At 37.8% G+C, this 57,671-nt stretch carries 50 protein-coding genes; 19 read left to right on the top strand and 31 right to left on the bottom strand.

From position 1 onward, the window contains the following. Positions 1-270: alpha/beta hydrolase (locus AC1M9J_RS06230; RefSeq protein ID WP_481952039.1), on the top strand; the 270-nt coding region annotated here is incomplete at its 5' end. A gap of 417 nt (positions 271-687) precedes the next feature. On the opposite strand, the gene AC1M9J_RS06235 is transcribed toward AC1M9J_RS06230, so the two are convergent. The 7 genes from AC1M9J_RS06235 to AC1M9J_RS06265 all read right to left on the bottom strand — a co-directional run bounded on the left by AC1M9J_RS06235 (position 688) and on the right by AC1M9J_RS06265 (position 5,830). Continuing rightward, positions 688-795 carry a DUF2474 family protein gene (locus AC1M9J_RS06235; protein ID WP_155757002.1) on the bottom strand — a complete coding sequence of 36 codons (108 nt, stop codon included), beginning with the start codon at positions 793-795 and terminating at the stop codon, positions 688-690. Positions 796-806: 11 nt separating this feature from the next. Next, positions 807-1,811 carry a cytochrome d ubiquinol oxidase subunit II gene (gene cydB, locus AC1M9J_RS06240; protein ID WP_481607618.1) on the bottom strand — a complete coding sequence of 335 codons (1,005 nt, stop codon included), beginning with the start codon at positions 1,809-1,811 and terminating at the stop codon, positions 807-809. Further along, positions 1,808-3,253 (bottom strand): cytochrome ubiquinol oxidase subunit I, encoded by a 1,446-nt coding sequence (locus AC1M9J_RS06245; protein WP_481596671.1) that lies wholly within the window; start codon positions 3,251-3,253, stop codon positions 1,808-1,810. Before AC1M9J_RS06245 ends, cydB begins: the two co-directional genes overlap by 4 nt. A gap of 236 nt (positions 3,254-3,489) precedes the next feature. After that, a complete protein-coding gene (locus tag AC1M9J_RS06250) occupies positions 3,490-3,903 on the bottom strand; it encodes a DUF2946 domain-containing protein (protein WP_481596672.1) in 414 nt (137 codons plus the stop codon). A gap of 191 nt (positions 3,904-4,094) precedes the next feature. After that, on the bottom strand, positions 4,095-4,982 hold the full coding sequence (locus tag AC1M9J_RS06255; RefSeq protein WP_481952085.1) for an MBL fold metallo-hydrolase: 888 nt from the start codon (positions 4,980-4,982) through the stop codon (positions 4,095-4,097). A 14-nt stretch (positions 4,983-4,996) separates the two neighbouring features. Beyond that, positions 4,997-5,413, bottom strand: a complete 417-nt coding sequence (locus AC1M9J_RS06260) for a DUF6691 family protein (RefSeq protein WP_481596673.1) — start codon at positions 5,411-5,413, stop codon at positions 4,997-4,999. After that, complete coding sequence (locus tag AC1M9J_RS06265) at positions 5,414-5,830, bottom strand: YeeE/YedE family protein (protein ID WP_092768851.1); 417 nt, start codon at positions 5,828-5,830, stop codon at positions 5,414-5,416. A gap of 102 nt (positions 5,831-5,932) precedes the next feature. On the opposite strand from AC1M9J_RS06265, the gene AC1M9J_RS06270 reads away from it, so the two are divergent. Then, positions 5,933-6,250 carry a metalloregulator ArsR/SmtB family transcription factor gene (locus tag AC1M9J_RS06270; protein WP_481952040.1) on the top strand — a complete coding sequence of 106 codons (318 nt, stop codon included), beginning with the start codon at positions 5,933-5,935 and terminating at the stop codon, positions 6,248-6,250. A 117-nt stretch (positions 6,251-6,367) separates the two neighbouring features. Here the strand turns inward: AC1M9J_RS06270 and dsbG are convergent, their stop codons facing one another. From dsbG to dsbD, 3 genes are read right to left on the bottom strand one after another with little or no spacing between them, the layout of a single operon-like run. Continuing rightward, a complete protein-coding gene (gene dsbG / locus AC1M9J_RS06275) occupies positions 6,368-7,099 on the bottom strand; it encodes a thiol:disulfide interchange protein DsbG (RefSeq protein ID WP_481596680.1) in 732 nt (243 codons plus the stop codon). A gap of 20 nt (positions 7,100-7,119) precedes the next feature. After that, entirely contained in the window at positions 7,120-7,965 is an 846-nt protein-coding gene (locus tag AC1M9J_RS06280; RefSeq protein ID WP_481607620.1) for a prolipoprotein diacylglyceryl transferase family protein, read from the bottom strand. Then, complete coding sequence (gene dsbD, locus AC1M9J_RS06285) at positions 7,965-9,926, bottom strand: protein-disulfide reductase DsbD (RefSeq protein WP_481952041.1); 1,962 nt, start codon at positions 9,924-9,926, stop codon at positions 7,965-7,967. The genes AC1M9J_RS06280 and dsbD overlap by 1 nt, the downstream gene beginning before the upstream one ends. Positions 9,927-11,035: 1,109 nt before the next feature. Between dsbD and AC1M9J_RS06290 the strand changes: the two genes are divergently transcribed. Further along, positions 11,036-11,848 carry a M48 family metallopeptidase gene (locus AC1M9J_RS06290; RefSeq protein WP_481607622.1) on the top strand — a complete coding sequence of 271 codons (813 nt, stop codon included), beginning with the start codon at positions 11,036-11,038 and terminating at the stop codon, positions 11,846-11,848. A gap of 45 nt (positions 11,849-11,893) precedes the next feature. On the opposite strand, the gene AC1M9J_RS06295 is transcribed toward AC1M9J_RS06290, so the two are convergent. The 4 genes from AC1M9J_RS06295 to hrpA form a co-directional block, all read right to left on the bottom strand. Beyond that, positions 11,894-12,721 carry an SDR family oxidoreductase gene (locus AC1M9J_RS06295; protein ID WP_481589608.1) on the bottom strand — a complete coding sequence of 276 codons (828 nt, stop codon included), beginning with the start codon at positions 12,719-12,721 and terminating at the stop codon, positions 11,894-11,896. Positions 12,722-13,190: 469 nt separating this feature from the next. Further along, positions 13,191-13,961, bottom strand: a complete 771-nt coding sequence (locus AC1M9J_RS06300) for a lysophospholipid acyltransferase family protein (protein ID WP_481952042.1) — start codon at positions 13,959-13,961, stop codon at positions 13,191-13,193. Positions 13,962-13,980: 19 nt separating this feature from the next. Further along, positions 13,981-15,096 carry a beta-ketoacyl-ACP synthase III gene (locus AC1M9J_RS06305; protein ID WP_481952043.1) on the bottom strand — a complete coding sequence of 372 codons (1,116 nt, stop codon included), beginning with the start codon at positions 15,094-15,096 and terminating at the stop codon, positions 13,981-13,983. Between the two features lie 47 nt (positions 15,097-15,143). Next, positions 15,144-19,031, bottom strand: a complete 3,888-nt coding sequence (gene hrpA / locus AC1M9J_RS06310) for an ATP-dependent RNA helicase HrpA (RefSeq protein WP_481952086.1) — start codon at positions 19,029-19,031, stop codon at positions 15,144-15,146. Between the two features lie 510 nt (positions 19,032-19,541). Here hrpA and ahpC point away from each other — a divergent pair. Beyond that, entirely contained in the window at positions 19,542-20,105 is a 564-nt protein-coding gene (gene ahpC, locus AC1M9J_RS06315; RefSeq protein ID WP_035270191.1) for an alkyl hydroperoxide reductase subunit C, read from the top strand. 75 nt (positions 20,106-20,180) lie between these two features. Here ahpC and AC1M9J_RS06320 read toward each other — a convergent pair whose 3' ends face one another. Both AC1M9J_RS06320 and AC1M9J_RS06325 read right to left on the bottom strand, forming a co-directional pair. Continuing rightward, positions 20,181-20,765 (bottom strand): O-methyltransferase, encoded by a 585-nt coding sequence (locus AC1M9J_RS06320; RefSeq protein WP_180028998.1) that lies wholly within the window; start codon positions 20,763-20,765, stop codon positions 20,181-20,183. Positions 20,766-20,830: 65 nt separating this feature from the next. Further along, a complete protein-coding gene (locus AC1M9J_RS06325) occupies positions 20,831-21,052 on the bottom strand; it encodes a DUF1653 domain-containing protein (protein WP_035270203.1) in 222 nt (73 codons plus the stop codon). A 236-nt stretch (positions 21,053-21,288) separates the two neighbouring features. On the opposite strand from AC1M9J_RS06325, the gene ahpF reads away from it, so the two are divergent. The 4 genes from ahpF (at position 21,289) to AC1M9J_RS06345 (ending at position 25,567) form a co-directional block, all read left to right on the top strand. Continuing rightward, positions 21,289-22,854 carry an alkyl hydroperoxide reductase subunit F gene (gene ahpF / locus AC1M9J_RS06330; RefSeq protein WP_481952044.1) on the top strand — a complete coding sequence of 522 codons (1,566 nt, stop codon included), beginning with the start codon at positions 21,289-21,291 and terminating at the stop codon, positions 22,852-22,854. Positions 22,855-23,028: 174 nt separating this feature from the next. After that, positions 23,029-23,373, top strand: coding sequence for a hypothetical protein (locus AC1M9J_RS06335; RefSeq protein ID WP_035265393.1), 345 nt, complete (start codon positions 23,029-23,031; stop codon positions 23,371-23,373). 149 nt (positions 23,374-23,522) lie between these two features. After that, positions 23,523-24,224, top strand: coding sequence for a VIT1/CCC1 transporter family protein (locus AC1M9J_RS06340; protein ID WP_035265394.1), 702 nt, complete (start codon positions 23,523-23,525; stop codon positions 24,222-24,224). Positions 24,225-24,355: 131 nt separating this feature from the next. Further along, positions 24,356-25,567 carry a YeeE/YedE family protein gene (locus tag AC1M9J_RS06345; protein ID WP_481595989.1) on the top strand — a complete coding sequence of 404 codons (1,212 nt, stop codon included), beginning with the start codon at positions 24,356-24,358 and terminating at the stop codon, positions 25,565-25,567. A 261-nt stretch (positions 25,568-25,828) separates the two neighbouring features. Here AC1M9J_RS06345 and AC1M9J_RS06350 read toward each other — a convergent pair whose 3' ends face one another. The 3 genes from AC1M9J_RS06350 to AC1M9J_RS06360 form a co-directional block, all read right to left on the bottom strand. Continuing rightward, positions 25,829-27,127: a dicarboxylate/amino acid:cation symporter gene (locus tag AC1M9J_RS06350; protein ID WP_035265514.1), complete on the bottom strand. Its 1,299-nt coding sequence runs from the start codon at positions 27,125-27,127 to the stop codon at positions 25,829-25,831. Positions 27,128-27,662: 535 nt separating this feature from the next. Continuing rightward, the gene (locus AC1M9J_RS06355) at positions 27,663-28,442 is read right to left on the bottom strand and encodes a TIGR03915 family putative DNA repair protein (RefSeq protein ID WP_481595988.1); all 780 of its coding nucleotides are present in this window, start codon (positions 28,440-28,442) and stop codon (positions 27,663-27,665) included. Then, entirely contained in the window at positions 28,443-29,702 is a 1,260-nt protein-coding gene (locus AC1M9J_RS06360; protein WP_481952045.1) for a putative DNA modification/repair radical SAM protein, read from the bottom strand. 178 nt (positions 29,703-29,880) lie between these two features. Here AC1M9J_RS06360 and AC1M9J_RS06365 point away from each other — a divergent pair, with 178 nt between their 5' ends. Both AC1M9J_RS06365 and AC1M9J_RS06370 read left to right on the top strand, forming a co-directional pair. Then, the gene (locus AC1M9J_RS06365) at positions 29,881-30,930 is read left to right on the top strand and encodes an NAD(P)H-dependent flavin oxidoreductase (RefSeq protein ID WP_481590321.1); all 1,050 of its coding nucleotides are present in this window, start codon (positions 29,881-29,883) and stop codon (positions 30,928-30,930) included. A gap of 73 nt (positions 30,931-31,003) precedes the next feature. Beyond that, positions 31,004-31,204 (top strand): hypothetical protein, encoded by a 201-nt coding sequence (locus AC1M9J_RS06370; protein ID WP_481590320.1) that lies wholly within the window; start codon positions 31,004-31,006, stop codon positions 31,202-31,204. A gap of 45 nt (positions 31,205-31,249) precedes the next feature. Here the strand turns inward: AC1M9J_RS06370 and dusB are convergent, their stop codons facing one another. Continuing rightward, positions 31,250-32,296 (bottom strand): tRNA dihydrouridine synthase DusB, encoded by a 1,047-nt coding sequence (gene dusB, locus AC1M9J_RS06375; RefSeq protein WP_180028412.1) that lies wholly within the window; start codon positions 32,294-32,296, stop codon positions 31,250-31,252. Positions 32,297-32,578: 282 nt separating this feature from the next. Here dusB and AC1M9J_RS06380 point away from each other — a divergent pair, with 282 nt between their 5' ends. Then, positions 32,579-33,784 carry a DUF1615 domain-containing protein gene (locus tag AC1M9J_RS06380; protein ID WP_035265483.1) on the top strand — a complete coding sequence of 402 codons (1,206 nt, stop codon included), beginning with the start codon at positions 32,579-32,581 and terminating at the stop codon, positions 33,782-33,784. Continuing rightward, positions 33,751-34,398, top strand: coding sequence for an HAD-IB family hydrolase (locus tag AC1M9J_RS06385; RefSeq protein WP_481587802.1), 648 nt, complete (start codon positions 33,751-33,753; stop codon positions 34,396-34,398). The genes AC1M9J_RS06380 and AC1M9J_RS06385 overlap by 34 nt, the downstream gene beginning before the upstream one ends. 23 nt (positions 34,399-34,421) lie before the next feature. On the opposite strand, the gene proB is transcribed toward AC1M9J_RS06385, so the two are convergent. Beyond that, the gene (gene proB, locus AC1M9J_RS06390; protein ID WP_035265485.1) at positions 34,422-35,555 is read right to left on the bottom strand and encodes a glutamate 5-kinase; all 1,134 of its coding nucleotides are present in this window, start codon (positions 35,553-35,555) and stop codon (positions 34,422-34,424) included. A gap of 28 nt (positions 35,556-35,583) precedes the next feature. After that, positions 35,584-36,795, bottom strand: a complete 1,212-nt coding sequence (gene cgtA / locus AC1M9J_RS06395) for an Obg family GTPase CgtA (RefSeq protein WP_481595986.1) — start codon at positions 36,793-36,795, stop codon at positions 35,584-35,586. 257 nt (positions 36,796-37,052) lie between these two features. Here cgtA and AC1M9J_RS06400 point away from each other — a divergent pair, with 257 nt between their 5' ends. Then, positions 37,053-38,234, top strand: coding sequence for an MFS transporter (locus AC1M9J_RS06400; RefSeq protein WP_481595985.1), 1,182 nt, complete (start codon positions 37,053-37,055; stop codon positions 38,232-38,234). A gap of 55 nt (positions 38,235-38,289) precedes the next feature. Here the strand turns inward: AC1M9J_RS06400 and AC1M9J_RS06405 are convergent, their stop codons facing one another. Continuing rightward, entirely contained in the window at positions 38,290-38,664 is a 375-nt protein-coding gene (locus AC1M9J_RS06405) for a winged helix-turn-helix transcriptional regulator (protein WP_092767041.1), read from the bottom strand. Between the two features lie 117 nt (positions 38,665-38,781). Here AC1M9J_RS06405 and AC1M9J_RS06410 point away from each other — a divergent pair, with 117 nt between their 5' ends. Continuing rightward, positions 38,782-39,645: an SDR family oxidoreductase gene (locus AC1M9J_RS06410; protein WP_481595984.1), complete on the top strand. Its 864-nt coding sequence runs from the start codon at positions 38,782-38,784 to the stop codon at positions 39,643-39,645. Between the two features lie 28 nt (positions 39,646-39,673). On the opposite strand, the gene AC1M9J_RS06415 is transcribed toward AC1M9J_RS06410, so the two are convergent. From AC1M9J_RS06415 to uvrB, 7 genes are all read right to left on the bottom strand, one after another. After that, positions 39,674-40,354, bottom strand: coding sequence for a hypothetical protein (locus AC1M9J_RS06415; protein WP_481608843.1), 681 nt, complete (start codon positions 40,352-40,354; stop codon positions 39,674-39,676). Positions 40,355-40,365: 11 nt separating this feature from the next. Next, entirely contained in the window at positions 40,366-41,124 is a 759-nt protein-coding gene (locus tag AC1M9J_RS06420) for an MFS transporter (RefSeq protein WP_481595982.1), read from the bottom strand. A gap of 189 nt (positions 41,125-41,313) precedes the next feature. Continuing rightward, positions 41,314-42,771 carry a glyceraldehyde-3-phosphate dehydrogenase gene (locus tag AC1M9J_RS06425; RefSeq protein ID WP_180028420.1) on the bottom strand — a complete coding sequence of 486 codons (1,458 nt, stop codon included), beginning with the start codon at positions 42,769-42,771 and terminating at the stop codon, positions 41,314-41,316. Positions 42,772-43,016: 245 nt separating this feature from the next. Next, positions 43,017-44,729, bottom strand: a complete 1,713-nt coding sequence (locus AC1M9J_RS06430) for a hypothetical protein (RefSeq protein WP_481595981.1) — start codon at positions 44,727-44,729, stop codon at positions 43,017-43,019. Between the two features lie 157 nt (positions 44,730-44,886). Next, a complete protein-coding gene (gene rarD, locus AC1M9J_RS06435) occupies positions 44,887-45,831 on the bottom strand; it encodes an EamA family transporter RarD (protein ID WP_481607639.1) in 945 nt (314 codons plus the stop codon). Positions 45,832-45,937: 106 nt separating this feature from the next. Then, the gene (locus AC1M9J_RS06440; protein ID WP_035265500.1) at positions 45,938-46,540 is read right to left on the bottom strand and encodes a lipocalin family protein; all 603 of its coding nucleotides are present in this window, start codon (positions 46,538-46,540) and stop codon (positions 45,938-45,940) included. Positions 46,541-46,662: 122 nt separating this feature from the next. After that, the gene (uvrB, locus tag AC1M9J_RS06445; protein WP_481952046.1) at positions 46,663-48,684 is read right to left on the bottom strand and encodes an excinuclease ABC subunit UvrB; all 2,022 of its coding nucleotides are present in this window, start codon (positions 48,682-48,684) and stop codon (positions 46,663-46,665) included. A gap of 190 nt (positions 48,685-48,874) precedes the next feature. Here uvrB and AC1M9J_RS06450 point away from each other — a divergent pair, with 190 nt between their 5' ends. The 4 genes from AC1M9J_RS06450 to AC1M9J_RS06465 all read left to right on the top strand — a co-directional run bounded on the left by AC1M9J_RS06450 (position 48,875) and on the right by AC1M9J_RS06465 (position 55,896). Then, complete coding sequence (locus tag AC1M9J_RS06450; RefSeq protein ID WP_481597355.1) at positions 48,875-49,660, top strand: A1S_2505 family phage non-structural protein; 786 nt, start codon at positions 48,875-48,877, stop codon at positions 49,658-49,660. Positions 49,661-49,736: 76 nt separating this feature from the next. Beyond that, the gene (locus AC1M9J_RS06455) at positions 49,737-51,152 is read left to right on the top strand and encodes a diguanylate cyclase (protein WP_481952047.1); all 1,416 of its coding nucleotides are present in this window, start codon (positions 49,737-49,739) and stop codon (positions 51,150-51,152) included. 145 nt (positions 51,153-51,297) lie between these two features. Then, positions 51,298-52,740, top strand: coding sequence for a sensor domain-containing diguanylate cyclase (locus AC1M9J_RS06460; protein ID WP_481590307.1), 1,443 nt, complete (start codon positions 51,298-51,300; stop codon positions 52,738-52,740). Positions 52,741-53,001: 261 nt separating this feature from the next. Beyond that, positions 53,002-55,896, top strand: a complete 2,895-nt coding sequence (locus AC1M9J_RS06465; protein ID WP_481952048.1) for a calcium-binding protein — start codon at positions 53,002-53,004, stop codon at positions 55,894-55,896. A gap of 42 nt (positions 55,897-55,938) precedes the next feature. Here the strand turns inward: AC1M9J_RS06465 and AC1M9J_RS06470 are convergent, their stop codons facing one another. Further along, the gene (locus tag AC1M9J_RS06470) at positions 55,939-56,121 is read right to left on the bottom strand and encodes a hypothetical protein (RefSeq protein WP_179997905.1); all 183 of its coding nucleotides are present in this window, start codon (positions 56,119-56,121) and stop codon (positions 55,939-55,941) included. 215 nt (positions 56,122-56,336) lie between these two features. Between AC1M9J_RS06470 and AC1M9J_RS06475 the strand changes: the two genes are divergently transcribed. Continuing rightward, complete coding sequence (locus AC1M9J_RS06475; RefSeq protein WP_035265512.1) at positions 56,337-57,563, top strand: pyridoxal phosphate-dependent aminotransferase; 1,227 nt, start codon at positions 56,337-56,339, stop codon at positions 57,561-57,563. Positions 57,564-57,671 lie beyond the last annotated feature (108 nt).

Below are 57,671 nucleotides of genomic sequence, written 5' to 3' on the forward strand. Positions count from 1 at the left end.
AACGACTTAGGAGCTGGCAGCCCTGAAGGTTATGCAAGCTGCTGTGAAGCTTTGGCTAAGGCGGATGTGCGTGAACAACTCAAACAGATTTTGATTCCTGTATTGATTATTGCGGGTCAACAAGATCCTGTGACCACTGTGGCAGATGGTCAGTTTATGCAAGCCGCGATTGCGGGTAGTCAACTTGTTGAGATTAATGCTTCGCACATTTCGAATGTTGAACAACCACAGGCGTTTAACCAGGCTGTGGCTGAATTTATTCAGGCATAAGTTCAGAACAACTTAAACCTGAACTCAGGAAACATCACTTGTCACGGGTGACTCATCTTGACGCTTTGCCAGATTGCTCCACCAGTCTGGCTTTTTTTTCACAGTAATTAGACCATGAACAACGACAATTAAATATCAGTCTCGTGATTCCTTAAAACGGCGATAGTTATGTCATAAGTGATTGAAACGATGTCACTTATCATTCTCAAAGATTCAGATGATTCTTCTAATTTTATCTTAAATCAATTGTTTAAGTAAATTTTTAAAGCGTTGGTTTAGAAGCTAAAATCCGCTTAATTGTGCCTATATCATAGTTTCTATTACCCAATTATGATCAACAACGATTAGTCGTTAGTATTTAAATTAAAAACCCATCACCTAGATGATGGGTTAATTGTTGATGTCTAAAGATTTAGATTAATACGCCCACTGGATGAGCAATCGAAATAGACCAGCAATCAATAATAGACTTAAAAAACCACCGAGCCATAAAACAATAAACCACCCTGCTTGATTCAGTTTCATTATCATTCTCCTCAGTGATAACCTTCGTCACCAACACGGACCTTGTCTCTAAATACCCAATAAGATAAAGCGGTATAAAACAATATAATTGGGATTAGAATGAGTGCACCAATGAGAGCAAATAATTGACTACTTTGAGGTGCAGCAGCTTGCCAAATCGTTACACTTGGCGGAATGATATTAGGCCATAAACTAATTAAAAAGCCCGTATACGCAAGAAATACCAAAGCCAATGTATAGATGAAAGGCGCAAACTCCTGACGACGTTTACAAGCTCTGAGCGCTAGGAAAGTGAAAATCAATACCAGTATTGGTACGGGACTGAAATACCACATTTGTGGCTGACTAAACCAACGCTGTGCAATATCGTCATGTACAAGGGGAGTATAAATACTGACAGCGCCAAATATTAGAAATAACGCGATCATAAGCTTAGGCATCAGACGGTACATATGATCTTGTACACGCTCATCCGTTTTAAAAATTAACCATCCGCAACCGAGTGTCGCGTATAACACAACAACGCCTAAACCTGTAAAGAGTGAAAATGGAGTGAGCCAATCTAGCCCACCACCCGTGAACACACCATTGGTCGTCTGAATTCCTTGAATATAAGCGCCTAAAATCACACCTTGTAAAAATGAAGCTAAAATTGAACCCCAAATAAATGCTTGGTCCCAAAGTGCTTTGGTCCGATTAGCCTTAAAACGAAACTCAAAAGCGACTCCACGAAATATAAGCGCGATCACCATTAAGGTGATGGGCATATATAATGCGGACAATACAGTCGAATAGACCAGTGGAAAAGCGGCAAATAAACCAGCTCCACCAAGTACCATCCAAGTCTCATTGCCATCCCATACGGGTGCTACAGTATTCATCATGACATCACGCTCTTGGCGATCTTTCACAAATGGAAATAAAATACCAATTCCCAAATCAAAACCATCAAGAACGACATAAATCAACACACCTAGTGCGATGATCATAATCCAAATCAATGATAGATCAATCATTTCAAATTCTCCTGATCATTCACCTTGTTTGATGCTTCAAGTTGTTGTTCATTATCAATGGTACTCATCGGGCGTTTAGACGCTCGGATCACTTCGCCATCTGAATGTGGTGTTGAATAAATAAATTCTGGTCCTTTCACCATCATTTTCAACATATAAAAGATACCGATACCAAATACGATACAGTACACCACAACAAAAATAATCAGCGTCAGCCCAACCTGTTCCGCAGAGACAGGAGATAACGCATCTTTCGTACGCATTACGCCATAGATAATCCAAGGTTGACGTCCCACCTCTGTGGTAAACCAGCCTGCCAATAATGCAATAAAACCTGAAGGCCCCATCCACAAAGCAAACTTGTGCAACCATTTAGACTCATAAAATTTGCCTGTCTTACGTAGCCATAGACCAAATACAGCCAGTAAGATCATGAGCATGCCCATACCCACCATGATTCGGAAACTCCAAAAAACAATGGTTGAATTAGGTCGATCCTCAGGTGCGAATTCTTTTAAGCCTTTAACCTCACCATCAAGGGTATGTGTCATGATCAGGCTACCCAGATTTGGAATACCAATCGCATATTTAGTTTCTTCAGCTTCCATATCTGGAATACCAAATAGATACAACGGCATACCATGATCTTTATTGGTTTCCCAATGACCTTCGATTGCAGCTAATTTAGCAGGCTGATGTTCTAAGGTATTCAATCCATGTAAATCACCCACGAACATCTGTAGTGGAGCTAAAGCAAGGATCATCCACATTGCCATCGAGAATGACTTTTTAACTAACGCATCACGGCGTCCTTTGAGTAGATGCCATGCAGCAGTTGCGGCAACCAATAAGCCTGAAACCAAGAAAGCGGCCAGTGCCATATGCGCTAATCGATAAGGAAAGGATGGGTTAAAGACAATCGCGAACCAATCTTGAGGAACGATTATTCCATTTTCAAATGCAAAGCCTTGAGGTGTTTGCATCCAGCTATTAGATGACAGAATCCAAAACATGGATATACATGTTCCTATTGCCACCATTAAGGTTGCAAAAAAATGCGTCTTTGGCCCAACTCGCCCCCAGCCAAACAACATGATACCGAGGAAACCAGCTTCTAAGAAAAACGCACTGAGCACTTCATACGTCAGCAATGGTCCAGTGACACTACCAGCTATACGTGAAAATTCACTCCAGTTGGTTCCAAACTGATAGCTCATCACCACGCCTGAAACGACACCCATACCAAATGAAAGTGCGAATATTTTTATCCAAAATTTAAACAGATCTCGATAAACAGGATCATTCGTTTTAAGCCAACGCCATTCGAGCACAGCCAAAAAACTTGCCAATCCAATCGAAATTGCTGGAAAGATAATGTGAAATGAAACAGTGAATGCGAATTGAATACGCGCCAATTCGAGCGCTGTTAGTCCTAGATCCATGACGTCACCTTATCGTTGAGTTTTGTGGTGAATGTTGTTCTTCACTGAGTTTAAAACTACAGTTAGAATTATATTGTAGATGTCATGTATCACTCCGATAACACGCGATTTTAAATTCACTTTTTTGAGGATGAGTGAATACCGTCTGTTGGCTACAGACTGTTTAAAGATTTTTTTCATAATATTGAACTCTACATAAATTGATTAAGATCAAAATGATCCAAGGTTTAAATCAATTAGAGTCCAAAAGGTGGCGCTCGGCCTTGAGGCAGAAGATAGAGCTTCTGTAGAGAAAAATAAACGTGCCAAAAAGAATTGCGGTAGAAACTCAGCTTAACTTGTAAGCGATCAAAAATTTCTTTTACACCAAAATCAAATGGTAAGACGAGGTCTCCATAAACAGTGCAATATTGGCATTGGTGAGTAATTTGATTATGGTCGTGATGATGTTCGTGTTCACTCAAATGGTGGACGATATCGTGATAAGTCTCATGAACATGCTGATGGCGTTCTGGAGAAAGTAAATTATGCATAATAGACATACATACCGGAGCGATATGAAATTTCTCCGGTAAGATCGGCTGTAAATAAACCGCTAGTTGTAATAACACCGTTGCAAATGCAATGATGAGTCCACTAGATCTTAGCAAAATTTCCTCTCAACTCTTTTCGATAAAGAGTGTTTAGAAACATAGAAAAAATCAAGTTAATAACCGACTAGGCTGATCAACTTTCATGCTTAACTATACGCCTATTGAACTTGTTTTTAAAGCCTTTTTCAATTTTATACATAACATGTATTTATAATATTTATAAAAATTAAAGTAGCTAAATTTTATGATTAGAAAAAATTTAAAGGGATTTTCAAATAAGACACTCCATTGTGTTCAGTGGGCGGAAATTTGCCACCGTTTATATTAATTTGAATCGCTGGTAAAATGAGCTTTGGCATCCCCAATGTTGCGTCACGGCTATTGCGCATTTCCACAAAATCATTCTTTTTTGAATCAATTCGAATGTGTATATTAGATTCTTTTTGCGTTTTTATATCTGTTTGACACATATATTGATGTCGATTTTCTGGTAAATAATCGTGACATAGATATACACGCATATGATCAGGCAGTTGATAAAGATTCTGAACTGAATCAAATAATTCTGCTGCACTGCCCCGTGGAAAATCACATCGTGCTGTACCATAGTCTGGCATAAATATAGTATCACCCACGAAAACTGCATCACCTATCACATAACTAAGACAAGCAGGTGTATGACCAGGCGTTGGAATGTTGTAGGCTTCAATTTCTCCAATTTTGAAACACTCATGATCTTTAAATAAATAATCGAATGGTTGCTGTGCGTTTATTGCTTTAATATCCAATTGATAAATCGAGCCAAATGTTTCTTGTACAATTCCGATATGATGACTCATGGCAATTTTGCCACCTAGCTTTGATTTTAAATATTGCGCAGCGGTCAAATGATCAGCATGCACATGTGTTTCTAAAATCCACTCAACCTTGTAATGCTGTTCATGTATGTATTGAATAATCTGGTCAGCATGTTCCGTCGTTGTTGTCGCAGAAGCAGCATCAAAATCTAAAACACTATCGATAATGGCACAACTTAATGTCACAGGATCAGCCACGACATAACTAAATGTATTGGTATTTTGATCAAAAAAATCTTTAATTAGCGGCTTAATTTGATCTTGAGTGGCATCTTTCATCACTAGTTTCATAATTATGCTCCCATCCATTTATGGTGAATCAAAACCCCTATCAACATCGCAATCACAAAATAGAGTGATTGATAATGCCCTAAACCAATTAATGTTAATCCTGGTGCTGGACAGATGCCTGCGATGCCCCATCCTATCCCAAACAAGCTAGCACCTATGATGAGCTTGTTATCAAGCTGATTGTTCTTTGGTAAATCAATAGTCTCATTGAATAGAGTTAAAGGTTTTTCACTTCTGGTTACGATCTGAAAGGGTATGAATGCCACGACAATGGCACCCATTATGACAAATGCCAAACTTGCATCCCACTCACCGAATAAATCAAGAAAATTAAGAACTTTTTCAGGGTTCGACATTCCAGATAACATAAGCCCCACGGAAAAAAGTGAGCCAAACAAAAAAGCAAAAAGGTTTTTCATTTAGAATGCTCCTGTGACATGTCGAATTAAATAAACCGTTATAAAGCCTGTCAGCATAAAACTTAGTGTTGCCACAATAGATCTTTTGGACAATCTACTTAAACCACAAATGCCATGCCCACTTGTACAGCCAGAACCTAAACGTGTTCCAAATCCAACTAAAATACCTGCCACGATCATCATGAATGGACTTGCTTCGAGTTCAATTTCAGGCTGAACCCAAATACCATAGATAAACGGTGTGATGATGAGACCCATTAAAAACCACAATGCTGGTGTTTTGAAAACTTTATGCGGATTTAGTACTTGACCGATTAAACCACTAATCCCTGCTATTCGACCATTCACATATAAGTATCCAACCACAGATAAACCGAGTAGTGCTCCACCTAAAAAAGCAATCACAAAATCATGCATAACAATTTACTTATTTACAATATATTTTTTTATATTATATAATTTTGAAAAATAATCAAGATGCTTTAACATACGCATCCTTCTGTTTCAAAGGAACATCCAATGCCGTCTGATGTTGAATTAAATCAAATGGATTTTTCACAAGTTGATCAAGTCAGCGATCGACTTAAAGTCCTGTCGAATCCTGATCGCTTAAAGATACTTTGTATTTTAGTAGATGGTGAATTGAACGTTCAGGAAATTGAGAATCGAACTCAAATTTTTCAACCCACGCTTTCACAACAGTTAACCGTATTACGTAAAGCTGAAATGGTGGTGACTCGTCGTGAAGGTAAACAAATTTTTTATCAAGTGAGTGATCCTAAAGTCCTCACCATTATGCAAACGCTTTATAGCTTATATTGCGATCCTACTTCATAATCTTGCAATTCTTTCAGTTGTGGATATGAGACTCAAATACGATCATATTCTCCATGTAAATGACCATGTATTAAATTTTAAAGTTTTGTATTCAAGAGTACTAAAGACCAAAAAATTCTATTTTTCAAAAACTTCTTGCAAGTCTTTTGCCATTCCTTGCATAGACTTGAACTCTCCTTGTTGATTTTTCCATACCATAGCTGGCGTGGAAAAAAATCCATATTTATCCATAAGTGACTCGTTATAGTCGATTTTTTCATGTAAAGATTTTGATATATTTTGCGTAACAACTAATCGCTCTTTACCTTTCTTTTTATTGTAGTCATTAAATACTTTAGCAGGATCACTTGAGTTAAGTATGGTGGCAATCTGCCCTCGACTTTCTTCTCGAATTACACCAACTTGTATATGTCGAAGTTGAACTTTTCCCGAGTTTACCCATGGTCGTGCAGCTTCCCAAAATTGATGGCAATATGGGCAGTTAGGATCTGAAAATACATAAACAACGCGTGCTGCTGTATTTTCACCATCTTGAATCCAAGTCGACTTTTCAATGCTCTTCCATACATCATCTAATACGGCGTCTTTGACATGTGTATTTAATGCTTCAATAGAAATATTTTCACCTTGAGCATTATATAAATCACCCATAATGTAATATTTCTGATCATTAGAAATAAAAACCGTGCCTGGATGTTGGTTCATATGCCCTGCCCATCCTGTCATACCTGCTGGTGCTGGAATTTCTTTTACAAACTCAAAGCCCTCTGCTGAAATCTGCTTTTTTAAATCCGCATAACTGACGCTACTTATTAAAAATACGCTAGACAACAATATTAATTTATTTATATCTTTCATAACCTTTAGCTCTACTCAGCTGTCATTTTAATTAAATATTCTTGCATTTTTGCAGCGCTTAACTCACCCATATGTCTATCCACCAATTTACCTTTTTCATCGTAAAACAATGTAGTTGGCAAGCCAAAACTATTGCTCTGCTTGGGCATTTCCCCATTTACATCAAGTCTGACATTTTTAAAGTTGAAGCTGTGTTTTTGTAAATAGTTTTGAACCGTTGTGATATCTTCACCTTGATTGAGCATCACAAAATGAATATTGGGATGAGCCTTTTGTGCTTGAAAAAGTATTAGCATCTCTCTATGACATGGCGGGCACCAACTCGCCCACAAATTAACGACTGTAGGCTGACCCAAAAAATCTGTGAAATACCCTTCATTCTTATTTTCACTATGATCAGTTGGGAGTATCTGAAAACTTAGATCAGGATAAAAACTTTCAACCTTGTATTGAGTTTTTATCATTACGCCAATCGCTACCCAAAATAAAAACACCCCAACTAAAATGATCTTCATTTTTGTTCGTAAGCTTCGATTGAGAATGATATAGCTTAGCCCACCGAAGAATAATCCACTCCATAAGCTAAATCCTTTATCTTGGATTTTGAGTATATCTAAAGGATTTGCAATATAAGTCTCCCAATAGAACATAACAAAGATGACTCTAGCGGCAACTGCTCCAATAATGATGCTTGTCCACACTGAATCTTTACTGATTTTGACTTGGGTATCTGTCCATTTATAGTGATGACCTAAAACATTGATCAGGATACTGATGAACAGTATCCCACTGAATAGAATCAATAAAACCCATGGAAACATGAGTGATCCAAGTTGAATCCCATCAAATGAAATCATTACTGAACCATCCCGACAGATTGTTCCTGCAATCGATTTAATAACTGTGTTGCAGTAAAAGTTCCAGTCAAGCGCAGATCACGTATTTCATCATGTTGCGTATTTAAAAAAATAAATGTTGGCGGACCTAAAATTTGCCATTTTTTTAAAAGTTCATCTTGGCTTGGTTCAAAATGAGTGAGATCTAATTTAATTAAAACCAACTCATTGAGTTTGGCTTGAACATCTTCACGCGGAAGTACCTCTTTTTCAATCGGTTGACATGCAACACACCAATCTGCGTAAACATCAATTACTACGGCTTTACCTTGATTTGCGTTCAAAACATTTGAAAGCTGCGCGGCAGAGTTGACTTTATGCCATGTATGTAATGTTTTGGCCTGCGTTACAAGTGAGTGCGTATACCCTTGCTGCACATAATTCACTCCTAAAAACATCATGCCAAGACTGAATAATATGATGATGCTTTTAACCACTATTTTTTCGACATAAGGTCGCATTTTCCAGAGTAAATATACAGCGAATCCAAGAAGTAAAAGACCCATCAGAATTTGATAAATACTGGTTGGAATAAGTGGCCGTGCAAAATAAATGGCCACAAGCAACATCACGAAGCCAAAACAGACCTTGAGTCGATCCATCCATACCCCAGGTTTAGGTAAAAAATGCGTCCCGAAAACTGCCGCAATAAAAAGCGGCAAACCAATCCCAATGCCCAAAACAAAAAGATAAGTCGCCCCTAATAAAGGTTGGTTCATCTGTGAGACAAATATCAATGCTCCAGCCAGCGGAGCACTCATGCAAGGTCCAACTATCAGTGCAGAAATCATCCCCATGAGTCCTGCACCGATCAATGTGCCTCCTTTTTGTTTTTGTTGCCAAAGATCTAAGCGTTGTAATATTCCTTGAGGTAAAGAGATTTGAAATGCACCGAAAAGGTTAAGGGCAAAAGTAATAAATAGGAGACTAAAAATACTGATGAAGATCGGACTTTGAAACCAACGCTGAAAACTATAACCCAATTGAGAAACAACGAATCCCATTAACGCATAAACGATAGCCATCCCTGTGACAAAAATAAAAGCTATTACCGCGGCACGATAACCTCTGTGATTTTGCACAAGAATGCCTGATAAAATCGGAATTAAGGGCAATGAACAAGGCAAGAATGCCAACAATATTCCAAGTCCTAAAAACACCAATAAATTAAGCCATACACTTTGTTGAGAGAGCAAATTTAAAAAAAATTGATCGTTGTTCCATACACTCGAAAAGCTCGCTGGCCTATTCAGATTTTCTTTAGATAAATTTGCATCTAGTGTGGATTGATCCTCACTGATTAAATTATTTTCCCCAAATTCGGTTTTATCTCGCTCAAGCGCAGTAGCGTTAAAATTTTTACGATCTGAGACTGTATTATTATCCTTTGAAATGAGTTGTGTTTCTGTTTTTGGTGAAGCATTTTCTTGTGCATCTCGAGTATTTACAACTCCATTAGATGCCGCTGAAATTTCTTTGAGATTTAAAACTTTCTTAGCTTGTGTAGTTTGCTGCGCTGAGAATAAACCTGTGCTGTCAGTTGTTATCGTTGTTCTTTGAATCGGATAACATAAACCACTTTCAGCACATCCTTGCCATTGAATCTTAAATTCTTGATTTGGTTTGACTGGAATATTGCTGATTACATCCTGATAATGCACTTGGGTCATACCAAAGTTTGGATCATCTTTCTCTTTTGGGCGTGGTAGAGATAACTTTACAGGACCTTGAATGTCTGAAACTTTGATTTGATCATGATAGAGATAGTAACCATCTGCGATCTTCCATTTTAGTTCAGCTTGATGATGACTGACTGATACTGCCTCAAATTGAAATGCTTGATCTGGTGGTAGAAAATCTGCAAATGCAAAACTACTCACCAAAGAACCAAGCAATAAACTACCCTTAAACCACTTATTCATATTGACTGTATCAGTTCCTGTCTAGTCGTTCAAAGTTCAAAGAATGAATTAAGAAAGCGTGATAAAACAAATGCCGCTTCAACGCCAATCGTCACTCGAGATCGCTCATACATTTGTACTCGCCCTAACATGAACTTTATATCGCAAAAAATCTCATTATTCCGTTGGAATTCTTTAAATATTTCTGTTGATCACCTTGGCACAGCGTTTGTGATTGAGACTTTACTCGACCCACCAAAGAAACCCTCATTTGATTCACCGAGTACTCAACATCAAGATTAATCATTCTTTCAAAATACGATGCGATTGAATGACGAGTACTGAAAACTCAAGTTCAGGATAAACATCTTAGAAATTGAACGAATTGATACTTATATTGACTGAAGACAAAATAAGTTTAGATGAATTTATTTTAAAGTGTTCTGTTGTATCGATTGGCTAGGATAAGCAGCATGCGTATATTAATGATGCTCAGACCTTGTCAAAAATCAAACAGGCCTTATAACACTGTGATCAAAAAAATTCGTGGTTATAAATCACATAATTAGTCCACCCAAATTTAATTAAAATACCCAACGATAATATTTGAGAATTAAATCACAAAATACACCAACTCAATGTAAGAAAAACTTCACAATATAAGAATTAATTTTTAATAGCCTTGAATGGAATTCCAAAATATTTCGTTATGAGTTATTTATCAATATTCAACTAAAATAGTGAGAATTTATTCTCATATTAAATTAAATTCAAAAACAGAATCACACTTAAATATTTAAAAAAAACAATAATAAAATATAAATTACTGATTTATATATACTATTAATTTTAATAAATATTAATCCAACCACCAATAATATAATAAAAGTATAATAAAATACAAAATATATATAAATAAAATAATTTATCTAAATAATAAAATAACGAATTAATAAATATTAATGTGACTAAAATCTCATTATAACCACCATGATATTAATTCGTTCAAATTAATAGTTAAAATAATGTTTGTTTAATTAATCTAAATATTGAACAATAATTAAACACAAAATCTAGCTATTAAAAATCAAGTTAGATCTCAAATAATATCCCATCATTAAGGTGTAATTATGAAATCCTTCGCGTTTGGTATTATAAGTTCAATTGCATTAATCACGACTGGCTGTGTTTCAACCACATCATTAGGCACTGTAGCTTCCGAACGTAAACAACTCATGATTATTCCGGAATCAGCTTGGAATAAAATTTCAAATCGTAGCTATAATAAATTTGAAAAGAAAGCGAAGACTAAGTCTTTATATCTTGAAGATCCACGCTTAAATCAAATTTTGGCACGTTTAATCCCACACGCTAATCAATATTTACGTGAAGGTCGTCAACCAATTCAATGGCGAATTAACGGTGTGCTCAGCAGCAAACCGAATGCCCAATCCTTTCAAAGTGGGCAAATTGTAGTTAATTCGGCTGTATATATGTTTGAAAACTTATCTGATGACGAGTTAGCCACCTTAATTGCGCATGAAATGGCACACATTATCCGTAATCATAGTCGTGAAAAGGCTTCTCGTTTCGCAGCAATGAATTTGGGTCTAATGGGTGCAACCATGGGAACTGGGGCTGCCATCGGGCTTGCAAGTGGTTTATCAGGCAATCAAACCAATATGTCTCATCGCCGTCATCTAGAAGAAGAAGCTGATTTGATTGGTTTAGATTTGATGGTGAGAGCGGGCTACAATCATAATGCAGCACTCTCATTTTGGGATAAATTCGAAGCAAATCTCAACAAACGTAAAATGAATAAAGATCAATCAACTTTGTTTGCAAGTCATCCGAGCAATGACCAACGTAAAGCATTCTTAACTGAGCAAGTCATGCAGATCGAGATGTATCAAAAGGATGTCAACCTTACTGCATTACGATAATTTAGTATAAATAATAAAGCCCAACGCTATGTTGGGCTTTCTCATTTATGGATCAACAAATAAATCGACCATCAATTCCTCATCTGATGGCTCAACTCGATATTTTTCGAAATCAGTTTCACCTTTCTCTCTTAATATCTCTTCATCGATCATCATACGACCCGTGATCGAACGTTTCTCACTCGTCAAGATTGCATACGCTGCATCAGCCATGATTGCCGGTGTCCGAGCCTTGCTAAATAACTCACGTCCACCGAGAGAAAATTCTATCGCTGCAGTTGCAATAATGGTTCTAGGCCACAAGGCATTAACACTTATCCCATAACGTTCGAATTCTTGATTCATTCCCATGGTCAACATACTCATGCCATATTTACTGATGGTGTAAGGAGAATGAACCGCAAACCACGATTCTTTTAAATTTAAAGGTGGAGAGAGACTAAGAATATGTGGATTTTGACTTTGTTTTAAATAAGGCAAGGCAGCTTGACTACAGACCATAACGGCGCGAGTATTAACTTGATACATGAGATCAAAACGATTTGGATCAAGCGTTTCAACCCCACTCAAATTAATCGCACCAGCATTATTAATGAGGACATCTATCCCACCAAAATGTTCAGCAGCCTGTTTCATTGCGGCTGCGACAGCATCTTGATCTCGTACATCAAGTTGGATCGCTAATGCTCTCCCACCAGCTGCTTCTATTTCTTTTGCAACAGAATGAATCGTACCACTGAGTTTCGAATGTTCAGTGCTCGTTTTTGCAGCAACCACAATATTTGCACCATCTTTTGCAGCTTTAAGTGCAATCTCACGACCGATACCTCTGCTTGCACCTGTAATGAACAGTGTTTTTCCTTGTAGTGACATAATCCCTCTGTGTTATTTTGTTTTTGAATTTTCAATGTACAAAAAAAAACCACTTATGCAAAATTTCTTTATGAACCTCTAAGTCGTAGAAGCATACATTTTGCAATTACAAAATTAGAATTGTTTTGATAGCAGGCTAAAAAATTTAAATAACATTCTGTTTTTATTAATTTTTATAAAACCAACTATAGTTGCATTTTGTACCAAAAATTCATCTTTGATTTTCAAACTTAATTTGTGTGAAATTTAAAAAGTGAAAATCGCTCTCATACGCCTATTATTATTCTGAGATAAAAAAAAGCCCAAGGAGGAGTACAATCTTTGGGCTTAGTAAACTGAATATTTACATTAAAATAATATACCTAATTGATATAAAATAGAAAGCACTAATTTATTTTTTTAATATTATTTTAAAAATATTTTTATAATCAACAATATAATTAGATTAAGAAGTATAATTTTCTAAGATTTAACTTTGTCTATCTCGTATCAACTGCGTTGATGCAATATTTTCGTAAATTGTTTGCTGCAATTGATCTCTGAATTCAATCAAATCTTGTTCTGTTTTGATATTTGAGATTGATTGTCGTGGTAAAAATTTGAAATAGAATGGGACTCTTTTAGGAATAATATTTTTGGGTATTGAAGGCAAGACATCACCTTGACGGAGTATTTTTCCAATTTTAGGTACAGCTAAAAGCTTTTTAAACCACTTTTTTTCAAGCAAATAATTGGCATCAAGTGCCAAATCGAATACTTCATCACCACCTACAGCTACAAAAGGTACAATGTCGTAGTCAAATTCTTGAGCTAACTTTAAGAATCCATAGCGCTCTTTCCATATGAGTTGATATTCTTCCCCTTTGCGCTTTACTACCTCACGCCCACCACCTGGAAACACTAGGATAGAGTATCCTTGTTGCATTGCATCTCTGGCGTATTCTCTTAGACCCTCAATTGCACCCATTTTATGAACCATATCTTTCCAATACGGTATTTTGAAATGAATGTGATCACCTAAACTCACAATTTTAATTTTGTGCTCTGTATATAGATAATCAATCAATATTGGCGTATCAAATACACCATAAATTGTATGATTACCCACATACATGGCAGGTCGATCAGCATTGAGATGTTCAACACCAAGAAAGGTCGGTTTAAAATAAAAACGTTGCAACAAACTACCATATCGGATCATTTTAGAATGGTGTTGGATTTGCAATGCTTTATTTTCCATTGAACATCTCTTTATATAATTAAGCTACTCGCTTCTGAACCAGTATTGAACCAACAGAATAACCCGCGCCAAATGAACATAATACACCGTATTCACCATCATTCACTTGATCTGCAGTTCGGTGTAACGCAATCATGACCCCAGCTGAAGAAGTGTTTGCAAACTCGTCTAAAATGATTGGAACTAAGTCTGGATCTGCTTCAGCAGCAGCTTTACCCACAACCAGCTTTAAAATTAACTCGTTCATGCTGGCATTGGCTTGATGTAACCAGAAACGTTTAACATTCGTCGGTTCGATTTGGTTTTTCTCAAGTTGCTTTGTAATCATTTTCGCAACCAATGGGCATACTTCTTTAAACACTTTACGGCCATCTTGACGGAAGCGTTTATCATCCGCATTGGTTGTTTCACTTGGATTCAAGAAACCAAAATTATTACGAATGTTATTAGAGAATTGCGTAAACAATTGCGTATCTAAAATTTCGAATCCAGTTTTAGAATCTGTATCTTCGATAATTGAAGCTGTCGCCACATCACCAAAAATGAAATGACAATCACGTGAACGATAATCTGTATGACCTGATGTGATTTCCACATTGACCAAGAGCACACGACGAGCACCAGACTTGATCGCATCATAAGCTTGTTTTAAGCCAAATGTTGCAGCAGAACAAGCAACATTCATGTCATAAGCATAACCTTGAATTCCTAATGCAGTTTGAATTTCAATAGCAACCGCAGGATATGCACGTTGCATATTTGAACAAGCCAATATTACAACATCAATGTCTTCAGCAGTTACACCGGCATTTTCCATTGCTTGTTTTGAAGCGATCACACCCCACTCAGCTTGAAGTGAAATTTCATCATCTGATCGTTCTGCTAAGTTTGGACGTAAACGATTAGGATCTAATACGCCTTCCTTCTCTACAACATAACGTGCTTTAACACCTGAAGCCTTCTCAATAAATTCTGCACTTGAACCACGGCGTGCTTCGATTTCACCCGCAGCAATTTTTTCAGCATTCTCTTGGTTAAACTTTTCTACATAAGCATTTAAACTTTCAACCAACTCTTCATTGGTAATGACATGTTCAGGATGGAATAAGCCAGTGCCTGTAATACGAATGCCCATGCAAAACTCCTTTTTTGAGTAACTCAATATTTCAAATTAGAGCTATATTAACTGATTCCGAGACGTTCCCATACTTTTTGAATACGGTTTGGCGAAATTGGCATCTTGGTTTTCATCGGTTGAGAGAATAATGAGATTCTCAGTTCTTCAACCATAAAATATAACTCTTTCAATTTCTGATCATTTTTATATTTAAATAATTTATCCATCCAAGGATCGACTTGAGCAATCGCATCATCATCTCGTTTGAGATTATGAGGCAAACGATCAATCCTGATCAATAAAGCTTTAAGATAGCGTGGAAATTCAATCCACACGTCTACAGATTTACTATAAGCAAAATCCGCTAGACTCATTAGATCAAGTTGATCTTCAATATCATCAATATTTTTACCAAATACATTGGCATCAATCATCATCAACTCGCGTCGAATTTGTTGCCATTGTACATAAATGTCATTAAAGGCAGCCAAGACCTTTTGACCATGCGTCAGGAAAGACTGCTTGACAGCCTGCAGAATTGTTTGGAAATCTTGCGCATCTACAGGCTCTTTCTCTAAAGCCATTTGCAATGTTGCGTAAACTAACATTTGTTCTAACTGAGCTTTATCACCCAAAGGGGAATAGGCTAATGCGAGTGGTTTAGAAATTTGTTTTTTAAGCTGTCGAATCAAATCACCTAGCTGCATATGAATCAGGCGAATAATACCAGCACGATGATGGCGTATTGCTTCGTGCTGATCATTAAACGTTTGAATGACAACACCTGACTCATCCTTTTGCTCAAGCTTAGAAAATTCCTTGCTTGATACAAGTGCTTGATATTGTTTGACGACGACACCTGTGACTTTTTGCGATGCTTCAAACACAAAATGCTCAGGGAAAGTTTGATACTCACCTTTTAACTGCTTGACTGGACTATGCGTTTCAGTACGACAGCGTGCTTTTAATTCTGATAAATCGCGACCTTGCTCAATCACTCGTCCTTTTTCATCGATGACTTTAATGAGCGGTAAAAGATATTGTTCAATTCGATCTACATTAAAATCTTTTTCAGTGATCTGTTCGCCTCTCAATTGAAAAGCTAAAAAACTAAAAATATGCTTTTGTAAATCTTGCGCATCTATTTTGGACATCAGTTTACGCGCTGTATCTGGTATAGGTACCAAGCCACGACGCTTATCTTTTGGAAGAGCTTTTAATAGTGCTTCAATCAAATCAAGACGCCAACCTGGAATGCCCCATGACCATAAGTTTTCATCTATTTGTGGCAGGGCCTGTAGTGGAATCTTGACCGTCGCACCATCTTCATCATGACTTGGGTCAAATCGATAACTTGCCGCTAAACGAAGGTCCCCATTACGTAAGTAATCAGGGAACTGTTGGGTGGTTGGACGATCGTTAAGCCACAAAGCATCGTCATCGATGAACAAATAACGTGGATTTTGAGGCTCAACTGTTGCACGCCAATCTTCAAAACTACGCCGACTCGCTACATCTTCAGGCACTTTTGCTGCATAAAACTGATAAATCGTCTCTTCGTCTACCACCAAATCACGACGTCGCAATTTGTCTTCAACTCGCTCAACTTCTTCTAGTTTAAGCAAGTTATGTTTTAAAAATGGTGGTGTAATCCCCAGATGACCCGTCGTTAAAGCATCGCGAAGGAAAATTTCATGCGCCGCAGTTTGATCGACCTTTTCATAATTGATTTGACGCTTAGGTTCAATAATCAAACCAAACAGTGAAATTTGATCATATGCGTTAACTACACCTGCTTTTTTCGACCAATGCGGTTCAAAGTAATGATGTTTCACTAAATCACGTGCAGCTAGCAAAATCCACTCAGGCTCAATTTTTGCCAGTGTTCGTAAATACACCTGAGAGGTTTCTACCATCTCAAATGCCATGACCCATGGTGTATTGGTTTTGTGTAAGGTTGATGCAGGAAATATACGTGCCTTTTGTTGACGCACTGCCATGAATACATTGCGTTCATCTGTTTTATTTGCAATGAATGACAATAGTCCCGTGAGTAAAGCTCTGTGAAGATTTTCGTAACTGGTTTTCTTTTCATTAAAAGAAAGCTTCAAGCCTTGAGCAAGATCAACCAGTTGCTCATGTGTTTTTTTCCATTCTCTCAAGCGTAACCAACTCAAGAAATGATTACGTGCAAATGTGCGACGCTTATTTTCACTCATCTCCCGATTTGCAACCAACGCATCCCATAATTTGAGATAGAACAAAAAGTCAGAATCGGCTTCACGAAATAAGGCGTGCTTCTGATCCGCTTGCATTTGTTTATCAGCAGGACGCTCTCTTGGATCCTGAACAGCTAACGCAGCCACGATAATCAATACTTCATTGAGCGCCCCAAAATGAGCTCCCCCCAAAATCATACGTGCGAGTCTTGGATCAATTGGCATTTTTGCCATTTGTTGACCAATTTTGGTGAGAGAATCGCCTTTGCCTTGAAGTCCACCTTTATCTAAAGATGAGGCTGTTTTAGCCGCAAGAGAAGGATTTCTCTTTTCAGTCATCGCCCCGAGTTCAATCAGCAGTTTACGACCATCATTGACGAGACGATGATCAGGCGGTTCAATAAAGTCAAAATCTTCGAGTGTTCCAAGACCTAAACTCTGCATCTGCAAAATAACAGATGCCAAATTAGTACGTTTGATTTCAGGTTCAGTAAATTCGGGACGACTTAAAAAGTCTTCTTCTGAATACAGTCGAATACACACACCCGGTGCAATACGACCACAACGACCTTTACGCTGATTGGCTGCTGCTTGAGAAATCGCTTCAATCGGTAAACGCTGAACACGCGAACGGTAGTTATAACGAGAGATACGTGCAAAACCACTATCAATGACGTAACGTATGTTTGGAACGGTCAATGCAGTTTCCGCAACGTTGGTGGCAATAATGATACGCCGTCCACCACCTGCAGGATTAAAAATCTTTTGTTGTTCAGATAACGCTAGTCTCGCATACAAAGGTAGAACTTCTGTATGACGAGGTCCATGTTTGATTAAAGTTTCCTGTAGCTCACGAATCTCTTGTTCCGTACTGGCAAAAATCAAAATATCTGCGTGTTCAGGATGACCTTTTTCCTGTGCATCTTTGAAACATTCTTCAACAGCTGATACTACTGCGCGCGGTAGGTTTTCTTCAAAGTCATCAAACTCATCATCATCACTCCCTACAATACTCATTTCAGAGATCGGACGATAACGCACTTCTACAGGAAAACTACGACCTTCAACCTCAAAGATCGGTGCGTTATTGAAGTAACTTGAAAAACGATTAACGTCTAAAGTTGCAGATGTGATGATGACTTTAAGATCTTTACGACGTGGCAAGAGCTGTTTCAAATAGCCCATGATGAAGTCAATATTGAGCGAGCGCTCATGTGCTTCATCAATAATAATGGTGTCATATTTGGTTAAGAAACGATCATGAGCCAATTCAGCCAGCAAAATACCATCTGTCATTAAACGAACGATAGAGTCCTGTGAACCCTGTTCGTTAAACCTTACTTTAAATGAAATAGACTCACCGAGTTTTTCACCCACCTCTTCTGCAATACGTTGCGATACACTGCGCGCAGCTAATCGTCGTGGCTGGGTATGACCAATTAACCCTGTTAAACCACGCCCCGCAAGCATGGCTATCTGAGGAAGCTGAGTTGTTTTACCTGAACCTGTTTCACCCGCAACGATAATGACCTGATGTTTTTGAATGGCCTCAATCAATTTGTCTGCATATTGGGTAACAGGTAAATCTTGATTAAGTTTGATATTAGGAATGCGTTGAATACGCTGTTGTACTTTTAAATTTGATTTTTCAAAAAGTTCTTGATATTGCTTTTCATTGGCATCTTTTCCTTTGCGTAGTCGATTTAAACGATGAAGATCTCGTGCCATCACCATTTGTTCTACATTTAACCCTATCGTCGCCAAGTTTTAGCCCTATACCAATTACGAAACGCTTTATTCTACTCATTTTCAAAGATTATCCCAAATCTGAATCGGACTATTTTTTTAGATTAAATGAGAATATAAAGCTTAAAATGATCTTAAGTTGAAATAGAAACATGTCAGCCGCGTTATGTGACAATTCATACAATTTTTGAAATTTTCATGTAGCTTTTTATATTTTTGAAAAACTAAATCCAAAATAATGATGGTTTTTTTAATATTTACCCTTGAATTTTCACTTCAGTGTCTTCATGTTGGTAGGCATGTGAAATTTTCTCATCCTGTCACGAATACATCATTTTGATGTGTTACAAGGAAGACAGATGACAAACTTAAATGGCAATCAATTTACATAATTCGGTTTTTCCGATTTTTGTAATGTAAAAATACCATTTCAGCACAGAACGAAAGTTCGATACTCTAATTGAAAATTAAAGACTAACCTCAATCATGGAGACAATGATGAGCTTAATTAATACTGAAGTTAAACCATTCGCAGCTACAGCTTACCACAACGGTCAATTTGTAGACGTGACTGAAGCTGATCTTAAAGGCAAATGGTCTGTAGTATTTTTCTACCCTGCTGACTTCACTTTCGTTTGCCCAACTGAACTTGGTGACCTTGCTGACAACTACGCTGAATTCCAAAAATTAGGCGTGGAAATCTACGGTGTTTCTACTGACACTCACTTCACTCACAAAGCTTGGCACGACACTTCTGACGTAATTGGTAAAATCCAATACCCATTAATCGGCGATCCAACTTGGACTCTTTCTAAAAACTTCGAAGTTCTAATCGAATCTGCTGGTCTTGCTGACCGTGGTACTTTCGTAATCGACCCAGAAGGTAAAATCCAAATCGTTGAAATTAACGCTGGTGGTATCGGTCGTGATGCTCAAGAACTTCTTCGTAAAGTTAAAGCAGCTCAATACGTTCACGCTCACCCAGGCGAAGTTTGCCCTGCTAAATGGAAAGAAGGCGATGCAACTCTTGCTCCTTCAATCGATCTAGTTGGTAAAATCTAATTCATTAGATAGCACTAAAAAAACCACGCTTTGCGTGGTTTTTTTGTGTTCAATCCATCAAATTCTCAATCACCATCAATTCCGCGTAATCATCAATAATCCACACCCAATATTCAGCGTCATCGTGCAAAAATCAGGATCAGCCTTAACATCCTTTAAAAAACTTTGTATTTCAGCAGCATGGGAAATCACTTTATCTACAAGTATTACGCCATGTTCAGGATGTAGTACCTTTTTTAAATATTGCCAATAATCAGGATATGCATGTCGATTCGCATCTAAGATAATTAAGTCATACACATCGCCTTCATTAATTAATAAATCAATTGCATCACTGCTGATAAAATCAATAAGGTGATCTAAACTAAACTGTTTGGCGTACTGAGTCGCAAGTGCTGTTCTTTTTGAGTTTATATCAACCGTCGTCACTCGACCCTGATGATCCGAAACCGACTCCGCCATCCATAATGTTAAATATCCTGTCGAAGTTCCTATTTCAAGAATTCGTTTAGAGGTCTGGATCTTAATAAGCATCGAAATATAATGGGCAGATTCTGGTTTTATATTTCGATATCTCAGATCGCGATCAGTTTGATATGCATCATGTTGAATTAACTGCTGATATAAACTTTGCATTTGACTTAGAAATTCAGCATTCATGACATATTCTCATTGAATCGATTTCTATAAACTAATCAAAGATAAAGTCTTTACTATGACAATCATCATAATTTTTGAATCAATTTAAAACGTTCAATTTCACGATCATCATCCTCTAGATAAATGCTTTCTGTAAACATCGCTAATGGCCTTACCCATATTGAATAATCTCCATAAAGGCATTGATAGACCACAAGCTTTTCTTGAGTTTCACTATGCGTCGCTACATGAAGGACTTGATAAAGTTGTCCTTTATAGTGTTTATAAATGCCTCTCTCTAAGGTCATAATTGGTCCTCGCTCATATCTATTAAAATAATTTTAATGTAAATATCTGAATTCGAATTGCTTTTATACTTGAAAATTCAAGTTTTAACTCAATACTTTCATACATCTACACCAAAGACTTTGATTAAATTCATTTTTCCGATTGAATTTATAAAAACAAACTGTTTTATCTATTCAATCAATTGTCTTAGTATACCTGTATCGAATGAATTATTACTCCTTTGGAGACGTTAGCAATGTTAGATCAAAATACTTCAGCTCAATTAAAAACGCTTTTAGAACGCCTTGAAGGTCCAATCGAATTGGTTGCGACTTTAAATGATTCAGACAAATCTGCAAAAATCAAAGAACTTGTGGAAGAAGTGGCTGAACTTTCTCCATTCGTCACAGCTCGTTTTGATGGTCAAAATAAACGTGCGCCGAGCTTTGGTATTGCAAAAGCAGGTGAAGAACCGCGTGTCTTCTTCGCAGGTTTACCAATGGGTCATGAGTTCACTTCTTTGATTTTGGCATTGCTACAAACTTCTGGTTATGCACCAAAAGTATCTGATGAAGTATTAGCATCCATCAAAGCTTTAGAAATCAAATCTGACTTTGACGTATTCGTATCTTTAAGCTGTCATAACTGTCCAGATGTGGTTCAAGCACTTAACTTGATCGCAATCTACAACCCTGGCACAACTGCAACCATGATTGATGGTGCATTCTTCCAAGACGAAGTTGAAGAACGCAAAATCATGGCTGTCCCAATGGTGTTCCAAGACAACGAACATATTGGTCAAGGTCGTATGACATTGGAAGAAATTGTTGCGAAGCTCGATACTAACTCTGCAGCGAAAGATGCTGAAAAACTCAATGCCAAAGATGCATTTGACGTGCTTGTGATCGGTGGTGGTCCTGCAGGTAACACATCTGCAATCTATGCGGCTCGTAAAGGTATCCGTACGGGGATCGTTGCTGAGCGCATGGGTGGTCAAGTCATGGACACCATGGATATTGAAAACTTTACATCAGTGCAAAAGACGCAAGGTCCTAAGTTTGCGGCTGAAATGGAAGCACATGTTCGTGAATACGGTGTCGACATCATGAACTTACAACGTGTGTCTGACATCAAAGGTGCGGATGAAACTGCCAACGGTTTAGTTGAAGTGACTTTAGAGAATGGTGCAAAACTTGAATCGAAAACGGTCATCCTGTCTACAGGTGCACGTTGGAGAGAAATGAATGTACCAGGTGAGCAAGAATACAAAACACGTGGTGTTGCGTACTGCCCACATTGTGATGGTCCATTATTCAAAGGCAAACGTGTGGCTGTGATCGGTGGTGGTAACTCTGGTGTTGAAGCGGCAATTGACCTTGCGGGTATTGTTGAGCATGTCACTTTAGTTGAGTTTGATACTAAGCTGCGTGCTGACCAAGTACTTCAAGATAAATTGAACAGCTTACCTAACACGACTGTCATCAAAAATGCGTTGTCTACAGAAGTTGTGGGTGATGGCAAACAAGTCACTGCACTGAAATACAAAGACCGTGCGACGGATGAAGAACACACTGTCGAATTGGCGGGGATCTTCGTACAAATCGGTTTGTTACCCAACACGGATTTCTTAAAAGAAACCCAAGTTGAATTAACCAACCGTGGTGAGATTGTGATTAACGATCGCAACGAAACCAATGTAAAAGGTGTATTCGCTGCGGGTGACTGTACAACAGTACCTTATAAACAAATCATCATTGCCACTGGTGAAGGCGCGAAAGCATCACTGTCAGCGTTTGATTACATCATTCGTTCTGGACAGTAATTTCAGCCTTAATATACCGCATTAAAGTGTAGCCCTGAGAAAACTCTTTCTCGGGGCGTTTTTATAAGCCAATATTATCTTTACAATTTTTGAATAAAACTTTATTTAAAATCTGCTTATATTGTTCTCATCCATGCTACTTGGATAATCATTGAATTAAAAAAGGAAGATAAAATGAATAAGATTCTTGTTGCTTTAGGTCTTGCTGCTACAGTTGCTTTGGTTGGGTGTAATAAGGATAAAGCTCCTGAAACTGGCGCGACAACTGGTGAACATTTAGAAAATGCTGCTGAACAAGCAGGTGCAGATATTCAAAATGCGACTGAAGATGCAGCTCAATCAACTGCAACTGCAGTCGACAATGCTGCTGATGCGACAGCACAAGCTGCAGATAATGCTGCTGCACATGCTGAAAACGCTGCGCACAACGCTTCAGAAGCGGCTAAAGAAGCAACTGCTAATGCTGCGGCAGCTGTAGAAGAAGGTGCAGCGAATGTAAAAGAAAAAGCTCAACAATAATTTGATTTTTACCAATTAAAGCCTCTTTAGAGGCTTTAATTTTTTCTCTAACAGAGCAATTATACAGCCCCAAAATACGAATCAAGCCTATACTGTATGAATAACAACTCATTTTTGAATAACATTTTCAGATAATAAGACAAAATCCTATGAGCTATTCGCACCATACAGAACCACATTATATACATCGCACAGGTTGGTTAAGAGCTGCTGTTCTTGGTGCCAACGACGGTATAATTTCAGTCACTAGTTTAATCATGGGGATGGCAGCAAGTGGCGCGAATCAACATACCCTTTTAATCACTTGTATTGCTGGTTTGATTGCAGGCGCAACGTCCATGGCAGCTGGTGAATATATTTCAGTAAAATCTCAGTCTGATATCGAAGAAGCTGATCTAAAGTTTGAAGCAAGTGAGTTAGCACGCAATCCACAAATCGAACTGAAAGAATTAACGCATATTTATATACAAAGAGGACTATCACCCGAACTTGCTCATCAAGTTGCTATACAACTGAGCGAGCATGATGCGTTAGCTGCACATGCACGTGATGAAATTGGTATCCATGAAAATACAACAGCTCAACCTTTTCAAGCCGCTTGGTCTTCTGCCACCGCCTTTTCAATAGGTGCAGCTTGTCCGATGATTGCTATACTGATTAGTCCTCCTGCATATTTAGAATACAGTGTTGCCTTTTTTTGCATTTTAGCGTTATTTATTCTAGGGGCTTTATCTGGATATTTTGCTGGAACGTCTAAAGTAAAATCTGCATTGCGAATTACGCTTTGGGGAATCGCAGCGATGGCATTTTCAAGTTGGATTGGCTCACTGTTTAATGTACATGTCGGCTAACATATAAGAATTACAAATATATAAAATCAATATTACTCAGCAGCATTTAATGCATAAATGCAGTGTAGGACTATCAACCCACAATCAATCAATTAAAATACTGATGTGTTTTATCAGCTTTTCTTATCTTCATGTCCATTATTGCAGCTCAATCTGACCGATCACACTCATCGGTCTGGATCGCTATTGTTTTATTGATTGTAGGCACCCTTGGTGCTTATCAAATTGTGGGAATTAATCAAGCCCTGTTATTTCTTATTGGTGGTGCGCTTGGTATGACGCTCTACCATGCATCATTTGGTTTTACATCGAGCTGGCGCGTTTTTATTAAAGAACGCAAAGGTCGTGGTTTACGTGCACAAATGATTATGCTCGCACTGGCAGTGCTGCTCTTCTTCCCAGCTTTAGGTGCAGGTGAATTATTTGGTCAACCCGTTAAAGGCAACGTCAATCCCGTATCGATGTCCGTGATGATTGGTGCATTTATTTTCGGAATTGGCATGCAACTGGGTGGTGGTTGCGCATCTGGGACACTCTATACAGTCGGTGGTGGTAGCTCACGTATGCTGATCACTCTATTCTTTTTCTGTTTAGGCTCACTGATCGCTACTTCACATATTGAATGGTGGTTTGCACTGCCACACTTAGCCCCTATTTCAGTAGTACAAAGCTTTGGTGTTATTCCAGCGCTAATACTCAATTTCGTGCTATTTGGTTTGATCGCATTAGCAACAGTCTACTTCGAGAAAAAACGCCACGGTCAGCTTGAACAAGAACCTGTTGCAGCACATCAAGGCTGGAAACGTTTCTTAAAGGGACCATGGCCTTTAATTTGGGGTGGTATTATTCTCACCCTGCTTAATTTCACCACGCTTGCATTGGCTGGTCGCCCATGGGGTGTCACATCTGCACTCGCAGTATGGGCAGCGAAAGGTGCAACATTAGTCGGAATTGATGTAACAGCTTGGGACTATTGGCAACAACCTGGAAATGCTAAAGCTTTAGCAAATTCGTTGTGGTTTGATATCACCTCTATGATGAATTTTGGCATCATGCTCGGCGCTTTACTTGCAGCAGGTCTCGCTGGAAAATTTGCACCGAGTCTCAATATCCCTAAACGCTCAATTCTAGCAGCTGTCATTGGGGGGATCATGTTGGGTTATGGCGCTCGATTAGCATACGGTTGTAACATCGGTGCTTATTTCAGCGGCATTGCATCAGGCAGTCTACATGGGTGGTTATGGCTGATTTTCGCTTTTATTGGTAATGGTATAGGTGTGAAACTTCGTCCACTATTTTTCCCGAATGAAAAGCCTCAGCCTGAAAAAATTACAGGTTGCTAATCAGCAAATATCGATATTTGAGAACGCCTAATTTCAATTGGGCGTTTTTATCTTTCTATAGTGCAATTACAACCACTTAATAGAAAAAGAAAAAGAAAAAGAAAGGAGTATTAAATTTCAGCCGATTGAAATCAGCTAAGTCACCAAAGTTTGTTCTTATAATAAGTCTTAATGTGCTTACTTTGAGTTTGTTAAATGCTGCATCATCTATATAAAAACCCATCCGAAGATGGGCTTAAGATTTAGATATTAAAAGTGAAGTCAAGCCTCTACTTTCTTTTTCAAAGTTGCATCTAATTGTTCTTTATCTAATGCATTATCCCAACGTGCTACAACGATTGCTGCACAAGCATTGCCAACAAGGTTAGTTAATGCGCGGCATTCAGACATAAAACGATCGATACCTAAAATAAGTGCCATCCCTGCAACAGGTAATGCTGGAACAACGGATAATGTAGCTGCCAGAGTAATAAAGCCCGCCCCCGTTACACCTGCAGCCCCTTTTGAACTAATCATCGCAACCAACAAAATTGTGATCTGTTCCCAAATGGTCAAATCGATATTACAGGCTTGAGCAATAAAAAGAGCAGCCATCGTCATATAGATATTTGTACCATCTAAATTAAATGAATATCCAGTTGGAATGACCAAACCAACGACCGACTTTTCACAACCCGCTTTTTCCATTTTATTCATCAGCGTTGGCAGTGCAGCTTCAGAAGAGCTCGTGCCTAATACTAACCATAATTCATCTTTGATATAGCGGATGAGATCAATGATAGAAAATCCATTGTATCGTGCAACTGCTCCCAGAATAAGCAGAACAAATAAAAGTGAAGTAATATAGAACGTTACGATTAATAATAGTAAATTTCCAATACTCGAAATACCGAAAGCACCAATCGTATACGCCATCGCACCAAATGCACCAATTGGAGCTAGTTTCATCAACATACCGACAAGGTAAAATACCGGAGCGGTCAGTGTCGTTAAGAAGTCTGTAACTGGTTTCCCTTTTTCACCCACCGCTGCAAGCGCTAAACCAAATAGAACAGCAACAAATAAAACCTGAAGAATATCACCACCCGCCAAAGGACTGATTAAAGTCTTTGGTATGATATTCATGAAGAAGTCAACAATAGAGGCATCCTGAGCTTTTTCAACATAAGTTGAAACTTTGTCACCTTCTAAAGCAGCAGGATCGATATTAAGACCTTTACCCGGCTGAATAAGATTAGCAACAATCATGCCCACAATCAGCGCAAGCGTAGAGAAAGTTAAAAAGTAAGCCATTGCTTTACCCGTCACTCGCCCCACTGCGCCCATATTCGTCATACCAGCAATACCCGTGACCACAGTCAAGAAAATAACGGGTGCAATGATCATTTTGACGATTTTAATAAAAGCATCGCCAAGAGGTTTTAAACTTGCCCCCAACTCCGGCATAAAATGTCCAAGTGTGACACCCGCAATAATTGCAAAGATGACTTGAACATATAAAATTTGATAAAACTTTTGCTTCTTAGGTGGTTGAGATTGCTCATCAACGTGAATATCCATGGAAGACCCTTCTAATTCAAAAAAGTGAATCCATTGTTAAATGCAATAAATTTCACACTCAAAAATGAATTGCGCGTTAAATAATTTCAAAGGTCGAAATTCTAGTGACATTCACTTTTTGAATGAAAAAGTCGGGCTTAACTATTAGTCTAAGAAAAAAAGATTTATAGAGTCCAATTGGGCTGAGATGACTAAATATGAATCGTCATAAAAATTAACTCATATAAAATTAAGTTTTGATATTTTTAGAAAAAAAATGAAAATTAAAAATTCATAAGTTAATTTTGAATATTAAAAATACAAATAATTTTATTTTATGACCCAATATATACCTATAAAGTATAATTAAATTTCAATGCAATCTAAGAACAATATATATAAATATATAATTCAATAACTTATGTAAATAACCCCTAAAGAAATATAATAAAAAAATATTAATAATTTTAGTAGTATAAATTTAAAACACTCTTACAAAATTGTTTTTATTATATTTTATCAAATAAATTCAATAACTTATTTTTAAAAAATCATACTAAACCTGCTTTTCATTCATATATCTCCAATACCTTTTAGGTACGTATTGAACATGCAACTTAGGATTATCACGTGCCACTATATTTACACTCTTAAAATAATCCTTCCAAAGTTGATCATATAGCTCTTCTTGATCATCGAGTTCAATCATGAATGATTGACTAGAACCTATATGGATATTTTGATCAATTTCGGCTGCATTCAAATTAACTTGATGGACTTGCTTCAAATCATAGTAAATTCCGTAGCGTCGCTTTTCATCATAAATTAACCAACGCTGGTCTTGATAACGTGCTTTGAAATGCTTAGAGATTAAAGGCAGAACATTAAAATCTGGTCTTACTAATGATAAAAACAAACCATCCCTACACTTTTTAAAGCGAACAAATGCCTCCATTCGGTGCTTTTCACGACCAACTTGTTTAGCCCATTGTGCAAGCGCTAAAACATCACGATGACCGAAATTTTTTTCAACGGCATATTGGTGCTTAAAGATATAAATGGAATAATCAAATAGATGTTGGTATGCCACTTCCTGCTCAGACAAAAAAGTAAAATACCAATTACGTAAACTTGAAGCAGAAATTTTAGATTTTAAACCTTGCCAGACTCGTTCAGCTTGCTTTTCTTCACTGTAAACTCGGACTGACTCATCAAACAAATTCTGGTGAGCGTTTCCTTCAGTTTGAACTTTTACGTCGAACTCTTTGAATTGAAAAGCTCTAAAAACACAGCACAGCAACCCAGTCATGGTACCATCAAAAACATACACAGCCATTTAAAACCCAAATCCTAGTTGAGGTGACAGTTGTTTCACATATTTTGATTGCCCACTTTGTAAAATCTGCTGGCGGATCTGATGAGCGTGCTGTTCTCTTTTAAACTTAGGTGTATCAGCACATCGAATAAAATGTTGAGCACGATTATAAGCAACGCCTAAGCGCTTTAACTGATCGATATGAATTTTTCCAAAACGGCGAGCCTGTACAATTTTCTTAGCAGATCTCACACCAATGCCAGGAACACGCAAAATCATTTTATATTCAGCAGTATTAATATCCACTGGAAACTGCTCTGGATGTCTTAAAGCCCAACTTAATTTAGGATCAACCTCTAAATCTAAATTGGGATGTGCTTCATCCACAATTTCGTTGGCTTCAAATCCATAAAAACGCATTAACCAATCTGATTGATATAAGCGATTTTCTCGCAATAACGGCGGTGCAGAACCTACAGCAGGTAAAGCAGACTCTTCTGGATTGATAGGTATATATCCTGAGTAATACACCCTTTTTAATTTAAAATCTTTATAGTGCTTGTCAGCCATCAAGATTACATCACGATCTGTTTCGTGATGCGCACCGACCACCATTTGAGTTGTCTGACCTGCAGGCACAAATTTAGGAACCGACTTGATTAGTTTTCTCTCATCTTTCAATTCAATCAAACGGTCTCTCACAATACCTAAATCTTTCTGCACTTCTGCATGCGACTTTTCAGGTGCAAATTTCACCAAGCCTTCTTCTGTCGGCATTTCTAAGTTAATGCTCATCCGATCGACATACAGTCCAGCCTCATGAATAATTTCTTGCGAAGCACCCGGAATAGTTTTGAGATGAATGTACCCATTAAAATTTTCTTCCAGTCTTAATTTTTTTACGACTTGAAGCATTCTCTCCATGGTGTAATCCGCGGATTTAAAAATTCCTGAACTTAAAAATAACCCTTCTATATAGTTTCGACGATAAAAATTAATGGTCAGATCTACCACTTCTTGGACGGTAAATGCTGCTCGCTTTACGTCATTTGAACGGCGAGAGACACAATACGCACAATCATAAATACAGACATTTGAGAATAAAATTTTTAATAATGAAACACAGCGACCATCTTCGGTATAACTATGGCAAATTCCGGAACCTGTATTACCAAGACCTTTATCTTTGTTCTTGCGGTTACTACCACTTGAGGAACAAGACACATCATATTTGGCAGCATCAGCTAAAATCTGTAATTTTTCACGGATACGATCAGACATATATGTATGGGGAAGCAATGAGATTTCGAATATTATAATTGTTTATTTATTCTACCAAATGTCAGTGATCACTCATGCGACACAGTTTGACGCTTTGCATTTTCGCACTAAATAATGAATATAATTTGATTCTCTGACCATGATTGTGCAAAGTGAAATTGAATCATGGAGCTTGATTATGTCTTTACTCGAACAATTATCCATTCAGCACCCCATTTTTTTAGCGCCAATGGCTGGGGTATCCACACCAGAACTGGCAGCTGAAGTATCCAATCAAGGTGGATTGGGGTCTCTTGGTTTAGGTGCTGCCAGTATCCAAAATGCTCGACAACAAATAGTTGCAACTCAAAAATTAACAGATTTACCCTTTCAGGTGAATTTCTTTTGCCACAAACCAACTGAACTTGATTCTGAACGGAATCTAAATTGGATAAATTATCTAAAACCCCACTTTGATAACTTTAATACTGAACCACCCAAAGAATTAAAATGTATTTACCCCAGTTTTTTAGATACTGATGATTTTTTAGATTTAGTCTTGGAAACTCGACCTAAGGCGGTGAGTTTTCACTTTGGGATACCTCATGCACATCAAATAGCTGCCCTCAAAGAGGTTGGTATTATTACGATGGTATCAGCAACGAACTTAGCGGAAGCTAGAGCAATTGAAGACGCTGGGATTGATATCATCATTGCACAAGGTATTGAAGCGGGAGGACACCGTGGTATTTTTAATGAGCATTTTGACAGTGCAATCAAAACAGCAGATTTAATAAAATTACTTGTTCCTACCTGCAAGATACCTGTCGTAGCAGCTGGTGGAATCATGAATGGATTTCAAGCTAAATATATGATGAATCTCGGAGCTTCAGCCGTACAACTCGGTACTGCATTTGTACAATGCAAGAGTTCAGCTGCTAATGCTGCTTATCGTAATGCATTATTAAGCAAGCCTTTAACTCAAATCACTTCAAGCATCTCTGGGCGACCAGCGAGAGGGATAATCAACAGTTGGTCAACTCTCGTAGATTTACCTCAGCGTGAGTTAGTTGCTCCCTACCCTTATGCATATGATTTAGGTAAACAACTTAATGCAACAGCATTAACCAATAATGATGAAAGCTTCGGTGCATTCTGGGCAGGAAGTAATGTAAATCAAATCAGAGCTTTAGAAGCGCCTGATTTAATCAATCAAATCATATTAGAAATTGATCAATATGATGCTTAAATAATCGATAAAACCCATATCGAGCTGTAGTTTTTTAATTTACAATGGATTGTTAAATTATGTAGCGAAAAGTATGGGTTTTGTATTATTAGCACTTGTGGCGATTGGATTCGGAATAGACACCTATTCACATGCTCAAGATAATGATCAGTCCACTCAACATAATATTGAGCAGCTAGATACTCAGAATTTAAATCAAGATCAATTACATTCTTCTGAAGAGAAAAAATCGGATTCTGAAATAAATTTACAACCTCTTGAATCTCAACAGTAGAATGTATGAATAACTTATCTGAGTTGAGTGCTGACATATAGAAACTCAACCTGATTTTAATAAATCCACAGATTCCACTTGAACATCACTCATAATTTGCCCTTCTGACAAAAGTAAATCGAAATAATTGGCTACGACCTTGGCTTGTTCCGCTGTACTTTCTACTTTGTACATATTCTGACGAAATTCATTACTTGAGTGGAGACCTTTGGTGTACCACGCGATATGTTTACGTGCAATACGACAGCCTGAATACTCACCGTAAAATTCATATAGCTCATTCAAATGACCCAATAGAACTTCTTTCACTTCAGCAATCGATGGGGCTGCAAGTGGCTGTCCCGTTTTTAAATAATGAGCAATTTCTCTAAAAATCCATGGACGACCTTGTGCTGCTCGACCAATCATCACGGCATCAGCACCAGTATGATCTAATACATACTTGGCTTTTTCTGGGCTATCAATATCTCCATTTGCAATGACTGGAATAGAGATATTTTGCTTCACTTCTTTAATTAGATCATAACGTGCAGTATTTAAATACATATCTTCCCGTGTACGACCATGCAATGCTAGAGCTGCAATACCCGCTTGTTCTGCGCGCTTCGACACACGCATAATATTTTCATGTCCGTTTAAAAATCCTAAGCGCGTTTTAAGTGTTACAGGGACATCTACTGCCTCGACCACCGCATCTAAAATTCTGGCTACCAAGTCTTCATCCTGTAGTAGTGCAGAACCTGCTAATTTATTGCACACCTTTTTCGCTGGACAGCCCATATTGATGTCAACGATTTGAGCACCATTTGACACTTGATATCGTGCAGCTTCAGCTAAATCCCGTGGGTCTGATCCTGCTATTTGTGCTGAAATTGGAGCAATTTCACCATCAAAGTTGGCTCGGTAGAGACTTTTCTTGCTCATACGCAGCGTTTTGTCAGAAGTCATCATTTCACTAACTGCATGTCCTGCACCAAAATATTTACACAAGGTTCTAAATGGTCGATCCGTTACACCTGCCATGGGTGCTACAAAAACAGGAGTTGTTTTTTCGCGATCAAATAAATCACGGATCACAGGATGTTGAGACATGAATAATACCAATGATGATGAAACAGTTTCAGAATGCTTAACTTTTTAAATCTGCACTCATTGAGAGATTGAAATTAGATACAAGTATTAAATTATATAACGTTTGAAACTAAAAATATGTTTTATCTCATTTTGCTTGAATGTTAATGGATGAACTTAAGCTCAACACTTAGATTTATATTTGAAGCATGCTGCCATTATCTTGTATACATATAAGTTCTCACAAATCGTGAATGAAATAGTATACTTCGCTAGAATCTTTATCCCTGATACTTTGCATTTATGAAAAATAGCTTTCGCTCTAATGTAATTTTTAAAGCCTGTAGTGTTGCTACATTAAGTTTATTCATGAGTGCTTGTGGTGACTCATCATGGTGGAACACACAAGATAAAACGATTGATGCAGAACAAATCTCAAAACTCATTCCTGGCCGCGTTAATAATCGTGGTTCATGGGCCGAGGATATTTATAAAATAACCGAGCAACTTGGTATACCTCAAACGAAAGAAAATGTGTGTACCATTATTGCTGTAGTTGATCAAGAATCTAATTTTGTTGCAGATCCCCATGTACCCGGACTAGGTGCCAAAGCAGTTAAAGAAATTGAAGATCGTTTAGATGAAAAATTTAAAGATAAATTAGGAGATAGTATCGGAGGCACCGTTGCGGGGTATTTCCAAGAAGTCTTAAAAAATCAACCAACACCTGAAGACAATTATCTAAAACAAATGCGAAAAGTCTCCACCGAACGAGAATTAGATGAATTGTATCGTGAGATTTTTGCTCACATGGCAAAACACTACCATGTCAGTGCACTTACTGGTGCAGCTAAACTCGTTGGTCAAGATATTGGTGAAAAACTAAATCCCATTACCACTTTAGGCTCTATGCAAGTTCATATTAGCTATGCAAAAGATCATAAGCGCCAAGGTGGAAGTATCGCAGATCTAAGATCAGACCTTTATAGTCAATATGGCGGACTCTATTATGGTATTCACCGCCTGATGATGTATCCAGCAGATTATGATCAACCCATATATCGCTTTGCAGACTACAATTCAGGCATGTATTCAAGTCGTAACGCCGCTTTCCAAAGCATGCTCAATGAATTAACAGCAGCTGAGTTAACGCTTGATGGAGACTTATTACTGTACAATAAAAATGGCAATCCAAAAGCTGAAAAGAGTCAATCTGAACAAGAACTTATCAATGTATTTGCCGCAAATAATGTATTTATTACACCTCGTCAAATTCGAGCTGATTTAAAGAAAGAAAAAGAGAAAAAGTTTGAAGATACGCAAACCTATAAAGCTGTGACTGAGCTTTACGAAAAGAAAATTGGAAAAGAAAAATTTTATGCCATTATGCCTGAAGTGGTTATTTCAGGTCCTAAGCTTAGTCGCGACTACAATACCAACTGGTTTGCTACGCGAGTTAACGGTCGATATCAAACATGTATGCAGAAAGCAAAAAGAATCAAAACCTAGCGTTATTTGATTTTGATGGAACACTGTGTGAAAAAGATAGTTTTACGAGCTTTATCTTTTACGCCTTATCAAAACGACATATTGTTAAGCAAGGACTAAAAACCCTGCCTTGGATTCAAGCCTATTTTTTAAATATTTACCCCGCGCACGCAATGCGCCCTAAGCTATTCAAGGCAATGTTTACTGGATTTTCTAGGTCTGATGCAGATCCGATTGCACTTGAATACGCCCATTCATTACAACAACACTTAAACTCACCCATTTATGAACAATTGATCAAGCATCAACTCCGTGGTGACCGCATTGCGATTGTCTCTGCATCCATTGATATTTATTTAAAACCCATTTCTCAGATTTTAAATGTAGATTTGATTTGTACTGAAACTGAAGTGCTCAATCAGTTTTATACGGGTCATTATTCTTCTCCTGATTGTAGTGGCGAAGAAAAAAGACAGCGCATACTCAAGCAATATGATGTAGACCAATTTCAATCAATTTATGCTTATGGAAATTCTTATGAGGATCAAGCGATGTTGGATATGGCTGATTATCCTTATATGGTCGGATCATCTCATCAATTACCCGATCTTGACCCACAAAAAAAGCTCGCCTAAGCGAGCTTTTTTTTAATAAGAAATTAATAGATCGCCATATGATTGCGATGGATCATTTCTAATGAACGTGCTTCACCTAGAACTTGGTGTACCTTATCCGAGGGTAAGCCTTTGACAATTTCAGCGCTACGTGAACTAAAGTTGACACGACCAACTGCGACGCGATGCCGTTGCTGATCCACACACTCCACCACATCACCACGCTCGAAATGCCCTTCAACTGCTTTCACACCTACAGGCAATAAACTCCGATGATTTTCTTTGATTGCTTTCACAGCACCATCATCAATCACCAATCGCCCTGCAGTTTGCAAATGCGCAGCTAACCATTGTTGGTGAGCAGTTATTCGATCATTATCAGTGATAAACAACGTACCCAGCATCTCACCCGACATTAATCGAGTTAACACATGATTACTGTCTCCACTGGCAATCAGTGTAGGACATCCTGATTTCGCGGCTAAACGTGCAGCACGCACTTTGGTCAGCATTCCACCTCGACCAAACTTACCACCACCACCTGCCATATCAAACAAACTTTCATCTAATGCACGAACTGTATGGAACAACTTCGCATTAGGATTTGAACGCGGGTCTGAATCAAACATCCCCTCTTGATCTGTCAATATAATCAGCAAGTCAGCATGAACTTGGCCTGCAACCATTGCAGCTAAAGTATCATTGTCTCCGAATCGAATCTCATCAGTGGATACAGTGTCATTTTCATTAATCACTGGAATCACTTTCCAATCGATTAAATGCTGTAAAGCATCACAAGAATTTAAATAACGTCGACGGTCAGCCAAGTCATCATGAGTCAATAAAACTTGGGCAGATTGAATATTGTGATTCAACAATACACTTGACCAAGTTTGTATCAGCCCCATTTGACCAATGGCAGCACAAGCTTGAAGACTGGGTAGATCCGTGGGTCGATTCTCAAGTTTCATTCGAACCATACCTTCAGCCACAGCACCGGAAGACACAAGAATAATCTCATGCCCTGCATTGTGTAGATCTGCAATTTGCCCCGCCCAATGCGAGATTGCATCTATATCTAAACCTTTTCCGTTTGCTGTGAGTAAAGATGATCCGATTTTAACAACGATTCTTTTGCAACCCTTGAGCTGACGTTGCCCATCTACCACTTCTATCATCTTGTCCTCTGTCTCTTATATAAAGAGATTAACGTACGTAGTACACTTCCATTTCGCCATCATCTTCATCATCGTCAAAATCGTCATCCTCTTGACTCGCAAGACGTTGTTTACGACGCATTTCACGATAAGCCTCTTTAGCGGCAATGGTTTGTTCACGTGTTTCAGCTTCTAGCTGATCACGGAATGCTTGCATTTCTGCTGCATACTCTGGATCTTCAACTTCGCGTTCGCGCTGTTGTTCAATTTGATCCATTAAATAATAAACGACTTCTTTGGTTCCCTCAGACATCAAGCCTGAAGTCTTAAATACTGGACCCTCCCATTTCAACTCTTCAAGGATGTGATTGCACCACTCATCTCTTGAGTCTTCAGGCAACTGATCTACTTTATTTAAAACCAACACCACTGGGAGTTTTGACAATGTTGGAGAGAACTTTAAAAGTTCATTTAAAATTGCCTTAGCATTATAAGCTGGATCTGATCCATCAATTGGCTGTACATCCACGATATGTAGAAGAATACGAGTACGCGCCAAATGTTTTAAGAAGCGAATACCAAGACCTGCACCTTCTGCAGCACCTTCGATCAAACCTGGAATATCAGCCATTACAAATGAACGGTGACGATCTGCATCTACAACACCAAGATTAGGTATCATAGTTGTAAATGGGTAATCTGCTACTTTTGGTTTTGCTGCAGAGACAGCACGAATAAATGTTGATTTGCCCGCATTTGGCATACCTAATAAGCCAACATCTGCCAAAACTTTCAGCTCTAGGCGAATTTCGCGGAACTCACCTTTGTTACCATGTGTACATTTACGTGGAGAACGGTTCGTTGATGACTTAAAGTGAGTGTTACCTAAACCACCGTCACCACCTTGAGCAACAAGAACACGTTGACCATTTTCAATTAAATCACCAATGATGTCGCCAGACTCAGTATCTACAATTGTTGTTCCTACTGGAACATATAGTGTTACGGATTCACCACCGCGACCTGCACAGTTTGCGCCAGCACCATTTTTACCACGTTCAGCACGAAATCTACGGGTATAACGATAATCTACAAGCGTACTGGTGTTGTCATCAGCTTGAATATATACGCTGCCACCACGACCACCATCACCACCATCTGGACCACCAAATGGTACGAATTTTTCACGGCGAAAACTGGCTACGCCATTGCCACCGTCGCCAGCCTCTACGGTAATGACTGCTTCATCAACAAAGCGCATAATGCCAATCCTCTAAAAACTTTAAAACCGCCTATTCTGCCATATTTTAAAGTATTTCTCGACTATATTTATGCAGGTTGAGAATAAGTTAGCGACTTTTTTCATAAATTGAGTCTTTAATATTTTGGTGTATCACTGCATTAAATTTGATTTATTCATTACTCATTGTTTTATCAAATGACATCATTGGTTTTATTTATTTCTGAAACCACAAAATAATGCCTATAGTGCATTAAATTGCACTCTAAGATTTTGATATGGATCGCTCTGCTACCCCTTTATCCTCACAATTCGTGCTTATTATGGCTTTGGCCTGTGGTGTCTGTGCAGGTTCAGCCTATTTCAATCAACCACTGATTTATTCAATCGAAAGAAGTTTAGAAATTTCGACCAGCCAAGCTGGATTTACCGTGGTTATCGCTCAAGTGGGTTATATGCTCGGACTCATGCTTTTGGTACCCCTTGGAGATTTTTTTAATAAACGAAAACTCATTGTGAGTTTAATGATATTTGCGGCAATTTCGCAGATCCTTTTGTCTTTCAGCTCAGATATTAGCACTTTATATATCTTTACCCTTTGTGCAACATTTGGAGCCATATCAGCACAAGTATTAATTCCATTTGCTTCTTCCATTAGCCCACCGGAATTAAGCTCGGCAGTTGTAGGTAAACTCATGAGCGGATTGGTCATGGGGATTATTTTATCTAGGACATTTGCCGGCTTTGTTTCAACTTATTGGTCTTGGGAAGGCGTTTATTTCATTAGTGGTATTTTGACTTTATGTTTTGCATGTTTAATGTGGAAAAAACTCCCCAACACTCAACCTGCTTCGCATTTACAAGTCACCGATATTTACAAATCACTTTGGAGCATCGCAAAGCATAATCCGCATCTCATACGCCGTGCCTGCGCGGGTGCCCTAGGATTTGGCATTCTCTCAATGGTGTTTACATCGATGACTTTTGTTTTAGGGAGTGCCCCATATCAATTTACTGATTTTCAAATTGGTCTATTTGGTCTGTTAGGTATTATCGGAATTTATTCCTCGAGTTGGTCTGGTAAAACGGTTGGCAAAGGGAAAGAAGAATTTGTCGCTAAATTATGTATCACCTTGATGCTGTTCTCTTGTATTCCATTATATTTCGCGCAACAGAACATCTTCATTTATGCACTTGGCGTATTGATGAGCTATTTTGGTCTCACGGCATTTCATGTTTTGAATCAAAATCTAGTCTATCGTATTGATGGTCAAGCACGCTCACGAATTAATGCTGTATATATGACCATTTACTTTTCAGGCGCTGCATTAGGTTCTTTAGGTGCTGTCTATGCTTGGGAACATTATGCATGGATTGGTTGCGTTGCTTTGGGATTGTTTTTCTCAATTTTAATTTTATGTATTGATCGTTATGATTTTAAGATCATGAAAACCATATAAACATCTCGCTCAGTACACACTTTAAACTGAGCGATAACGAAATGATGAAATATAACTATCGCGTAATAATTGCCTTACTTTCCAAAATCTCGGGTAAATTTCGCTCAATCCAATGGATCAACTCATTTAATTTCATCGCTGCATTTGAACCCAATACAGTGAGTTGATACTCCACCTTTGGAGGAACTACTGGATAGACAGTGCGCAAAATAAAACCATCTTTTTCTAAGGTTTTTAGTGTCTGAGCCAACATTTTTTCGCTCACCCCCTCAATTCTTTGTTTTAGCTCACTAAAACGATGCACACCATCACTCAAGCAACTTAGGACGAGAACTGACCATTTACTGGTGAGATGCTCCAAAATTTCACGAGAAGGACATTCACTGGATAAAACTTGACCTAATAAATCACTATGCGCATATGTATTCATCATTTTTCTCTTAACAGTTAATAACTTACTTTTAGGTACGTACTTTCATTAAGTAAGTTAACAGATTAATATGCCTTCATCAAGTTTATTTTTTAGCCACAATGAGAGGAAATTAAAATGAAAATTGCGATTACAGGTGCAACTGGTGAATTAGGTCGTTTAGTTGTTCAAGAACTTAAAAAACTTCATAGCAAGCATGAAATTATTGCTTTGGTTCGCAACCCAGAAAAAGCTAAAATTTTATTTTCTGAAGATATTCAAGTACGCAAATTTGATTATGATCAGCCAGATGATCTCGCAAATTCCCTTCAGGATGTTGATAAACTCCTGCTCATTTCTGCCAATGAAATTGGTCGTCGCACTCCACAACACAAGGCTGTTATTGATGCTGCGATTCAAGCTAGAGTTCCTCACTTGATCTATACCAGCTTACTGAATGCAGATCACTCTCCGCTTGGCTTAGCCAATGAACATCGAGAAACAGAAAAACTAATACGAGAAAGTTCTATTACCTACACCTTTTTAAGAAATAATTGGTATAGCGAAAACTATTTATCTGCCCTCACCCATCAAATCGAAACAGGCATCGTATACGGAGCTGCTCAAGATGGTTTAATTAGTTCAGCTTCTCGTTTGGATTATGCCACTGCTGCAGCTCAAATATTAAATGATGAATCAGCTCAACATTTGAACAAAATTTACGAGCTTGCTGGTAGCGAAAGCTTTAGCTTAAATAATTTTGCAACCCTACTTTCTCAGTTTTCACAACAGCCTGTGAAATATCAAAACTTATCTCCAGAAGATTATCGTCAAGGATTAATTCAAGCTGGTTTACCACTAGGTCTCATTGACGTCATTGTAGATGCAGATCTTCACACCGCCCATGGTGCGATGTACAGTGTAAGCAAAGATCTTGAACATTTAATTGGTCGAAAAACCACATCGATTCGTGAAAGCATTCAGCAAGCCCTGAATGCTTAGAGAATAGACTCCCCTTAAAGGGGAGTTTTTACTTTTTAATATTGCGCAGAGGTAAATCCAAGTTCATATCTAAATTTGCTTTTGTCTCACGCTCCAAGTTGTACATTGTTGCTCTAAAACTAGATACATCCTTCATCAAAATTGGATCATTTAAATGCAATACAGGTTTGAAAACATGATCAATATCCACATCAAGCTGCTCATGCAAATCTAAATAGACAGGACCATCAAAATCAATCGTAATCGGAACCTGATAAGTACGCTTCAAATGAAATGGAACTTCAAGCTGAATAGGCAAATCTAAATTTAACGGAAATTTAGGTAAAAATCGTGTTTTATAAACCAAATCTGTTGTTGCACTAATTGGAATCGTTTGATCGATTTTTACTTTCGTTTGATAATCCACACTCACAGAAACAGGGACTTCGACTTTAAACTTGAGATTGGTTTTGTATTTACCCTGCAAATCTAAATCAATATTTTCCTGCACTTTAATTTGTGTATTTAGCGCGCCAATCGCTTGTACCTCAAGATAATTCCCAACATCAATTTTTGTCGGCAATGATTCTGATAATTGTACACTTGCATTCTTCGCAGTGACTTGAATGGATGCTTGAATATTGAGATATAGCCAAAAACCTACGGCGACAATGCTTGCCACGATAATAAACAAGAGCGAACCATATCCCACGATTTTTTTAGCACTCATGCTTCTCGAGCTCACTGGGCTTTCACCGATTCAGCAGATTGATCATCCTTCTGAACTTTAATGGGTGATGCTGCTTCCACTTTTTGATTTTTTTGTAATGTTAAGGTATTGAGTGGGATAACCAACTCACCTTTTTGTATTTTAATTGGCAAAGTATTTTGTACGTTGACTGAAGCCTCTAACGCAGTTTTAATTGGTGCATTCAAATGACCTTGTACTGGTATATCCACATCTAAATCCTTATTTAATGGGATGCGTAGATTCTCTTTTAAATCCGCTTGAACAGGTGCTTGAAATTTCAAGTGAACCATTTGATCTAAGGGAACATCCATTTCAACAGGTACATCAAGTTTAATTGGAATCGTCCCTTTCAATGGCAGTGTAATATCTTTGCCCAAAATGCGAACCTTAACTTTAGTATCTACTGCTAAATTTTGATCCACAATCAAATTTTCACGGACTGGAATAACCGTTTTAATTGGTACTTGATTGTCGAAATGAACAATAGGATTCAATGTTTGTTGTACAGGAATAGAAAGATTTTCACGTATAGGAATGGTCGTTTTCACACGACCTGTCACATTCACATCCAAAGCATCATGGATTTGAACTTTCGCTTGCAATGGCTCCTGAAGATCAATATTCACGGCTTGATCTTCAAGTGGAATGTAAATTTTAAAATGTTGAAAAACCCATAAGGCAATTGCTATACCACTCGCGGCAGCCAAAGCAATCAGCACGAAGCCAATGACAAGATATTTGATGCGCAAAAATATAATCCTTTAACACTTATTTTTTTAATCACCTGCTCACAATCCATATTTTATGTGAACAAATACACAATTTTTCAATATTAAACCACTTATTTTGAAGAAACCATATTGCTCTAAAGTCTTAATTACGTAAATTTAGGCAAATAAAAAAGAGCCTTGAAAGAGGCTCTTTTTATGCCTTACAAATTATGCATTTGTTTCAGCAGGAACTTTTGGATAGCTTACGCCGCCCATTTGTTCAGCGATACGCAGAACTTGGCAGCTATAACCTACTTCGTTGTCGTACCATACATATGCTGTTAAACGGTTACCAGACGTAATTGTTGCTTGCGCATCAAAAACACCTGCAGTGCGTGAACCGATAAAGTCAGATGATACAACTTCAGTAGAGTTTGTATAACCAATTTGACCTTGTAGATTAGAGTTGATAGAAATTTGACGAATATATTCGTTCACTTCATCACGATCAACTTCTTTATCTAAAGTCAGATTAAGGATTGCTAAAGACACGTTAGGTGTTGGAACACGTACAGAGTTACCAGTTAATTTGCCTTTAAGCGCTGGAAGTGCTTTAGCAACTGCTTTAGCAGCACCCGTTTCAGTGATCACCATGTTCAACGTTGCAGCACGGCCACGACGGTCAGCTTTATGGTAGTTATCGATCAAGTTTTGGTCGTTCGTGAATGAGTGAACTGTTTCAACGTGACCATTAATCACTGTATATTTGTCATGAAGTACTTTCAACGTCGGTGTAATCGCGTTTGTAGTACAGCTTGCAGCAGAGATGATTGTATCTTCATCAAGAATGTCAGCTTGGTTAACACCAAACACAACGTTCTTCATATCACCTTTACCAGGTGCAGTTAAGATTACACGTGCAGCGCCTGGGCATTTAAGGTGCTGAGCAAGACCTTCAGCGTCACGCCATTTACCAGTGTTATCAATCACCAATGCATTTTCAATACCATATGCAGTGTAATCCACTTCTGATGGGTTAGATGCATAGATCACTTTGATGAATTGACCATTCGCAATAATTGCTTCGTTTTCTTCATCTACAGAAATCGTACCTGCAAATGGACCATGAATAGAGTCACGACGAAGTAAAGAAGCACGTTTCTCTAAATCACCATCAGATGATTTACGAACAACAATCGCTTTAAGGTTTAGACCACGACCAAGACCAGACTGACCAATCATAAGACGTGCAAGGATACGACCAATACGACCAAAACCATAAAGCACAACATCTTTATGCTCAACAGATGCGGCATTGCCTTGTAGAGATTTAACAGCGTCAGCAACGAATGCATCTACATCGCCACCTTTTGCTTTAAATTCTACAGCAAGTTTACCTAAATCGATTTCAGCTGTGCCGATATTTTGTACTTTAACCAATGCTTCAAGGATTGGGAAAGTATCTACAGCAGAAAGTTCAACGTCTAAAACACGTGTACGACGATGAGCTTTAAGAATTTGGATAACCGAGCGGTTAATTAAAGAGCGACCGTATACTGTAGCTACGATGTTTTTTTCACGGTATAACTGACCAACAAGGGCAATCATACGTTCCGCGAGTTCTTCACGGTTTTTCCAGCGACCTTGGTGCTCTGCATGTAGGGCAACGATAGTGTCTTTGCTCACAGATACGTCCTCTAATTAATTGTAAATCTAAGCATAAATTTCAAAACCCCATAATTGTAAAGGAATTAACTCAGAGTTGAAATGAAAACTCGTTTTATTTTTTACTAAAGCAATTTTCTCTTTGTAAAAAATATATTTTAGCAATTGAATTACAATATAATTTTTTGGGTAAATGATTTCATTTAGATATCAAATACTGATCATTAAGCCTACAAATCCAATTTCGTCACTGAGTTACAGCCTGTTCAACTAAATACTGGTGAAGCCGAAATATCCTGACTCAACATCATATTTAAATCTTCTAAATTAAAATCTTCTAAGTTTTCTGGGAGTTTGACCAATACTGGAAGCTTAGTTAAACCATTTTGCCCCGAAGGGAATGCATAATGTCGTTCAAACTCACTTGTAGCTGAAAAACTTTCAAATTCAATAAATACACTATATTTTCGATAGTTTTTAGGCACACTTAAAATATCTAGATAAGCCTGCTTCTTGATTTTCACCATGGCCAATGAAGTTTGTTGAAGTTCTTTTTCTAGCTTTTCTCCAGCCACCATTCTTTTTAAAAATGAGCCTTGAACTTCAGCATAATCTCGTTTCAAACGCATCGTATGAGACAGCATTTCTCGGTAATCTTGAATATGTTGGCTTAAATCTTCTTGTAATGCATTTAACGGTTTCTTGGAGCGCTCATGCATGACTCCACGCTCATACATATTCAATGGTACAAATATTTCATCTTTACGCTTTTCAAGTAGTTTTAAATAGGCTAACAACTTGTATTCAAACAATTGGACTGAGGAATTAAAAAATAATGAAGGCTGTTGTTTAAAATCTTTATAATTCGCCAGAATATCTGAAAATATGCGATGCACACTTTTAAACAGATGCTCATATTCTTCAATATGTGATAAATGCTGTTCTAAAGCCACCACGAGAGGTTGTAGCAATTCGACAGTCAATGCTTGCTCAATCTTCCGTAAATGCTGTTTGGCTACAAAATCACTATTACTTCCAGCCATCCCTAAATTTTGTGTCAAAAGCGGTAATATCTTCTGTTCAGCAACATCTTCAAATTCTTGCACAATTTGAATGACATCTTTATGGACTTGATGCTGAATAGTAACCATCATCTGCACGTGTTCCATAAACTGTTTGATATACCCCTCTTCATTGTAACGGCGCATATCCAAAACCAACCCATTGAGATAAATTTGCTGGTTGTATTCCATTCGATCTTCAAATAAAAAACGACGGATCGAAAATGGATTTTGTTCAAACTGACTGGTTGGTGCGATGACGAATAGAAATTCAGAGGTTTTAACAATATCAAAGTGTCGAATGGACTGTTCTTTCAGCAACCATTGTGCAAAAAAAGGATGCTCCATGATCGATGAGCTTCTAGGTAGAAGGGGTTTAAACCAATACCCCAATAATTGTTGCTTAATAAATACCTCTATCATAAAGCTCTTAATCTGAGCTGAAGTTAACTGACGAGCTCCAACTGGTGTTTCAAGATTTAATTCACGAATTAACTTAGCAACATCTTGCAAAAAAACCCGACGCATTAACATTTTTTCGCGTTGTAATTTTAAATTGTCCTCAACAGCAATTAGGTCAATTTGATACAGCGCATTTTCTAAATAGTCTGCCACTTGTACGCAATCCGTCATCTCCTTCAACCATTGGATAGATTGACATAACTTTGCTGCAATGGAGCGCATTCTTTCACTAGAAAAACTATGCTTTAAAATTCCCAGCGACGTCGTGACTTTATATTCGAATGTGTTATTCACACGATTCCAAAATATATCTTTAGGTTTGAGAATTTGACGATCAATTTCTTCGCGAACGTCACTATCTGAATGTTGAAATATACGCTCTAAGAGTCTTTGCCAGTTTAAATCCAGACTAGGCTCCATCTGTAATAATGCTGCTCTTGTTTGGTACTGAATCATGATTGTTAAATTAGAATTATTATTGATTTAACAAATTTACCACATTTTTATGTTTTAGTTAATTGTGTCACAAATATTTTTAAAGAATAAGTAATTATTCTTATCATTCAGTCAAAAACTCTTATGTACAACTCATGCTTATGTAATGATATGAAACTTAGTGCTCATCTTTTTTGGCTAGACGCGATTGTAGTTTCTTATGTTGATATTGAAGTAACTTTTCAGTTCTTCTTTGACGATAGAGATAAATTGTACCTTCCAAAATAAGGAGCAATACAGCAAACCAAATTGGAATATAAGTCAACCATTCTCCTGCTTCCACGCGTTCACCCATTGCTATTGATGCTCCTGCCAACAAAATTGGCTCTAAATAACTCAATAACCCAAAAATCACAAATGGAAGATATCTGCTCGCCAAGATGTAACTTCCAAGCCCTAAGGCACTTAAGCAACCTAGACCTAGTACAGCTAAAATGAGATATTTAAACTCAATAATCAGGGGCAATGTGTTTGAATAAAAAAATGCTAGAAAAATAGCAACTGGAATCACCAGCAATAAATCCCACCAGAATCCACCTAAATGATCTGTTCCAAATTTTCTTCTTAAAAAAAAGTAGATCGGATAAGCCACAGCAACATACATGGTCTCCCATGCCACAGTACCGATGCGCCAGATTTCATGGCTGACACCAAGAATTGCAAAAAACACTGCTGCAATTTGCCACTTTGAGAGCTTTTCTTTGTAAAGAACGCAACCAAAGAGAACCATCACCAGAGGCAACAAAAAATATCCTAAAGAAACCTCAAGCCCCCGACCATTGATTGGTCCCCACAAAAATAACCAGAGTTGAGTTGTACACAAAAACGAACTGATCAAGAGCCAAATTAAAATAGATGGTTGTTTGCAAATTTTATTATAAATTTCTCGAACATATTTTAGATCACCCGACCACCACATAAACAGCGTTAAAAAAGGTAATGTTGCTAACATTCGCCAAGCAAAGGTCTGCTCACTGTCTAGTGGTCTTAAAAAATACGTATAAAAATATAGCACCCCAAATGTCACTGATGCCATAACTGACAATGCTATACCTTTTAACATATCTGAACCTAAATTTTACCAAACGATATTATAGCTATAATTCATATCAATAGATGTCGATGCATAAAAAAACCACGCTTTAGCGTGGTTCTCATCATTTTCAACATTATTTTGTTGAACCAGGTTGTTGACCCGTTTGCTTTGTACGTATCACATCACTTAAGTCATAACCAACAGATTTAGCATAATCAAGATACTCATTCACGACTGCTTGATCAGGATTATGCGTGCGAGAAAGTACCCACATATACTTACGTTTAGGCTCACCCACGAGTACAGTTTGATAATCCTCATCAAGTTTCAGCACCCAGTAGTCGCCACGACCAACTGGTAACCATCGAATAGCACTCGGCAAAAAACTGACTTTCAATTTTGTATTAAATGGCTGATTTTGTACAAATGCCTCACCCACTGACTGGGTAACTTTACCGTCAGCGGTAAAACAACGGTTATCAACAGTCACATTACCATTTTCATTTAATGTATATGTCGCAGTTACATCACGATCACACTTGTTTTGGAAATAAAGTGGCTTACGTGCTACTTCATACCAAACACCTAAGTATTTATCGAGTTCAACTTTTTCAACAGTATTGAGTGGCTTGTCCTGAGCATAAACCATCGTTGCTGCCCCTAAACCAACCAATAAGGCACCACCCAATACAATCTTGCTAACATTGAAACCAGCAGATGGGAGACTCTTGATCATCTAAATAACCCCTATTTATTGAATTTGTTTGTGAGTATTCATTTACTCTTCAACAATAACGGTTATTTTTCGGCTTAATGTTACGTTATGTGATGATTTTACAGTGTTTTTTGTAAATTAAATCACTGAATTAACTGTGCTTTTAAACGCACGATCTCATCACGGAAACGCGCTGCTTGCTCAAACTGAAGCTCTTTCGAAGCTTTGAGCATTTCCTTCTCTAATTTAGCCAAATGTTTTGCTAATAGTTTTGGATCGGAAACTATATGGCGCTCATCCGCACTTAATGCACGTGCTTGTCCCGATACACTCTCATCAATTGACTCATCATCATACTCTTCACCAGTATCAATTTCTTTGATGACTTGGCGGACTGCTGAACGCGGAGTGATGCCATGTTCTAAGTTAAAATTAATTTGTTTGGTACGGCGACGCTCCGTTTCATCAATTGCTTTTTGCATTGAATCCGTAATCCGATCTGCATATAAAATAGCCTTTCCTTCAACATTTCGAGCAGCACGACCAATGGTTTGGATAAGTGAACGTTCTGAGCGTAAAAAGCCTTCTTTGTCGGCATCTAAAATTGCGACTAAAGATACCTCAGGCATGTCTAAACCTTCACGGAGTAAGTTAATTCCAATCAATGCATCGTAGACACCTGTTCGTAATTCATGAATGATCTTCACACGTTCAACAGTATCGATATCAGAGTGCAGATAAGCCACTTTGATCCCGTACTCTTTTAAATATGACGTCAAATCTTCAGCCATGCGTTTGGTTAACGTTGTGACCAAGACACGTTCATTTTTATCTTTACGTTGATTAATCTCCGAAAGGACATCGTCCACCTGAGTCAATACTGGACGAATCTCAATAACGGGGTCAATCAAACCTGTTGGACGCACCACCTGCTCGGCAATTTGTTCTGATTTTTCTAATTCATAATTGGCAGGCGTCGCACTGACATAAATTGTAGTAGGAATAATACGTTCCCACTCTTCAAACTTCATTGGTCGATTATCCAATGCACTTGGCAAGCGGAAACCATAATTCACTAGATTTTCTTTACGTGATCGATCTCCTTTATACATCGCACCAATTTGAGGAACCGTAACATGCGATTCATCAATAATAAGTAATGCATCCTCAGGCAGGTAGTCGAAAAGCGTTGGCGGGGCCTCTCCAGCTAGTCGACCTGATAAATGTCTCGAGTAATTCTCAATACCATTGGTATAACCAAGCTGTTGCATCATCTCAAGGTCATATCGAGTACGCTGTTCGATACGTTGAGCTTCAAGCAATTTATCTTCAGCTCTGAAATATCCCAAGCGCTCTTTGAGTTCTTCACGAATCGTTTCGATGGCACGCTGTAAGTTATCTTTAGGCGTCACATAGTGACTTTTTGGATAAATCGTGATTCGTGGGACTTTACGAATCATTTTTCCAGTCAAAGGATCAAACCAGCGGATCGAATCCACTTCATCATCAAATAGCTCAATCCGCACTGCATTTTGTTCTGACTCTGCGGGGAAAATATCAAGAATTTCTCCACGAATTCGATAAGTACCTCGTAAAAATTCGAGTTCATTACGCGTATATTGCATTTCTACCAATCGACGAATCAACTCATCACGGCTGACTCGATCACCTGTCACAATATGTAGGAGCATATTCATATATGCATTAGGATCACCTAAACCATAAATGGCGGATACCGAAGCAACGATAATAGCATCCTTACGCTCAAGCAAAGCACGCGTTGCAGACAACCGCATCTGATCGATGTGATCATTAATAGCAGAATCCTTTTCAATAAAAGTATCAGATGACGGTACGTATGCTTCTGGCTGATAGTAATCGTAATAACTTACAAAATACTCAACAGCATTATGTGGAAAAAATGCTTTAAATTCTCCATAGAGTTGAGCCGCAAGGGTTTTGTTATGTGCCATTACAATAGTAGGACGTTGTAATTGCATAATCACATTCGCCATCGTATAGGTCTTACCAGAGCCTGTTACCCCTAGTAGCAATTGATCCTTAAAACCTTGTTGTACTCCTTTAACAAGTTTCTCAATCGCTTGAGGTTGATCTCCTGCAGGCTCGTAATTAGTTACTAATTCAAATGGACGACTGTCACTCACTCGATAATTCTCGCTATACAGATGATGAAAATATGCAATAACACTGGTAATGCATGGCTTGCTTGCTCAAATCTTTATGATTTACTCATCTGATGATGAGGGTGAAAACCATAAATTCAATCAATTTTACTTGACCCTTACAGCAATCAATTGCACCATGAACTTAAATTACATGTTGATGTAAAAAACTATGACTTACCAATATCACGATGAAACGATTATCAACAGTTTAAATGAAGATACAGTATTTGTATTTGGTAGTAATTTAGCAGGCACGCATGCAGGTGGTGCTGCAAAAATTGCACTTCAACATTTCGGTGCGATTAAAGGTGCTGGTCGCGGCTGGGCTGGACAGAGCTATGCAATACCTACCATGAATGAGCATTTGCAACAAATGCCTCTATCCCAGATTGAACACTACATCAATGATTTTAAGATCTATACAAAAAACCACCCCAAGATTAAGTATTTTATTACAGCCGTTGGTTGTGGTGTAGCAGGTTACAAAGTTGCTGAAATAGCCCCCATGTTCAAAGGTATATCAAAAAATGTGATTTTTCCGATTTCGTTTAAACCTTTCGTTGAACGAACCTTTCCTAAATTAAGCCAACCTTTATTACATGCCATTTTTTCTTCTGAACTACTGTTCGCGGATTCTTTAGAAACGGCATTTGAGCAACTTAATTTAAATGAATCTGAAAAGAAACTAGCCAATATTTTGATCGAAACGCCGATGTTCCCCGTGGACAGTAATGGACGTGAACGCATATTTGAAATCGAAGATATCCTCTATCATCTAAAAGATCAAACCTTCCAATATGAACCTAAGTCCGATCGTGCATTCATGATGGGTGGTGTGGTATTGGCTTTACTTGAACTCTACCAAATTAATGAACAAGATTTTGTTGATGTTTGGCAAGGGCTTAAGTCAATTTCTGCGCCAAAACCTGAGCATCGAGCAAAAAAATCAGTTTAATAAGATGTTGATTTTATAAGATTCATTCACTTATATTGTATAAATGAATGAATTTTAAACACCAAGGCTCGCATCTATGGATCATTTAGATCTGACCATCTTTGATTTATCTCCAATTGCGATGTGGCTACAAGACTTCAGCGGTGTTAAACAAATTTTCGAACAATGGACTGCTGAAGGTATTGAAGATATTGAAGCATATTTGATGGAGGATCACAGTCGTCTCCACCTTTGCTTGAGTACGATTCATACCTTACGTGTTAACCAAAGTACGCTTAAACTGTATGAAGCAAAAAACTTAGAAGAAATTTTAGAAAGTTTTCAGAAGTTCCTTCATCCTGAAGTCAGCACTTTCCAAATCCAATTTTTCGTATCACTTTGGAAGAATACTGAACATCATATTCCAGTGATCAATTATACGACCAATGGAAAGCGTTTAGATGTTCAATTACGCGGTATGAAATTAAAAGGTTATGAGGATAATTGGAAATGCCTACTCATGACCACCGAAGACATTTCCCAATATCAAAAAGCACGTCATTTTGCCGAATCCTTATTTACTTATAATCCAACAGCACTATGGATCATGGATTTTAGCCAAATTAAAAAAAGATTTGAGCTGCTCCGTATGCAAAACATTGAAAATTTAGATCAACACATTCATCAACATCCAGAATTTGTTGTGGAATGCTTCGAGCAAATACAATTCATTGATGTTAATGAAGCAGCGCTCAAACTTTTTGCTGTGAAAGATAAATCTCAATTTTTACATCATTCTCATGATTTATTTGATATTAAACGTTTGGAAAATTTTAAAAGTCAGCTACTTCAATTGTGGAATCATGAAGAATATCAACAGCGTGAAAGTAGTTTCTACAACGCGAATGGAGAACAAATCTTCGTTTTAGAACAGTTAAATATTTTTCCACATAATTTAGATGATTGGGCGGTGATACAAGTCGCCCTTACAGATATCACTGAGCGAAAAAAATTAGAAAATCACTTACATTATTTGGGTCAACATGACATTTTAACTGATTTACATAACAGAACTTATTTTAACGAAGAAATTGAACGGATTGAGCAACTTGATCTCTATCCAGTGTCTTGTATTTACATTGACATGAACGGTTTAAAAATCATTAATGATCAGTTCGGACATGATGTCGGTGATCAGTATCTAAAAAACTTTGCCGAAATTCTTCAATTTGTCACCCACAAAAAAGATTTTTCAATTTCTAGAATAGGTGGCGATGAATTTGTATTATTGATGCCTCATGCCGATGGTGAGCAAGTTAAAATCCTTGTTCATGATCTTGAAACTCAAATACATCAACATAATCTAGATCACCCTCATCTTTCTATCAGCGTTTCACTCGGACATGCCACAAGACTTAAAGGCGAAACCTTAGAAGATATGTTACGCCGTGCAGATAAATGCATGTATATTAACAAGCATGATTTTTATCAAAATAAAAATCTAACGAATTGAGCATAGGATTTAGCTCAACGTTAGCTTAGCTTAAAAAAGTGTCTTAAATCACGCAAATAATAAAAAATTTGAATTTTATATCAAAATAATTTAGTGCTATATTATCCACAATTTATTGTTTTAAAAGAAAAGTTCAAGGATAGTTATGGAGATACTTGATTCATCAATTTTTGATTTATCTCCTATCCCAATGTGGTTGGAAGATTTTAGTGCCATTCAAACCATCTTTAACCAATGGCGTAGTGATGGGGTTACTGATTTAGCTTTACATCTGCAGCAAAATCCAGATCTTGTGACTTTATGCGCACATCAAATTAAGATTGTTAAAGTAAATCAAAAAACACTCGATCTTTTTGAAGCACAAAGCCTTAAACATCTCACCCAAAATTTAAGCACCATTTTCCAACATCAAATGTTTGATGCACATGTAGCGGAATTAGTTGCACTTTGGAAGGGTGAATTAGAGTTTACAAGTACAACCACTAATTTCACCTTGAGTGGTCAACCCTTAGACATAAAACTGCGAGCTGTCGTTTTACCTGGTTCAGAACAAAGTTTAGACCGTATTTTGCTTACTACAGAAGATATTAGTGGTTATATGCAAGCTCGGCGTTTAGAAGAAAAAAATCGTCGATTAGCTGAAGCAAGATTTAGTTATTCACCCACATCATTATGGGTTGAAGACTTTAGTCGCATTAAATTAAGACTCGATCATCTTAAATCAATTGGTATTGATGATTTCAGAACTTTTTTAGATGTGCATCAAGATTTCGTACAACAATGCATTGAAGACATTGTATTACTAGATGTCAATCAAGCAACATTGGATTTATTCAAGGCATCGACGAAATCTGATTTATTTCAAAATCTAAAAAAGGTTTTCTCAAAAGAAATGCATCAAACTTTTAAGGAACAATTAATCGAACTATGGAATGGGAAAATTCATCATAGTCGTGAAGCAATCAACTACGCTTTGGATGGTTCAATTCGTTATGTTTTACTTCAATTCACTGTGTTTCCAGGTTATGAAGAAGATTGGGGACTTGTACAACTTGCCCTAACGGACATTACAGCGCGAAAAAAAGCTGAGAGCTATTTAGAATATTTAGGTAAACACGACGTTTTAACCAAACTCAAAAATCGCTCGTTCTACACTGAAGAAATCCATCGATTAGAACGCGCACTTATTCGCCCAGTTTCTGCAATTTTTCTTGATATGAATGGCCTTAAACCGATTAATGATCACTTTGGTCATGATGCAGGTGATGAGATTTTACGCAGAATGGGTAATATCTTAAGTAGAACGATTCACAATACCAGTTATACAGCCTCTCGAATTGGAGGTGATGAATTTGTTATCTTGATGCAAGGTGCAAATGAAACTACCGTTCAGTCGACGATTTTGACCATTCAAGAATTATTGAATATCGATAATCAATATTATTCTAACCATATCATCAGTGCATCAATGGGATTTGCTACAAGCCTTGAGAATGAAACAATTGAGGATATGTTAAAGCGTGCAGATCAATCCATGTATGATCATAAGAGACAATACTACAAATATTTATCCAATAAAAATCAATAGTTTATAATATTTATATTTTTAGATCATACATTTTATTTGCTCTTGAAACACTAGTCATTGCACTGGTGTTTTTTTTTGAAAAAATCAATCTTATTCAGTTCTCATATAAGCTTTACTATATTTTTCATTAAATTATGACAAAAAATTCATGATCTTGTCTAACAAAAGCAATTGATTTTAAATTAATAAAATGTGATTCTCATCACACTTTAATCACAAACAATGATTAAAAACACTTTATTTTTATAAGAGACTATAACAATGGCTTTGTTCAATTATAAATCATTCGATTACTTACCTAACTTTAAATTAAGTTCAGTTCTCTCAATTCCAGCTCAACTCGTTGGTAATGGTCTAATCGCTGCCACCAATGCTGTGAATACTGTTCTTGATGTAGTTTCTCCTATTGGTTTAGCAGGTAATGCTTTACTTGGCAAACCCTTCGAATCAGTGCACGAACTTGGTGATAAAATTATTGATGCAGCTTCAGATGCAGTGAATTCTGTGGGTAAAGCACTTGGTGCAACCATCGAACCGAATGACACTCATCATAAAAATGAGTGGGAAGACAAAGAACTCAGCTTAGATAATATTTTAAGCCTTCCTGAGGATTTAATTGGAAACACCATTATCGGTGCAACCAATATTGCCAATGATATTCTTGATGCTGCTGCACCGATTGCTATTGCAGGAAATGCGCTTATCCCTGGTTTTGATGTTGTTCATAAAGCAGGTGATACGATTATTGATGCTGTCTCTGATGTGGCTCATGACATTGGCTCAGCGATTGGCGGGACAATTGAACCTAAAGATACTCATTATGATAATGAATGGTCTCAAGAGCTTCCATCAGCTACTGAAAACCTAAAATCAATTGTGAATACAGTTGCAAATCAAGTTGAAAATGCACTTGAACCTATTTTCGATTATGTTCCTGATTTCAAATTTAGCTCAGTACTTTCTATTCCAGCTCAGTTACTAGGTAATGGTTTAGTCACGACAGCAAATTTAGTCAATACAGTTTTAGATGTGGCTTCGCCTATTGGCCTAGCAGGTAATGCTCTACTTGGTAAACCATTTGAAGTTGTTCATGAGTTAGGTGACCGCATTATCGATGCAGCATCGAATTTACTCAGTGGTGCTGGTGAGGCCCTCGGCTCAAATGTAGAAGCAAAAGATACACACCACAAAAATGAATGGAAAGATGGCGAACTTAGCCTTGATTCGATTTTAAAAATTCCAAGTGAACTGATTGGTAATTTGATTATCGGCAAAGATGGCATCGTGAATGATTTATTAGATAGCGTTGCGCCATTGGTTAAAGTTGGTGATAAATTCATTCCTGGTTTCGAAGAAATTCATAAAGCCGGTGATGCAATCATTGATCAAATTTCAGACATTATCGTAAATATTGGTAAGGATATTGGTGCCACTCTTCCACCTTCAGACTCACATTTTGATCGAGAATGGGGGCAACCAAAACAACCAGATCAATCTAATCCATCAGATGACGGTCGTCCTAAATTCTACAAAATTGACAATCAATTAAGTTACCGTGTAAGTGAATCTGCATTTAAACAAGTTCAAGAACTATATAACAAGTTTATCTCAACTGGTTCTTTACAAGGTAAAAATTTCTGGCGCCCTATTTATACCGTGATCAAAGAAGATTTAGCATCAAATGATGCAGTTGATCAGGGTACTAAAAACTGGTTAAAAGTTGCTGAAGCTGTTGCAATAGCTGACCCTCAGAGCTTCCTTTATCAATATGTTCGCTTAGGAACAGGTAAATCACTCGCAGATAAAGGCATCTATATTACGGATGAACAATTCTGGCAAGCATCAAATGTATTGATCAAAACTTTAGCTGACAATTTCTTGAATGGCGTTAAAAATGCTGATGGCGAGACTGTTGTTCCAGCAGGATATTTACCAAGCTCTGATGGTAAGTTTGGATTGGTACTTATGGATGCAACGCAAGCTCTTGAAAACTTGGGTGGCGAGCTAGGTGATTGGACAGGTATCACACCATTAAGTATTCTTGATCACTATTTAGGTGTTGATACTTCACAATTGAATGGTGGTGATAGCCGTCCGTTTACTTGGTATTTAGAGCTATTGGGTGATGTAGTTAAAGCCAACTTAAAAGCTGGTGCGAGTATCTTTGATGTTGTGAATCAGATCGTGACTGAGGGCTTAAACTTCATTGGACAATTCATCAAAGGTGAAATATTTGATGATGGCTTCTCTTCACGTGATCAACTTGTAAATACATTGACTCAACTTGCTTACGCATATGCAGGTGATTTGGCTGGTTCTGTAGCAGTAGCGACAAACTTATTTAACCCTAACACCAACATTATTACCACTTACTCAGTTTTCGGACGTACCTTAAACGGTAAAGATGGTAATGACATCATTAAAGGCGGTGTCGGCAACGATACGCTTGTAGGTGGTAAAGGTGATGACTTGCTCTTTGGTGGTTGGGGCAATGACATTCTAAAAGGTGGTGAAGGCATCAATGTCCTCGTAGGTGGTCGTGGTGACGATACCTATTATGTACAATCAAAATATGACTTCGTACTTGAACACAACTATGAAGGTACAGACACCGTCATAAGTTCTGCAGATCAGTATCAATTAACTGAAAATGTTGAAAACCTTACGCTGATCAATCCAATCAAAGAACTATTGATTGCTGGATCAGAAATTCAACAAAGTGGTACGGGTAACCAATCTGACAACATTATCACAGGTAGCAAATTCGTAAATAACGAATTAAAAGGCCTCGCCGGAGATGACACCTTAATCGCAAATGGTGGTCTGATTAACATCTTAAATGGTGGTATTGGTAATGACAAATTGTATGGCGATCTTGGTAACGAGACATACTATTTTGATCAAGGCTTTGGAGTAGATACAATCTATGAAAAAGGTGGTCAAGATACCATTCAATTTGGTGCTGGTATCTCAATTGATGATTTACTCGTTCAAGACTCTGGGAATGATCGTATCATCAAACTTAAAGATTCTTCTGATCAAATCACTATTAAAGATTGGGCAAAAGGTGAAGCACATCAAGTTGAATCAATCGTATTTAAAGACGGTTCTACATTCAACTTACTGACTCTAGATCAAAGCTTAAGTTACGTGTAATTCTTTCCCGCAAAAAAATAGGTGCTTAAAGCACCTATTTTTTTATCTTTTACCCATTGAGCGACGTGTACCACGTGGCGGCATCCATGTGCGATCAGCATAGCGCTGAGGCTTTGGACGTAGATCTTCGATTTCTTCATCAGCTTGCTTTGCGTCATTCACTTGCTTGATAGGAAATGGAAGATTCACTACAGGCTTCTTTTTGGGAGAATTTTCCGAACTCATTTGAGACCACTCATTTCAATCTAACGCTATTGTACGGAAATTTGTTTTTTTATGCGACCCACGTTGTTTAATATGGATATGTATCATTGCATTAAAATTCGATGAATTTCGTGATTTTTTGCTAATTTGCCTAGATATTGGACGACTAAAACATTCAATTTAAGCTAAGATAGTGTGCTTTTTATTTTTTAATCCCTATAAGAAGGAATACTGCCGTGGACGTACGTCTCTCTGATCGTGTCAATGCCATCAAACCGTCCCCAACGCTTGCTGTGACCAATAAAGCTGCAGAACTTAAAGCTGCTGGTAAAAACGTTATTGGTTTAGGTGCAGGCGAACCGGATTTCGATACACCACAACACATCAAAGATGCAGCAATTGCAGCGATTAACAACGGTTTTACTAAATACACAGCAGTTGACGGTACGCCAGGTCTTAAAAAAGCAATTATCGCTAAATTAAAACGTGATAATAACCTTGATTATGCTGCTAACCAGATTCTCGTTTCTTGTGGCGGTAAGCAATCATTCTTTAACCTTGCGCTTGCATTGTTAAATAAAGGCGATGAAGTAATCATCCCTGCTCCATTCTGGGTAAGCTATCCAGATATGGTGATCATTGCAGAAGGTGTGCCAGTTATTGTTAAATGTGGTGAAGAACAACGTTTCAAAATCACACCAGCTCAATTAGAAGCTGCAATTACTGATAAGACTCGCCTAGTTGTTTTAAACAGCCCTTCTAACCCAACAGGTATGATTTATACCAAAGAAGAATTAGAAGCATTAGCTGAAGTTCTTCGTAAATATCCTGAAGTATATGTTGCTTCTGATGATATGTACGAACCAATTCGTTGGGACGACGAGTTTTATAACATTGCTACAGTTGCACCAGATCTTTACGATCGCGTAATCGTTCTCAACGGTGTATCTAAAGCATATGCAATGACAGGTTGGCGTATCGGCTATGCAGCAGGTCCTGCTAAATTAATCGGCGCAATGAAGAAAATTCAATCACAATCTACTTCTAACCCAACTTCAATTTCGCAAGTTGCGGCAGAAGCTGCATTGAATGGTCCTCAAGATGTACTTAAACCAATGATTGAAGCTTTCAAACGCCGTCATGATTTAGTTGTTAATGGCTTGAATGATATCAAAGGCATTACATGCTTACCTGCTGACGGTGCATTCTATGCTTATGCAAACATTCGTCCATTGATCCGTGCAAAAGGTTTAAAATCTTGCACAGAATTCTCTGCATGGTTATTGGAAGAAACTGGTGTTGCGGTTGTTCCTGGTGATGCATTCGGTTTAGGCGGTTATATGCGTATTTCATATGCAACAGCAGATGAAGTATTGGTTGATGCGCTTGCACGTATCAAAAAAGCAGCTGACTCAATCGAAGGCGTAGATGCAGCAATTGCTTCTATCGCAGCTGAAAAATAATCTGATAAATTAATCAGATCAAAAACCCGCGATTTTCGCGGGTTTTTTTTGCTTAAATCTAAACCCCTTCATGCACCTACATAACCCAATACTCAACATAAAACCTTT

This window comes from Acinetobacter sp. ANC_7588, assembly GCF_056783995.1.

Bases quoted from the DNA above. Each gene is read 5' to 3' on its own strand.
- AC1M9J_RS06235 (WP_155757002.1), bottom strand. From the start codon at position 795: ATGAAACTGAATCAAGCAGGGTGGTTTATTGTTTTATGGCTCGGTGGT.
- cydB (WP_481607618.1), bottom strand. From the start codon at position 1,811: ATGATTGATCTATCATTGATTTGGATTATGATCATCGCACTAGGTGTG.
- AC1M9J_RS06245 (WP_481596671.1), bottom strand. From the start codon at position 3,253: ATGGATCTAGGACTAACAGCGCTCGAATTGGCGCGTATTCAATTCGCA.
- AC1M9J_RS06255 (WP_481952085.1), bottom strand. From the start codon at position 4,982: ATGAAAGATGCCACTCAAGATCAAATTAAGCCGCTAATTAAAGATTTT.
- AC1M9J_RS06260 (WP_481596673.1), bottom strand. From the start codon at position 5,413: ATGAAAAACCTTTTTGCTTTTTTGTTTGGCTCACTTTTTTCCGTGGGG.
- AC1M9J_RS06265 (WP_092768851.1), bottom strand. From the start codon at position 5,830: ATGCATGATTTTGTGATTGCTTTTTTAGGTGGAGCACTACTCGGTTTA.
- AC1M9J_RS06270 (WP_481952040.1), top strand. From the start codon at position 5,933: ATGCCGTCTGATGTTGAATTAAATCAAATGGATTTTTCACAAGTTGAT.
- AC1M9J_RS06280 (WP_481607620.1), bottom strand. From the start codon at position 7,965: ATGATTTCATTTGATGGGATTCAACTTGGATCACTCATGTTTCCATGG.
- dsbD (WP_481952041.1), bottom strand. From the start codon at position 9,926: ATGAATAAGTGGTTTAAGGGTAGTTTATTGCTTGGTTCTTTGGTGAGT.
- AC1M9J_RS06290 (WP_481607622.1), top strand. From the start codon at position 11,036: ATGAAATCCTTCGCGTTTGGTATTATAAGTTCAATTGCATTAATCACG.
- AC1M9J_RS06295 (WP_481589608.1), bottom strand. From the start codon at position 12,721: ATGTCACTACAAGGAAAAACACTGTTCATTACAGGTGCAAGCAGAGGT.
- AC1M9J_RS06300 (WP_481952042.1), bottom strand. From the start codon at position 13,961: ATGGAAAATAAAGCATTGCAAATCCAACACCATTCTAAAATGATCCGA.
- AC1M9J_RS06305 (WP_481952043.1), bottom strand. From the start codon at position 15,096: ATGGGCATTCGTATTACAGGCACTGGCTTATTCCATCCTGAACATGTC.
- hrpA (WP_481952086.1), bottom strand. From the start codon at position 19,031: ATGGTGATGGCACGAGATCTTCATCGTTTAAATCGACTACGCAAAGGA.
- ahpC (WP_035270191.1), top strand. From the start codon at position 19,542: ATGAGCTTAATTAATACTGAAGTTAAACCATTCGCAGCTACAGCTTAC.
- AC1M9J_RS06320 (WP_180028998.1), bottom strand. From the start codon at position 20,765: ATGAATGCTGAATTTCTAAGTCAAATGCAAAGTTTATATCAGCAGTTA.
- AC1M9J_RS06325 (WP_035270203.1), bottom strand. From the start codon at position 21,052: ATGACCTTAGAGAGAGGCATTTATAAACACTATAAAGGACAACTTTAT.
- ahpF (WP_481952044.1), top strand. From the start codon at position 21,289: ATGTTAGATCAAAATACTTCAGCTCAATTAAAAACGCTTTTAGAACGC.
- AC1M9J_RS06335 (WP_035265393.1), top strand. From the start codon at position 23,029: ATGAATAAGATTCTTGTTGCTTTAGGTCTTGCTGCTACAGTTGCTTTG.
- AC1M9J_RS06340 (WP_035265394.1), top strand. From the start codon at position 23,523: ATGAGCTATTCGCACCATACAGAACCACATTATATACATCGCACAGGT.
- AC1M9J_RS06345 (WP_481595989.1), top strand. From the start codon at position 24,356: ATGTCCATTATTGCAGCTCAATCTGACCGATCACACTCATCGGTCTGG.
- AC1M9J_RS06350 (WP_035265514.1), bottom strand. From the start codon at position 27,127: ATGGATATTCACGTTGATGAGCAATCTCAACCACCTAAGAAGCAAAAG.
- AC1M9J_RS06355 (WP_481595988.1), bottom strand. From the start codon at position 28,442: ATGGCTGTGTATGTTTTTGATGGTACCATGACTGGGTTGCTGTGCTGT.
- AC1M9J_RS06360 (WP_481952045.1), bottom strand. From the start codon at position 29,702: ATGTCTGATCGTATCCGTGAAAAATTACAGATTTTAGCTGATGCTGCC.
- AC1M9J_RS06365 (WP_481590321.1), top strand. From the start codon at position 29,881: ATGTCTTTACTCGAACAATTATCCATTCAGCACCCCATTTTTTTAGCG.
- AC1M9J_RS06370 (WP_481590320.1), top strand. From the start codon at position 31,004: ATGGGTTTTGTATTATTAGCACTTGTGGCGATTGGATTCGGAATAGAC.
- dusB (WP_180028412.1), bottom strand. From the start codon at position 32,296: ATGTCTCAACATCCTGTGATCCGTGATTTATTTGATCGCGAAAAAACA.
- AC1M9J_RS06380 (WP_035265483.1), top strand. From the start codon at position 32,579: ATGAAAAATAGCTTTCGCTCTAATGTAATTTTTAAAGCCTGTAGTGTT.
- AC1M9J_RS06385 (WP_481587802.1), top strand. From the start codon at position 33,751: ATGTATGCAGAAAGCAAAAAGAATCAAAACCTAGCGTTATTTGATTTT.
- proB (WP_035265485.1), bottom strand. From the start codon at position 35,555: ATGATAGAAGTGGTAGATGGGCAACGTCAGCTCAAGGGTTGCAAAAGA.
- cgtA (WP_481595986.1), bottom strand. From the start codon at position 36,795: ATGCGCTTTGTTGATGAAGCAGTCATTACCGTAGAGGCTGGCGACGGT.
- AC1M9J_RS06400 (WP_481595985.1), top strand. From the start codon at position 37,053: ATGGATCGCTCTGCTACCCCTTTATCCTCACAATTCGTGCTTATTATG.
- AC1M9J_RS06405 (WP_092767041.1), bottom strand. From the start codon at position 38,664: ATGAATACATATGCGCATAGTGATTTATTAGGTCAAGTTTTATCCAGT.
- AC1M9J_RS06410 (WP_481595984.1), top strand. From the start codon at position 38,782: ATGAAAATTGCGATTACAGGTGCAACTGGTGAATTAGGTCGTTTAGTT.
- AC1M9J_RS06415 (WP_481608843.1), bottom strand. From the start codon at position 40,354: ATGAGTGCTAAAAAAATCGTGGGATATGGTTCGCTCTTGTTTATTATC.
- AC1M9J_RS06430 (WP_481595981.1), bottom strand. From the start codon at position 44,729: ATGATTCAGTACCAAACAAGAGCAGCATTATTACAGATGGAGCCTAGT.
- rarD (WP_481607639.1), bottom strand. From the start codon at position 45,831: ATGTTAAAAGGTATAGCATTGTCAGTTATGGCATCAGTGACATTTGGG.
- AC1M9J_RS06440 (WP_035265500.1), bottom strand. From the start codon at position 46,540: ATGATCAAGAGTCTCCCATCTGCTGGTTTCAATGTTAGCAAGATTGTA.
- AC1M9J_RS06450 (WP_481597355.1), top strand. From the start codon at position 48,875: ATGACTTACCAATATCACGATGAAACGATTATCAACAGTTTAAATGAA.
- AC1M9J_RS06455 (WP_481952047.1), top strand. From the start codon at position 49,737: ATGGATCATTTAGATCTGACCATCTTTGATTTATCTCCAATTGCGATG.
- AC1M9J_RS06460 (WP_481590307.1), top strand. From the start codon at position 51,298: ATGGAGATACTTGATTCATCAATTTTTGATTTATCTCCTATCCCAATG.
- AC1M9J_RS06465 (WP_481952048.1), top strand. From the start codon at position 53,002: ATGGCTTTGTTCAATTATAAATCATTCGATTACTTACCTAACTTTAAA.
- AC1M9J_RS06470 (WP_179997905.1), bottom strand. From the start codon at position 56,121: ATGAGTTCGGAAAATTCTCCCAAAAAGAAGCCTGTAGTGAATCTTCCA.